Here is a 57,524-nt window from a genome sequence, read left to right as displayed (position 1 = left end):
TCCAGCGGCTCGGCACGGACCACATCGACATCTACCGGATCGCCCGTGTCGATCCCGATGTACCGGTCGAGGAGACCATCGGTGCCATCGCCGAGCTGGTCGAGGCCGGCCATGTCCGCCACATCGGCCTGTCCGAGGTCGGCGCGGACACGATCCGCCGGGCGGCGTCGGTGGCCCCGATCTCCGACCTGCAGATCGAGTACTCACTGATCTCCCGGTCCGTCGAGGACGCGATCCTGCCGGTCTGCCGCGAGCTGGGCATCGGCGTCACGGCATACGGGGTGCTGTCGCGCGGCCTGATCAGCGGGCACTTCAGCCGTGACCGCGAGCTGACCCCCGGCGACTTCCGCGCCATGAGCCCCCGCTTCCAGGGCGGAAACCTCCAGCACAACCTCGATCTGGTCGACGCCCTGCGCAAGATCGCCGAGCAGAAGGGTGTCTCGGTGGCCCAGATCGCCATCGCCTGGGTGCTCGGCCGGGGTACGGACATCGTGCCGCTCGTCGGCGCCCGCCGCCGCGACCGGCTCACCGAGGCTCTCGGCGCCCTGGATGTCACGCTGGACGCCGCCGACCTCGCCGCGATCGAGGAGGCCGTCCCGGCAGGTGCGGCCGCCGGTGCGCGCTACCCGGAGAACCAGATGGCCCACCTCGACAGCGAGCGCTGAGCTCCGGGTACGGTCGTCGGGGTGCGGCCCCGCCGGGCAGCTCCCCGACCGGCGCCCTCCGAAAGGCAGCACAGACACCATGCCGTCAGCCGACCCACTGACCCCCGAGCGCATTCTCGAGGCCACCGAGGACGTGCTGCGCCGCTACGGCCCCGCCAAGGCGACGGTGGTCGACGTGGCCCGTGCGCTCGGCGTCAGCCACGGCAGCGTCTACCGTCACTTCCGTACGAAGTCGGCGCTGCGCGAGGCGGTGACCGCTCGCTGGCTGACCCGGACCGAGGTGGCCCTCACGGAGATCATCAACACGTCGGCGGAGCCGGCACCGGCGAAGCTGCAGCACTGGCTGACGGCACTGTTCGAGGCCAAGCGCCACAAGGCCGGTGACGACCCCGAGCTGTTCGCCACCTACATCGTGCTGATCGGCGAGAGCACGGTCGTCGAGGCGCACATCCGCGAACTGGTCGGCCAGCTGCGGGAGATCGTCGAGGAGGGCGTGCGCAGCGGGCAGTTCGCGGTCGACGATCCGGCGGTCGCCGCGCAGGCGGTCTTCGACGCGACGGCGCGCTTCCACGACCCGGCGTACGCCGCCGAGTGGCAGAACCCCGCGATCGGCGCCGAGTTCACTGCCGTCTCGGACCTGCTTCTGCGCGGCCTGCGCGCGTAACAGCGCTGCACACAGAGCCGGTCACGGCAGGCCGCCGGACAGCCGTCGGTCTCAGGCCGTCGGGTCGACCGTGGCCTGATGGGCCTCGGCGAGATGTTCCTCGGCCTTGAGCCAGGGCAGGAACTGCACGCCCTTGCGCCAGTCGCAGGTGTCGCAGCTCAGCTGCCGCTGGATCCCCGACTTCCGTACATGAACAACATGTTCACGGCCGTGCTGATCCCATCTGCTGACCTTGCTGGTGGTCATGGACGGCATCCGAGCCTCCTGTTGACGCGTGGTCGCGTGTGCCCAGTGTGCAACGAAGCCCCCGGCTCCGTACAAGGAACCGGGGGCTTCGCCATGGAACCGTGGTGCGTCAGCAGCCCAGCAGTCGGGCGCCGAGGTAGGCCTGGATCTGGTCCAGCGAGACGCGCTCCTGCTTCATGGTGTCGCGCTCGCGCACCGTCACCGCGTTGTCGTCGAGGGTGTCGAAGTCGACGGTGACGCAGAACGGCGTACCGATCTCGTCCTGACGACGGTAGCGGCGGCCGATGGCGCCCGCGTCGTCGAACTCGATGTTCCAGTTCTTCCGCAGGTCGGTGGCGAGGCCCTTGGCCTTCGGCGACAGCTGCGGGTTGCGGGACAGCGGCAGCACCGCGACCTTGACCGGCGCGAGGCGCGGGTCGAGGCGCATCACGGTGCGCTTCTCCATGACGCCCTTGGCGTTGGGCGCCTCGTCCTCGATGTAGGCGTCGAGGAGGAAGGCGAGCATCGAACGGCCGACACCGGCTGCCGGCTCGATGACGTACGGAGTCCAGCGCTCGCCGGCCTCCTGGTCGAAGAACGACAGGTCCGTGCCGGAAGCGGCGGAGTGGGCCTTGAGGTCGTAGTCCGTGCGATTGGCGACGCCCTCCAGCTCGCCCCACTCGCTGCCGCCGAAGCGGAAGCGGTACTCGATGTCAGCGGTGCGCTTGGAGTAGTGGGAGAGCTTCTCCTTCGGGTGCTCGAACCACCGCATGTTCTCCTCGCGCAGGCCCAGGTCCGTGTACCAGTTCCAGCGCTGCTCCATCCAGTACTCCTGCCACTGCTCGTCCTCGCCCGGCTTGACGAAGAACTCCATCTCCATCTGCTCGAACTCGCGGGTGCGGAAGATGAAGTTGCCCGGAGTGATCTCGTTCCGGAAGGACTTGCCCATCTGCGCGATGCCGAACGGCGGCTTCTTGCGCGAGGTCTGCTGCACCTGGCCGAAGTTGGTGAAGATGCCCTGCGCGGTCTCGGGGCGCAGGTAGGCGACCGAGCCGGAGTCCTGGGTCGGACCGAGGTGCGTGGAGAGCAGACCCGAGAACTGCTTGGGCTCGGTGAACGTGCCCTTGTTGCCGCAGTTCGGGCAGTTGAGGTCGGTGAGGCCGTTGACGGGCGGCTTGCCGTGCTTCTCCTCGTACGCCTCCTCCAGGTGGTCCGCGCGGAAGCGCTTGTGGCAAGAGGTGCACTCGGTCAGCGGGTCGGTGAACGTGGCGACGTGGCCGGAGGCGACCCACACCTCGGGGGCGAGGATGACCGACGAGTCGATACCGACCACGTCTTCGCGCGAAGTGACCATGTAGCGCCACCACTGGCGCTTGAGGTTCTCCTTGAGCTCAACGCCCAGCGGCCCGTAGTCCCAGGCGGCGCGCTGACCGCCGTAGATCTCACTGCAGGGGTAGACGAAGCCACGGCGCTTGCTCAGGCTGACGATGGAGTCGATCTTGTCGGCGGCCACGGTGCTCTCTTCATTACGACGACGACGAACGGCGAATGCTTCAGATTACCGGCGGGCACGCCCTCTGGATCAAATCGGTGCGCGTACAGATGGTGCGCAGGGCCTCCCACCGAGCTTGTTGACAATCGTTTCCACTTTTGTTGAAAATGAGTGTCATGAACGTACGCCGCCTCATACCCACCGCCGCTGTCGCCGGGGCCGTCGCCCTCGGTCTCACCGCGCTCTCCGCCTGCTCCACCTCCGACGCCGCCGAGAGCAAGAACGGGGACAAGCTGGATGTGGTGGCCTCGTTCTATCCCATGCAGTTCCTGGCCGAGGAGATCGGCGGGACCCATGTCTCGGTCACCACGCTGACCAAGCCGGGCGTCGAGCCGCACGACCTGGAGCTCAGCCCGCGGCAGATCGGCGGGCTCGGCGACGCCGACTACATCCTGTATCTCAAGGGTATCCAGCCCGCCGTCGACGACGCGATCGCGCAGTCCGGGGTCAGGAACTCCGTGGACGCGGCGAAGCTCACCACTCTGGAGGACCACGGCACGGAGACCGGCGGCGACGAGCACGGCCATGCGCACGAGGGCGAGGGGGCCGGGGCCGACCCGCACATCTGGCTGGACCCGGTGAAGTACGCCGAGGTCGCCAAGGGGGTCGGAAAGTCCATGGAGAAGGCCGACCCGAACCACGCCGCGGACTACCGCACCAACACGGACTCCCTGGTCAAGAAGCTCGACGCGCTGAACACGTCGTACGAGAAGGGCCTGGGCGACACCGCCACCAAGACGTTCATCACCACCCACTCCGCCTTCGGATATCTCGCCGAGCGCTACGGGCTCGTCCAGGAGGGCATCGCCGGCATCGACCCCGAGGCCGAGCCGAGCCCCGCCCGGATCAAGGACATCCACACCATCGCGGAGAAGAGCAAGGCCACCACCGTCTTCTTCGAGACGCTCGCCAGCGACAAGACCGCGAAGACCGTCGCCAGGGACACCGGCCTGAAGACCGACGTCCTCGACCCCCTCGAGGGAATCACCGCCAAGTCCAAGGGCGATGACTACATCGAGGTCATGCAGTCCAATCTCGCCGCGCTCCAGAAGGCGCTCGGCGCGAAGTGACCCACGCAACACCCGCCACGGCAGTATCGGAGACGCTCATGCCCGAGCCCCGAAGCACCAAGCCCGACCCCGTGATCACCCTGCGCGGAGCCACGGCCACGCTCGGCGCGCGCCCCGTACTGCGCGGCATCGACCTCACCGTGCGCCGCGGGGAGGTCGCCGCCCTGCTCGGCGCCAACGGCTCCGGCAAGTCGACCGCCGTCCGGTCCGTCATCGGCCAGGTCCCGCTCACCAGCGGCTCGGTCGAGCTGTTCGGCACCCCCCTGCGCCGCTTCCGCAACTGGGCGCGGATCGGCTACGTACCGCAGCGCACGACGGCGGCGAGCGGCGTTCCTGCCACGATCCGCGAGGTCGTCTCCGCCGGGCGGCTGTCCCGTACGAAGCTGGGACCGCTGCGCAAGGCGGACCGGGACGCCGTCGACCGGGCCATCGAACTCGTCGGCCTCGGCGACCGGGCCAAGGACTCGGTGAGTGCCCTCTCCGGCGGGCAGCACCAGCGCGTGCTCATCGCCCGCGCGCTCGCCGCCGAACCCGAGCTGCTGATCATGGACGAGCCGATGGCGGGCGTCGACCTGGCCAGCCAGGAGATCCTCGCCGAGACGCTGCGCGAGCAGGTCGCCACGGGCACCACCGTGCTGCTCGTGCTGCACGAACTGGGCCCCCTGGAGCCCCTCATCGACCGCGCGATCGTGCTGCGCGACGGCTGTGTGATGCACGACGGCCCGCCCCCGAAGGCCCTGGGCCAGCACGCGCTGCCGGGCCACGACCACGTACACCCCCACGCGGCTTCCGAGCCCGCCCGGACGGGACTGCTGACCTGATGACGGAATTCCTCCAGCCCCCCTTCATGCAGCGGGCCCTGCTCGCCGCCGTACTCGTCGGCGTCATCGCCCCCGCCGTCGGCATCTACCTCGTCCAGCGCCGCCAGGCCCTGATGGGCGACGGAATCGGCCATATCGCGATGACCGGTGTCGGCCTCGGCTTCCTGCTCTCCACCAGCCCGGTCTGGATGGCCACGGCCGTCGCCGTCGTCGGCTCCGTCGTCATGGAGCTGGTCCGCTGGTACGGGCGTACACGCGGCGACATCGCGCTGGCCATGCTGTTCTACGGAGGCATGGCGGGCGGTGTGCTGCTGATCAACCTCTCCGACACCGGCTCCAACGCCAACCTCACCTCGTACCTCTTCGGCTCGCTGTCGACGGTCTCGTCCGAGGACATCACCGCGATTTTCCTGCTGGCCGCCTTCGTGCTGCTGGTGACGCTGGGGCTGCGTCGCCAGCTGTTCGCGGTCAGCCAGGACGAGGAGTTCGCCCGGGTCACCGGGCTGCCGGTGCGTGCACTGAATCTGCTGATCGCGGTCACGGCGGCGGTGACCGTCACCGTCGCGATGCGCGTCGTCGGTCTGCTGCTGGTCAGCGCGCTGATGGTGGTGCCGGTCGCGGCCGCGCAGCAGATCTCGAAGTCCTTCAAGGTGACGTTCGTGCTGTCCGTCGTCATCGGCACGGCGGTGACCCTGGCCGGCACCGTGACCTCGTACTACCAGGACGTGCCGCCCGGCGCGACGATCGTGCTGCTGGCCATCGGCGTCTTCGTCGCCCTGACCCTGCTCGCCGCACCGCTCGCCGCACGGCGCGCCCGCCGCAGCGAAACGGCTACGGCGCAGTGCACCCTGGAAGGGAAGGCTCCGGATGTACCGGCTGCCCGACCGGCCTCGGATGACGTCCGGGTTTGACCCCGGCAAGCGGGCGGACTGGCACAATGGCCCGACACACGTACGGGCGACACGAGGAGGCACCTGTGGCGACGGCGCCGATCAGTGGAACGAACGCATCCCCGGTACGCGGCCGGTCGACCCGGCAGCGCGCCGCGGTGGCCGCGGCGCTCGACGAGGTGGACGAGTTCCGCAGCGCCCAGGAGCTGCACGACGTACTCAAGCACCGCGGTGACTCGGTCGGGCTGACCACGGTCTACCGGACCCTGCAGTCCCTCGCCGACGCGGGCGAGGTGGACGTTCTGCGCACCACCGACGGCGAGTCCGTGTACCGGCGGTGCTCGACCGGGGAGCACCACCACCATCTGGTGTGCCGGGTCTGCGGCAAGGCCGTCGAGGTCGAGGGGCCGGCGGTGGAGCAGTGGGCGGCGACGATTGCCTCGCAGCACGGGTTCGTGAACGTGGCGCACACGGTGGAGGTCTTCGGTACGTGTGCGGAGTGCGCGGAGTGCCCGACGGCGGGGTGACCGCTTGCGGGCTCCGCCCCCGGGCCCCCGCCCCTCACATGCCGGAGGGGCTTGATGCGGCCCGCTTCAGATGACGGTCGAAGATCTCGCGCAGGCGGTCCACATCGGCCGGGTCCTGGGCGCCACGCTTGGCCATCACGGTCAGGCCGACGGCATTCCTGTCTTCGCTGAGCATCACGAAGAGATCTGCTGTCTCCAGGTACCGCGGCTGCGCCTGCCACCTGACGACCGTGCTGGAGTTGTCGGTGTCGACGGTGACACCGGACTCCTCGATCCGTACCCGGAACTCGCCCTGCCGCCCCACGAACCGGAACAGCTGGCGCGCCATCAGCCACGGGCTCAGCAGCAGCACCGGGCCGCAGAACAGCAGCGCCGCCAGCAGGGGCACCGGAACGTCGGTGCCCCTCACCAGGGACAGTGCGGTGGCCACGACGGCACACCCCGTCGCAGCCACCCCCAGAATCCGCTGCCGCCGGCCCGCCGCACTGACCCGGTTGCGTGCGCGGAGCGCCATCGAGTAGTCCTGCAGCACCGGCCGGTATCTCAGCTCGACCGCGCCGTGCACGGTCTCCTGTCCTTCGGTCATGGCCCCTCCCCAGAGGTGTGATGAGCCGTGATCGTACCGGCAGGGTCAGACCGTCGGTTCCGCTTTTTCCGACGCTTCCACCGCGCCGCCGAAGCGCCGGTCGCGCTGGGCGTACTCCAGGCAGGCCCGCCACAGGTCGCGTCGGTCGAAGTCCGGCCACAGCACGTCCTGGAAGACCATCTCGGCGTACGCGCTCTGCCAGATCAGGTAGTTGGAGGTGCGCTGTTCACCGCTGGGGCGCACGAACAGGTCCACGTCCGGCATGTCCGGGTAGTAGATGTACTTCGCGAAGGTCTTCTCGTTGACCTTGGCCGGGTCCAGCTTTCCGGCCGCGACGTCCTCGGCAATGCGCTGCGCGGCGTCGGCGATCTCGGCCCGGCCGCCGTAGTTGACGCAGAAGTACAGCGTCATCTTGTCGTTGTCCTTCGTCTGCTCCTGGGCGACCTGGAGCTCCTGGACGACGGACTTCCACAGCTTCGGCATCCGGCCCACCCAGCGGATGCGGATGCCCAGTTCGTCCATCTCGTCGCGACGGCGGCGGATGACGTCCCGGTTGAAGTTCATCAGGAACTTCACTTCTTCCGGCGAACGCTTCCAGTTCTCGGTGGAGAAGGCGTACAGCGAAAGGTTCTTGACACCCATCTCGATGCAGCCCTTGAGGACGTCCATGACGACGCCCTCGCCGACCTTGTGGCCCTCGGTGCGCGGGAGGCCCCGTTCCTTGGCCCAGCGGCCGTTGCCGTCCATCACGACGGCGACGTGCTTGGGCACCAGCTCGCCGGGGATCTTCGGGGGCGTGGCCCCGGACGGGTGCGGCTCGGGAGTCTTGTATACACGCCTGTTACGGCCACCGAGGATCCCGCGTACTGCCATGAGCTGTCTCGTCTCCCTGTGCCTGCTGTGCCGGTCACTTCTCTACGTAACGCAGTGAGCGCAGTCCGCGCTCCAGATGCCAGTGCAGATAGGCGGACACCAGCCCGCTCCCCTCCCTGACATGCCGCGCCTCGCACGCGTCGGCCGTCTCCCAGTCACCGGTGAGCAGCGCGCTCAGCAGGGCGACGGCCTCTGCTGAGGGTACGACGCTGCCGGGCACCCGGCAGTCGCCGCATATGGCACCGCCCGCCGCGACGGAGAAGAATCGGTTCGGTCCGGGCATTCCGCACTTCGCGCAGTTCTCGAAGCTGGGTGCGTAACCGTTGACGGCAAGGGAACGCAGCAGGAAGGCGTCGAGGATCAGGTTCGGCGCGTGCTCCCCCCGGGCGAGGGTGCGCAGCCCGCCGACGAGCAGCAGATACTGCTGAACCGCGGGCTCGCCCTCGTGGTCGGTGAAGCGCTCGGCGGTCTCCAGCATCGCGGTGCCCGCGGTGTACCGGGCGTAGTCGGTGACGATGCCGCCCCCGTACGGCGCGATCGTCTCGCTCTGGGTGCACAGCGGCAGACCGCGGCCGACCAGTTCGCTGCCGCGCGCGAAGAACTGCACGTCCACATGGGAGAACGGTTCGAGGCGGGCGCCGAACTTCGACTTCGTACGCCGCACACCGCGGGCGACGGCCCGCACCCGGCCGTGGCCGCGGGTCAGGATCGTGATGATCCGGTCGGCCTCGCCCAGTTTCTGCGTGCGCAGCACCACGCCGTCGTCCCGGAACAAGCTCATGCGTCCATTGTCCTGTACGCACGCACCCGAGCGGGCCCGCCCCCGAAGACCGTACGGTTCGGCTTCCGCCGGCGAGGGAGCCCGATCACGCCGCGGGAGTCACGCCCGGCGCACATGGAGCGTTCGACCGGGGCGGGGGCGCGCCGGGGCACGGGGAACAGGCGCTAGGACGGGGTACGCGCCGCCGCGGCGAGCAGCCGGGCGGTGTCGTCCGCGCAGAGCTGCAGCGCCGCACCGACCGTGGTCAGCACCTCGCGCTCGGCCTGGCTGTACGGGCCGTCGGCGAGCGCGATCCTGGCACCCTGCAGCAGGATCGATTCACGTCCGGCGGGCGCCAGATGCGGGGCGAGAGGTTCCAGCGCCTCGTGGAGCTCGATGGCCAGGGCGGCGCCGCACGCCTCGGCCGCGGCGTCGAAGGCGGAGCCGTGGCCGATGTCGGCGGCGAGCACCTCGACGACGGTGGAGAGCTGCTCCTCCGTGCAGTCGTCGAACCCGGCGCTGCGCACGGTGGCCACCGCGGTCTCCAGGACCGTACGCGAGGTGGTGCCACCGGCGGCGAGGACGCCGAGGGCGACGGTGTGGACGGCGTCCCGGAGCATCGCGGAGAACCGGGTGGTGGTGGGGTGGTCGAGCGCGTCGGTGGCGAAGTGCGTGCGGCAGGCGGCGCATTCGACGACGGGGCCCACGGTGCCCCGGCGCAGCAGCGGCACGCCGAGCACGGTGAAGCGCCGACGGCCGGTGAGACGGCGGTAGTTGCGGTCGCCGCCGCAGCCGGGGCAGAAGAACTCGCCGTCGGCGACGGCGTCCCAGATGGTGCGGATGCCGCAGATACGCAGCTTCATGGCGCGTTGTCCCAGGGCTGACCGCACGTCGCACACCTCCGTAACGCTCCGGCAACATTGCCGTGTCGACGTGATGTTAACCACAGTCACGATGTGGCGTCAGCACCTCTGTCGTCACAACCGTCGGGAGATGGCCGAACCCCGCCCCCGGGAACCGGGTGGACGGGGTTCGGCGATCATGCGCCTGGTGCGCCCTTTCGGGCGCCGGGTCAGCGGGTCGCGCGGTTGACCGCGGAGACGACCGCCTTCAGCGAGGCCCGCGTGGTGTTGGCGTCGATGCCGATGCCCCACAGGACCTTTCCGTCGATCGCGCACTCGATGTACGAGGCGGCCTGGGCGCTCGCACCCTCGCTCATCGTGTGCTCGGTGTAGTCCAGCAGACGGGCGTCGATGCCGATGGCCTGCAGCGCTTCGAAGAACGCGGAGATCGGACCGTTGCCGGAACCGGTCAGCACGGTGTCCGCGCCGTCCACGGTCGCGTCGACGGTGATCGTGTCCCGGCCGTCGGAACCGGTCGTCGTCTGACCCGAGCGGATCTGTACGCGGCCCCAGGCGTTCTCCGGGTTGGGCAGGTACTCGTCCTGGAACGTGGACCAGATCTGCGTCGGCGTGACCTCGCCGCCCTCGGCATCGGTCTTGGCCTGAATGATCCGGGAGAACTCGATCTGCATCCGGCGCGGCAGGTCCAGCTTGTGGTCGTTCTTCAGGACGTAGGCGATTCCGCCCTTGCCGGACTGCGAGTTGACCCGGATGACGGCCTCGTACGAGCGGCCGACGTCCTTCGGGTCGATCGGCAGGTACGGCACCGCCCACTCGATCTCGTCGACGGTCTTGCCCTGGGCGGCCGCGTCGGCCTCCATGGCGTCGAAGCCCTTCTTGATGGCGTCCTGGTGGGAGCCGGAGAAGGCGGTGTAGACCAGGTCGCCCGCGTAGGGGTGGCGCGGGTGGACCTCCATCTGATTGCAGTACTCGCTGGTGCGGCGGATCTCGTCGATCTGCGAGAAGTCGATCTGCGGGTCGACACCCTGCGAGAACAGGTTCATACCCAGCGTCACCAGGTCGACGTTGCCGGTGCGCTCGCCCTGGCCGAACAGACAGCCCTCGATCCGGTCCGCGCCGGCCATGATGGCCAGTTCGGCGGCGGCGACGGCGGTGCCGCGGTCGTTGTGCGGGTGGACCGACAGGCAGATGTGCTCGCGGCGCGACAGGTTGCGCGACATCCACTCGAACCGGTCCGCGTGCGTGGACGGCGTCGAACGCTCCACGGTGGCGGGCAGGTTGAGGATGATCTCGCGGCCCTCCTCGGGCTGCCAGACGTCACAGACGGCCTCGCAGACCTCCAGGGCGAAGTCCAGCTCGGTGTCGGTGAAGATCTCCGGACTGTACTGGTAGCCGAAGATCGTCTCGTCGTCGAGGATCTTCTCCGCGTACTCCATGACCAGCCGGGTGCCGTCCACCGCGATCTGCTTGACCTCCTCCTTCGAACCGCGGAAGACCACGCGGCGGAAGGTGGGGGCGGTGGCGTTGTACAGGTGCACGGTGGCGCGTCGCGCACCGACCAGTGATTCAACAGTTCGCTCGATCAGCTCCTCGCGGGCCTGGGTGAGGACGGAGATCGTCACGTCCTCGGGGATCGCACCCTCTTCGATGATGGAGCGGACGAACGCGAAGTCGGTCTCGCCGGAGGACGGGAAACCGACCTCGATCTCCTTGTAGCCCATGCGCACGAGCAGGTCGAACATCTCGCGCTTGCGGGCCGGCGACATCGGGTCGATCAGCGCCTGGTTGCCGTCACGCAGATCGGTGGACAGCCAGCGGGGCGCCACGGTGATCCGGTTGTCCGGCCAGGTGCGGTCGGGGATTTCGACGGCCTCGTACCGGCCGTACTTGTGGATCGGCATCCCGGACGGCTTCTGCAGCGCGGTGGCGTTGGTGATCGGCGTGGGGCGGCCTACGGAGTTCTCGGCAGACGTCCAGGCGGGATTCACGGCGGTCATGGCGTACGGCTCCTCGGGGTCCAGCAATGGGACGGCCGACTGTGTCGCTGCAGCACCAGACTCCGCGGGGAGGGGGTCGGCCTACGACTACAGGCCCTCGCCGCGGCAGCTAAGAAGAAGCAGCCCGTAACGCATGATGCAACGAGACTAACCGAGGGGAGCCTGGGACGTCGGTCCGTATCAGTATGCGGGACCGGGTGCCGGTAACGGGTAAAGAGTGATCAGTCACTCCATTTCGTCAATCCTGATGGCAACCAGTGACATGACGGTGACGCGATGTCACAGTCGGATCCATGCAGCCTCGACCTCAGCACGGGTTCCACCCCGTCTTCTGCACGATCGTGCCGCCCCATGTTCTCGACAAGCTGTCACAGGCCGACGACCCCGGTCTCTCCGGTCCGGCCCGCCGCACCCTGGAGGGCGACGCCGCCCGGCGCACCCGCCGCCAGATGACCACCCTCGTCCCCTCCGTGCCCACCGTGGCGACGGGGACGGAGTCCGACAAGCCCGAGCGCATCCTGTACGACTGCCGGCACGGCACGCAGCTGCCGGGCTTCAAGGTCCGCTCCGAGGGGGAGCAGCCGACGCAGGACGCGAGCGTCAACCGTGCGTACGCGGGGCTCGGCGCCACCTTCGAACTGCTGCTCACGGCGTACGGCCGCCGTTCGATCGACGGCAACGGGCTGCCGCTGATCGGCTCCGTGCACTACGACGAGCAATACAACAACGCGTTCTTCGACGGCGAGCAGATGGTCTTCGGCGACGGGGACGGGGAGATCTTCCTCGACTTCACCGTCGCCATCGATGTGATCGGCCACGAACTGACGCACGGCCTCACCCAGTACACGGCCAACCTGAGCTATTTCGGCCAGTCCGGCGCGCTCAACGAGTCGATGTCCGACGTCTTCGGCTCCCTGGTCAAGCAGTACTCGCTGGGCCAGACCGCGGACCAGGCCGACTGGCTGATCGGCGCCGGGCTGCTGGCCCCCCGGGTCCAGGGGGAGGCCCTGCGCTCGATGAAGGCGCCGGGAACGGCGTACGACGACGACGTGCTCGGCAAGGACCCGCAGCCCGCGTCGATGGAGGACTACATCCACACCACCGAGGACAACGGCGGTGTACATCTGAACTCCGGCATCCCGAACCGCGCCTTCTACCTGCTGGCCACGGCGCTCGGCGGCAACGCGTGGGAGCGGGCGGGCCGGCTCTGGTTCGACGTGCTCACGGGCGACGGACTGGCCGGGGACGCGGACTTCTCGGACTTCGCCCGCCTGACGGTCGAGGCGGCGAAGGACCGCTACGGCGAGGGCGACGAACTGGAGGCGGTACGGAAGGCCTGGTCGGAGGTCGGCGTGCCGTCTGCGTAGCCCCGAGAGCAAGCCCCCTCACATCTCCCCGATGCCTTTGAGGCCATGGGGGGATTGAGGAGCGAAGTCCGGGGCAGAGCCCGGGGAGCAACCCGAGAGGAGTCGGACCTTGCGCATCGAGGTAAGTCGCACCGGCGGTTTCGCCGGCATCGCACGCCACCGCGAGGTCGACACCTCGGGCCTGGCCGACGCCGCCGACTGGGAGGCCCTGGCCGAATCCGCCCTCGCGGACGGCCGGGGCACCCCACCACCCGGGGTGCCGGACGGCTTCCGGTACCGGATCACGGTCGGCGACCGCACCGTCCACTGCGCGGATCCGCATCTGACCGACGCGCAGCGCGCACTGGTCTCACGCGTCCTCAAGGAGGGCGCGTGAGACCGGTGCGCAGCTGACCCGCCTCAGAATCCGAGCTTGCGCAGCTGCTTGGGATCGCGCTGCCAGTCCTTGGCGACCTTCACATGAAGGTCCAGGAAGACCGGCGTACCGAGCAGCGCCTCGATGTGCTTGCGGGACTTCATACCGACCTCCTTCAGCCGCTTGCCCTTCGGGCCGATGATGATGCCCTTCTGGCTGGGCCGCTCGATGTAGACGTTCGCGTGGATGTCGAGCAGCGGCCTGTCCGCGGGACGGTCCTCGCGCGGCAGCATCTCCTCGACGACGACCGCGATGGAGTGCGGCAGCTCGTCGCGTACGCCCTCGAGCGCGGCCTCCCGGATCAGCTCCGCGACCATGACCATCTCGGGCTCGTCGGTGAGGTCGCCCTCCGGGTACAGCGGCGGGCTCTCGGGGAGCAGCGGGGCGATCAGGTCGGCGAGCAGGTCGACCTGGCTGTCCTTCACGGCGGAGACCGGGATGATCTCGGCCCACTCGAAGCCGAGCTCCTCGCCGAGGCGGGAGACGGCGAGCAGCTGTTCGGCGAGCAGCTTGGAGTCGACCAGGTCGGTCTTGGTAATGATCGCGATCTTCGGGGTCTTCTTGATGCCCGCGAGTTCCTTGACGATGAACTTGTCGCCGGGGCCGAGCTTCTGGTCGGCGGGCAGGCAGAAGCCGATGACGTCGACCTCGGCCCAGGTGGTGCGCACGACGTCGTTGAGCCGTTCGCCCAGCAGGGTGCGCGGCTTGTGGAGGCCGGGGGTGTCGACCAGGATCAGCTGCGCATCCTCGCGGTGCACGATGCCGCGCACCGTGTGCCGGGTGGTCTGGGGCCGGTTGGAGGTGATCGCCACCTTCTGGCCGACCAGAGCGTTCGTAAGGGTGGACTTGCCCGCGTTGGGGCGGCCCACGAAGCAGGCGAAGCCGGCCCGGTGGGGGGCGTTGTTCTCAGCCTGCTGCGCAGCAGCTTCTGGGTTAGGTCGAGCGCTCATGGCGCCCATTGTCCCCGATCCGGGCGGCCCTGCCGCACAGCGGGCCGCCACATGGCTTCCCGGGCGTCGTCCGGGCCGTACGGGTGCGGCTCCGACGGGCCCCGATACGGGATGACGGCCCGGCTCCTTCCGGTTCCCGGGACCCGCGGCCGGGTGCGCTCAGCGTCACGGCCCGCCGTCAGCCGGCCGTCACGCTGAGCCGGAGCACACCGTCCGGCCCGGCCAGCAGCACCGGGGTCGCCGGCCCGCCCAGGTCCCGTACCGCCGCACGGTCCGCGTCCGACGGGGCCTCGGCCTCGGAGACGATCGCGGCCGCCTCCAGGGAGGTCGCTCCGCTGGCCACCGCCATCGCGACGGCGGTCTGCAGCGCACTGAGCCTCAGCGACTCCAGCTGCACGGTCCCCGCGACATACGTACGCCCGGTCTCGTCCCGTACGGCCGCGCCCTCCGGCACACCGTTGCGGGCGCGGGCACTGCGCGCCAGCGTGACGATCTTGCGGTCCTCGGGGCCGAGGTCGGTGCTCTCAGTCATGTGCCGAGCATACGAAGCGGGTGACTTGTTCCCCGCTCCGCCCCCGCAGAGGGCTACGCCCGGTCCAGCCGCAACCGTTCCGCCCGAGGCAGCCCCGCCACCACCAAGTCGTACGAGTCCTCGATCAGCTCCCGCAGCAACCGTCCCGGCACCGCGGACACCGTCACCGTGTTCCAGTGCCGTTTGTTCATGTGCCAGCCCGGCACGATCGCCGCATACTCCTCCCGCAACCGCACCGCGTCATCCGGATCGCACTTCAGGTTGACCGTCAGCGGCCGCGCGTCCAGCGTGCTGAGCGCGAACATCTTGCCGAGCACCTTGAACACCGAGGTCTCCGGTCCGAACGGAAACTCCTCGACGCTCGCGTTGAACTCCAGGCAGAACGCCCTCAGCTCCTGCGGAGTCATTCCGCCTTCGCCTCCTCCGGCCCCACCGGCTCCACCAGCACCGTGACGATCTTGTTCCGGCGCCCCGCCGGAGACTCCGCCGTCAGCCGCAGCCGACGCCCGTCGGGCAGGTCGACGACCGCCGACGCCCCGGCGATCGGCACCCGGCCCAGTGCCTTCGCGAGCAGCCCGCCGACTGTTTCCACGTCCTCGTCGTCGTACTCGTCGAGGTCGAACAGGTCTCCGAGGTCGCCGATGTCGAGCCGGGCGGTCACCCGGAAGCAGTCGTTCTCCAGCACCTGGACGGGCGGCAGTTCGCGGTCGTACTCGTCGGTGATCTCGCCGACGATCTCCTCGAGGATGTCCTCGATCGTGACGATCCCCGCCGTACCGCCGTACTCGTCGATGACGACGGCGACATGGCTGCGCTCCTGCTGCATCTCGCGCAGCAGATCGCCGGCGTTCTTCGTGTCCGGCACGAACGCGGCCGGCCGCATCGCCGTGGAGACCAGATCGGCTTCCGACTCCCGGTTGATGTGCGTCTTGCGGACGAGGTCCTTGAGGTAGACGATCCCGACGATGTCGTCCTCGTTCTCCCCGGTGACCGGGATCCGCGAGAACCCGGAGCGCAGGGCCAGGGTCAGCGCCTGCCGGATCGTCTTGTACCGCTCGATGCAGACCAGGTCCGTCCGCGGCACCATCACCTCGCGTACGAGCGTGTCGCCGAGCTCGAAGACGGAGTGCACCATGCGCCGCTCCTCGTCCTCGATCAGCGACTCCTGCTCGGCGAGGTCGACCATCGCCCGCAGTTCGGCCTCGCTCGCGAACGGGCCCTTGCGGAAACCCTTGCCGGGTGTGAGCGCGTTGCCCAGCAGGATCAGCAGTTGTGGGATCGGGCCCATGATCCTGGCCAGTGGCAGCAGGACGTACGCCGCGGCCGTCGCCGTGTTCAGCGGGTGCTGCCGGCCGATGGTCCGCGGCGAGACGCCGATGGCGACATAGGAGACGAGGACCATCACGCCCATCGCGACGGCCAGCGCCTCCCAGGTCTCCGCGAACTCCTTCAGGCAGGCGTACGTGACGAGCACCCCGGCCGCCATCTCGCAGGCGACCCGCACCAGCAGGGCGACATTGAGATAGCGGGTCGGGTCGGCCGCGACCTGTTCCAGCTTGTCGCTGCCGCGCCGCCCGGACCGGACGGCCTCGGCGGCCCGGAAGCTCGACATCCGGGCGATGCCCGCCTCGGCGCAGGCCGCCAGCCAGCCGACGACGATCAGCAGGACGGCTCCGGTGATGAGGGGGACGCTCACGACACGGTCGGGGCGGGTGACGGACCGGTCAGGCCGTGCTCGGCGCGCCAGCTGTCGACGATCGCCGCCTGGAGACCGAACATCTCGGCCTTCTCGTCCGGCTCCTCATGGTCGTACCCGAGGAGATGCAGCACTCCGTGGACGGTGAGGAGCTGGAGCTCCTCGTCCATGGAGTGCTGGGTCTCCGCGTCCTCGCCCTGCTTCTTCGCCACCTCGGGGCAGAGCACGATGTCACCGAGGAGGCCCTGCGGGGGCTCCTCGTCGTCCTTGGCCGGCGGACGCAGTTCGTCCATCGGGAAGGACATGACATCCGTCGGACCCGGCAGGTCCATCCACTGGATGTGGAGCTGCTCCATGGCGTCGGTGTCCACCACGATCACCGAGAGTTCGGAGAGCGGGTGGATCCGCATCCGTGCGAGCGCGTAGCGGGCGATGTCGAGGATCGCCTGCTCGTCGACCTCGGTTCCGGACTCGTTGTTGACGTCGATCGACATGGTGCGCTGCGACTACTTCCCGTTGTGGCTGTCTCGGTTGTCGTACTTCTCGTACGCGTCGACGATACGGCCGACCAGCTTGTGCCGGACGACATCCTGGGAGGTGAGCCGGGAGAAGTGCACGTCCTGGACACCGTCGAGGATGTCCTGGACCTGACGCAGCCCGCTCTTCGTGCCGTTCGGCAGGTCCACCTGGGTGACGTCACCGGTGACGACGATCTTCGAGTCGAAGCCGAGGCGGGTCAGGAACATCTTCATCTGCTCGGCGCTGGTGTTCTGCGCCTCGTCGAGAATGATGAACGCGTCATTGAGCGTGCGGCCGCGCATGTACGCCAGCGGAGCCACCTCGATCGTGCCCGCCGCCATCAGCCGCGGGATCGAGTCGGCGTCGAGCATGTCGTGCAGCGCGTCGTAGAGCGGGCGCAGATACGGGTCGATCTTGTCGAAGAGCGTGCCGGGCAGGAAGCCGAGTCGCTCCCCCGCTTCGACGGCGGGCCGGGTCAGGATGATCCGGCTGACCTGCTTGGACTGCAGGGCCTGGACCGCCTTCGCCATGGCGAGGTAGGTCTTGCCGGTGCCGGCGGGTCCGATACCGAAGACGATCGTGTGCTTGTCGATCGCGTCCACGTACCGCTTCTGGTTGAGCGTCTTGGGGCGGATCGTGCGACCGCGGCTGGAAAGGATGTTCTGGGTGAGCACCTCGGCGGGAGTCTCGCCCTGCGGCTCCCCCTGACCGTTGCTGCTCGCCCGGAGCATGGCGATCGAGCGTTCCACTGCGTCCTCCGTCATCGGCTGCCCGGTGCGGAGCACGAGCATCATCTCGTCGAACAAGCGCTGGATCAGGGCGACATCGGCCGCGTCCCCGATGGCGCTGATCTCATTGCCCCGGACATGGATATCGGCGGCCGGGAACGCCGTTTCGATCACGCGCAGCAGCGAGTCACCCGATCCCAGGAGCATCACCATGGGGTGTGCGGCCGGGATCCTGATCTGGGCACGCGCCTGCGGCTGTGTGGGTGTCTGAGTCATGGGCCGGCCCTCGGGCCTGCACATACCTCCCGTTGCAGGGTTCTCGCTGCTCGACAACCTCTGGATTACCAAGCGTACGACTCCGCACCGACAACACCGAGGGCTTTTTCGTACGCATGACGAACACGCGTGCGCGCATCCCTCTGTGTCACGCCGGTCTGCGGAAGCCGATCGTGGGCACGGCCCGGCGCAGCGGCCAGGCCCGGGCGGCCGCGGGCAGCAGGTGCTCCAGGAACGCGTACCGCTGCAGCGCCGCCGGATCCTGGCCGTCGCAGGTGCGGACCCGCTGCCACCAGGCGGCGATCTCCGCCCAGCCCGGCGCCGACAGGGACCCGCCGAACTCCTGCACGGAGAGTGCCGCGGTCAGGCCGGCGAAGGCCAGCCGGTCGGCCAGCGGCCAGTCCGCCAGGGTGCCGGTGACGAAACCGGCGACGAAGACGTCGCCCGCCCCGGTCGGATCGAGCGCCTCGACCTCGATCGCGGGCACCTCGGCGGTGACGCCGGTCGCCGCGTCCACCGCGTACGCGCCCTCCGCACCGAGCGTGACGACGGCGAGCGGCACCCGCTCGGCCAGGGCGCGGGCGGCGGCGCGCGGGCAGTCGGTGCGGGTGTAGCGCATCGCCTCCTCCGCATTGGGCAGAAAGGCCTGGCAGTGCTCCAGGTCGGGCAGCGCGTCCAGGTCCCACCGGCCGGTCTCGTCCCAGCCGACATCGGCGAAGATCCGGGCGCCCTGCCGGGCCGCGATGGCCACCCACGGTTCGCTGCGGCCGGGAGCCAGTGAGGCGACGGCGGCGCGGGCGCGCGGCGGGCAGTGCGGGAACGTCCGGTTCGCCCGGGTGGCGGGCGGCGGGGCCTCATGGCCGTGCGAGACCATCGTCCGCTCGCCCTCGTACGCCATCGACACGGTCACCGGCGAATGCCAGCCGCGGACGGTGTGCGACATCGACAGGTCGATGCCCTCGCCCTGCTCGAGGGCGTCCCAGCAGTACTCCCCGTAGTGGTCGTCACCGAATGCCGCTGCGAGCGAGGTGTGCAGTCCGAGTCTGGCGAGTGCGGTGGCCATGTTGGCGACCCCGCCGGGGCTGGAGCCCATGCCGCGCGCCCAGGACTCGGTACCGCGCACCGGAGCGCTGTCCAGGCCGGTGAAGACGATGTCGAGGAAGACCGTGCCGGTGAGGAACACATCGCAGGCCGGGTCCTGCGGGGCGCGCAGTCCGTCCAGTGGGTCGATGCCTGGATTGTCTGTGCTCACCTTGCACTCCCCGGTCGTGGCAGATCCCGCCAGTGTGCCCGATACGCGCACGCATCCGGAGGGCCCGCGCCGCCGCGCCGGGAGGGCGTACGGCCGGCATGCGCATACGCACACTGACCCGCGTAAACATACGCTGCTACCCGGCCCGTGAGACTATAAACGCAAATGTGACCCAGATCACACGATGGTGCCTTTCGGTCGGCTGTGCGCACTTGATACAAATTGGCGCGCGAGCATCGCCGTCGGCGTCACCGACGGGTGCGCCGCTTCCCCTCGCATTTTCCCGCATCGCCCTCCCCTGCCTTCTTCGGCATGTCTTCAGGAACTCCCATGTCCTCGCGCCCGCGCCCCGCGTGGCCCCTGGTCGCCGTGTTCACCGCCGGTTACCTCGCCGCCTATCTGCTCCCCACCCTCGTCGCCAGGCTCTCCACCCATCTGGGCCTCAGCGCGGCCCAGGCCGGTCTGGTCGGCAGCGCCCTGCTGCTGAGTTCGGCCGGCGCCGGGTTCTCGCTGGCCGGCCGGGTCGAGGCGTACGGACTACGCAGACCGGCACGGATCGGGCTGCTCCTGGCCGTGGCGGGGTACGGCTGCGCCGCGCTGACGGCCTCCGTTCCGCTGGTGGTCATGGGCGCGATGATCGGCGGCTTCGGCTCCGGTACGGCGACGGCGGTGGCCGCGGCCGGCATCGCCGCGCAGCGCGATCCGCACCGCACCTCGTCCCTAGGACTGCTCAGCGTCTCCGCGACCGCGGGCGTCCTCTATCTGACGATCCCGCACCTGGGCGGCGGCCACCGGCTGCCGTTCGCCTCGATCGCTCTGGTCGCCCTGCTCGTCTGGCCCGCCACCGCACGGCTCGGCGGCTCGGCGGCCACCGGTGCCGGCACGCCCGCCTCCGGGCGGCTGCCGCACCGCCGCTCCGGTCTGGTGCTGGCGGGCGGCATGCTCGTCTGGTCCATGGCACAGAACGCGCTGTGGGGGGTCAGCAGTCGGATCGGTGTGGTCCAGGCCGGGCTCTCCGAGGTCACCGTCGGCGCGGTGTTCGCCGCCGCGCTCGGCGCAGGGCTGCTCGGTGTGATGGGTGCCGGGGTGCTGGGCGCACGGCTCGGCCGGGCCGTACCGATCGGTCTCGGGACGATGATCATCGCGGCCAGCATCGTGCTCAGCTCGTCGGCTGGCGGCCTCGGTTCGTTCGCCGCCGGCGAGATCACGTGGAACACCGTCTACCCGGTGGTCCTGTCGTATCTGATCGGTCTGGCCGCGGCCCTGGACGTACGCGGACGCTGGGCGGTCCTTGCGGGCTCCGCGTCGTCCGTCGGCGTGGCCTGCGGCCCGGTCCTCGGCAGTGTGCTGTCCGAGGTGGCCGGCTATCCGGTGATGGGCCTGATCCTGGGCGCCGTGACGCTGCTGGTCGCCGCCCCGGTCACAGCCGTCGCCCTGCACACCGGTGGCCGTCCGCTGGTGCCCGGTTCGGTCCGCCGCCGGGGCGGTGCTCCCGCGGCCCTGCTCGCCGCCACCACCGGCACGCTGTCCGGTGCGGTGCCGAAGATGGGATCGCCCGAACAGGCCGTCACGGAGATCAGCGTGCCCGCACTGCGCCGCAGGCGCCTCGGCAGGAACGCGTTCCGGACGGCCGGTCCGTCGGGTGCGAGCGGTCAGTCGAACGCGTACGCCTCGACCTCCGACAGATAGCGCGACCTGCGCTCCTCGTCGTGGTCGAGGAAGGCCGCCTCGAAGGAGTTGCGGGCCAGCGTGCGCAGCTGCTCACGCTCCAGGCCGAGCGCCTCATGGACGGCGTGGAAGGTGTCTCCGACGTATCCGCCGAAGTAGGCGGGGTCGTCGGAGTTCACCGTGCAGACCAGCCCGGCGTCCAGCATGGCCCGCAGCGGGTGGTCCTCCAGGGTGTCGACGGCGCGCAGCCGCACGTTGGACAGCGGGCAGAGTGTGAGCGGCACCCGCTCGGCGACGAGCCGCTTCACCAGCTCCGGGTCCTCCATGCAGCGCAGCCCGTGATCGATGCGCTCGACCCCGAGGATGTCGAGCGCCTCCCGGATGTACTCGGGCGGGCCCTCCTCGCCGGCGTGTGCGACCTTCCGCAGCCCGAGCGCCTCGGCCGCCTCGTACACCTCACGGAACTTCACGGGCGGATGCCCGACCTCCGCCGAGTCGAGGCCGACGGCGCTGATCCGGTGCAGATAGGGCTTCGCGGCGTCGAGGGTCTCCAGGGCCGACGCAGCGGACTGGTCGCGCAGGAAGCACATGATCAGCTGGGTGGAGATGCCGTGCTTCTCCTCGCTGCGGTCGAGCGCCCGGCCGAGTCCTTCGACGACGGTGCCGATCGGGACGCCACGGGCGGTGTGCGCCTGCGGGTCGAAGAAGATCTCCGCGTGGCGCACGCCCTGGGCGGCGGCGCGGGTGAGATAGGCGTCGGCCAGTTCCTCGAAGTCCTGCTCCGTGCGCAGGACGGCCATCAGCGCGTAGTACAGGTCGAGGAAGGTCTGCAGATCGTCGAAGAGATAGGCGGTGCGCAGCTCTTCGGTGTTCGCGTACGGCAGCTCCACGCCGTTGCGCGCGGCGAGGACGAAGGCCAGCTCGGGTTCGAGGGTTCCTTCGATGTGGAGGTGGAGTTCGGCCTTGGGGAGTTGCACGGGTTTCTCGCTAACGAATGGTGTCGCTGTTGCTGTCAGTGCTGCTGATGGCGGGTGGGGACGGGAACGCTTATCAGGTCCTGGGCGATGGTCAGTTCGCCCTCGAACCCGGCGGCGCGTGCCTGGGTGGCGAAGACATCCGGGTCCGTGTACCGCTGTGAGAAGTGCGTGAGTACGAGATGCCGTACGCCCGCCTCCCGGGCCACCCGGGCCGCCTGTCCGGCGGTGAGATGACCGTGGTCGGTGGCGAGACGTTCGTCCTCGTCGAGGAAGGTCGACTCGATGACCAGCATGTCGCACCCCTCGGCGAGCGCGTACACGCCGTCGCAGAGCCTCGTGTCCATGATGAACGCGAAGCGCTGTCCGCGCCTGCGCTCGGAGACCTCGTCGAGTCCTACGCCCCCCAGCGAGCCCTCGCGCTGGATCCGTCCGACATCCGGCCCGCTGATCCCGTGCTCGGCGAGCCGCTCGGGGAGCATGCGCAGCCGGTCGGGCTCGACGAGCCGGTAGCCGTACGACTCGACGGGGTGCGAGAGCCTGTGGCTGTGCAGGGTGTACGCGTCCGTCTCGGCGAGGATCCCGTCGGCGGCGACCGGGGCCTCGGTCAGCTGGACGGACTCGCGGTAGGCGGTCGCGTACCGCAGCCGCTCGAAGAAGTGCCGGCCGCTCGCCGGGTAGTGCGCGGTGACGGGGTGCGGTACCTGGTCGAGGTTGATCCGCTGGATCACCCCGGCCAGGCCGAGCGAGTGGTCGCCGTGGAAGTGCGTGATGCAGATCCGGTTGATGTCGTGCGCGGCGACCCCGGCCCGCAGCATCTGGCGCTGGGTGCCCTCGCCCGGATCGAAGAGGATGCCCTCGCCGTCCCAGCGCAGCAGATAGCCGTTGTGGTTGCGGTGCCGGGTGGGGACCTGGCTGGCGGTGCCGAGGACGACGAGTTCTCGTACGGACATGGTGCGGCGGCCTGTTATCCGGGAGGCCACTGCATTCCGCGGCCGCCCAGGATGTGGGCGTGCGCGTGGAAGACGGTCTGCCCGGCACCGGCGCCGGTGTTGAAGACGACCCGGTAACCGGTGTCGGTGATCTTCTCGTCGGCGGCGACGTGCCCGGCCTCGCGCAGTATGTCGGCGGCGATCTGCGGTTCGGCGGCGGCGAGGGTGGCGGCGTCGCGGTGGTGGACGCGCGGGATGACGAGGATGTGGGTGGGGGCCTGGGGGTTGATGTCGCGGAAGGCGACGGTCGTCTCGGTCTCGCGGACGATGGTTGCCGGGACGTCTCCCGAGACGATCTTGCAGAACAGGCAGTCGGGCTGCGGTTCTCCCGCCATGGCCGGGCTCCTCGGTCGCGTGGTTGATCCGTACACGGGCATGTTATCGGGCGTGGTTGCCACGTTCTCGAAGCCGGGGCGGAGCCCCGGCTTCGAGAACGTGCGTGCAGGGGAACGAGCCCCTCCTCCTACCCCGGCAGACCCGGTGCCGTCTTCGCCGGGCTTTCCGCGAGCCCCTCGAGCGCGATCCGGATCGCCGCGTCCAACTGCGGATCCCGCCCCACCGCATGGTCCTGCGGCGTCATCACGACCTCCACATCGGGATCCACCCCGTGGTTCTCCACACCCCAGCCGTACCCCTCCAGCCAGAACGCGTACTTGGGCTGTGTGACCAGCGTGCCGTCGACCAGCCGGTACCGGCTGTCGATGCCCACCACACCGCCCCACGTCCGCGTACCGACCACCGGCCCGATCCCGAGCGCCTTGATCGCCGCGTTCACGATGTCGCCGTCCGAGCCTGAGAACTCGTTCGCCACGGCCACCACCGGACCGCGCGGCGCGTCCCCGGGGTAGCTGTACGGCTGCATGCCGCGCGGCAGGTCCCAGCCGACGATGCGGCGGGCCAGCTTCTCCACGACCAGCTGCGACGTGTGGCCGCCCCGGTTCTCGCGTACGTCCACCACCAGCCCTTCACGGGCCACTTCGACCCGCAGGTCCCGGTGCAGCTGGGCCCAGCCGGAGCCGACCATGTCGGGCACGTGGAGGTAGCCGAGACGACCGCCGGACTGCTCGTGCACGTACGCCCGCCGGTCCGCCACCCACGCGTGGTACCGCAGCGCCTCCTCGTCCGCGGTGGGCACGACGACGACATGGCGCAGGTTGCCGCCGTCCGCCGGCTCGACTGTCAGCTCGACCGGCTTGCCCGCCGAGCCGGTGAGCAGCGGTCCGGGTCCGGTCCGGGGGTCGATCTCCTGCCCGTCGACGGCAAGGATCGCGTCCCCGGCGCGGACCGCGACGCCGGGCGCGGCGAGCGGCGAGCGGGCTGCCGGGTCGGACGTCTCGGAGGGCAGGATCCGGTCGATGCGCCAATAGCCGTCGTCCGTACGGGAGATGTCGGCCCCGAGCAGCCCCTGCCGGCTCGTGTCGTCGTGCCGGCCGCCCGACGGCGTCACATACGCATGCGAGGTGCCGAGCTCCCCCTGCACCTCCCAGAGCAGGTCGACGAGGTCGTCATGGGTGGCGACGCGCGCCAGCACCGGCCGGTAGCGGTCGAGGACCCCGTCCCAGTCGACGCCTCCCATGTCGGGCCGCCAGAAGTTGTCGCGCATGATGCGGCCGGCCTCGTCGTACATCTGGCGCCACTCGGCGGCCGGTTCGACGGTCCGGCGGATCCGGGAGAGGTCGACGGTGTCGCTGCCGCCGTCGTGGTCGTCGTCGGAGCCCGCCGGGACACGGCTGTCGGCGGGCACGACGCGCAGCTTGCCCCGGGTGTGCAGGACCAGCCGCCTGCCGTCGCCGCTGACGGCGAACCGGCTGACGTCGGAGGCGAGTTCGTCGCTGTGCAGCTTCTCCAGGTCGTACCGCTCCAGGACGGTGTCCGGCCCCCGGGAGTCCGGCGTCGCCCCTGCCGTTCCGAGCACGCCCGTCACCGGGTGCCGCAGCCACAGCAGTCCGTCCTTCGCCGCGCGCAGCGAGGAGTAGCGGGCGGCCTCGACGGGCAGCGCCACGATCCGGTCGGCGAGCCCTTCGAGGTCGATCCGGGTGACGGGCACCGCGGTGGGGTTGTCCTGGTCGCCGTCGCCGGAGCTCTTCTCCTTCTCGGTCGGGCGGCCGTGGCGCTGCGGCCCGAACGGGGAGGGTGTGGTGGCGGCGAGCGTCAGCAGGTGCGGGCGGCAGGCGCCGACGAAGGCCAGGTCGAAGACGTGCGCGTCGTAGACCGGGTCGAAGGCCCGCTCGGAGAGGAAGGCGAGGTGCTTGCCGTCGACGGTGAACGCGGGGGCGTAGTCCCGGAAACGCAGCGGCGTGGCCTCGGCGACCGACAGGTCGGCGAGGTGCGCGAGCTTGAGCTGGCTCAGCGGCTCGGGCCCGGGGTGGGACCAGGCGAGCCATGCGGAGTCGGGCGAGAAGACGAGCCCGGAGGCGTCGCCGTGTTCACTGCGGTCGACCTCGTGGACCTCGCCCCTCTCCCGCTCGACGATCAGGATCCGGCCGTCGTGCGAGGCGACGGCGAACCGGCTGCCGTCGGGGGCCGCCGCCAGGTCGAGCACCCTGCCGAGCCGGCCGGCGGCCAGCCGGCGCGGTGCGGTGCCAGGAGCGATCCCGGTGGCGGGTGCGCACTCGAGGGCGTCGTCGCCCTCCGCGTCGGTGACCCAGACGACGTGCTGATCGCCGTCGGCCTGGAAGGTACGGGGCAGTCTGGCCCGCACCCCGGGTTCGACGGCCAGCGCGCGGGCCGGGCCCTCGCGGTGGGTGACCCAGTGGACGGCCCCGCGCGTCCCGACGGCGCTGCCGCGGCCGGTACGGTCCGGGGACGCCGAGTCGAGGTGGCTCCCGGCGTGCACGGGGTGCGGCTGGAGGTCGGCGCGCTGGCCGCCGAGGCGGATGTCGAGACGGCGGGGTCCGGCGCCTTCGAGGTCGTCGAGCAGCCACAGCTCACCGGCCGAGGCATAGCTGACGCGGGTGCCGTCGGTCGTTGCGTGGCGGGCGTAGAAGCCGTCGGCCTCGGTGTGCCGGCGCAGGTCGGAGCCGTCGGGGAGCGAGGAGTAGAGCGCGCCGACGCCTTCGTGGTCGGAGAGGAAGGCGAGACGGTCGCCGACCCACATCGGGCATTCGATGTTGCCGTCGAGGCCCTTGTGGATCCGTACGAAGTCCGCGACGCCGTCCGGCCCCTGACCTTCCCCGGGTGATTGCGCGAGCCACAACTTGCCCGCCGTGCCGCCCCGGTAGCGCTTCCAGGTGGCGGCCTCGCGCCCCATGGTGGCAGAGAGCAGCAGGACCCGTCCGCCGGGTCCGTACGCGAGGGAGCCGACCGGTCCGTACGGCAGGGTCCGGGCGGGCCCGCCGTCGACCGGGACGGCCCGGGCCCAGCTGCGGCGCAGCGACACCTGCCCCTGGGTGCTGATGACCAGGACGTCGCCCTCGGGGGTCCAGCCGCGTACGGACGTCCGGGCGTCGCCCCAGTAGGTCAGCCGCTTCGAGGGGCCGCCGTCGACGGGCGCGAGGTGCACCTCGGGGGCACCGTCCCGGGTGGATGTCCAGGCGACGTGGGTGCCGTCGGGCGATATGCGCGGCTGGCTGACGGGCCGGTTGTCGGCGCTGACCCGCCAGGCCCGGCCGCCGTCGAGCGGCGCCAGCCAGACGTCGTCCTCAGCGGTGAAGGCGATCAATTCGCCCTGGACATGGGGGTACCGGAGATAGGCAGGCTGTGTCACATCGATCACCCTAGGCCGCGGTCGTGCTCCGGGGAACGGGGTTGGCCGGAGTCCGCCCACGCCTGCGTGTCGGACGCACTCACTTGCCCCGGGGATATTCGATCACCGTGACGGTCACGGTGACCGTCGGCCGGGCACCGCCACCACCGTTCTTTCCGCCACCACCGCCGTTCCCGCCGCCCCCACCTCCCGTCGGCGGTGTCACACCGCCGGTCGAGGGGGCGGCGTCGCAGTCGCCGAGCACATCGGCCCGCAGGACGGTCCTGTCGCTGACCCTCCCGGTCAAGTCCCCCCGGACGCAGAGCCCGTTGACCTCCTTCGTGACCTTGCCGGCGAGCGTGATGTCCTTGCCGCCCACGGTCCGGCCGCGGCAGTCGACCTGCGCCACCTGCCGCACGGACGCGGAGGGTGAGGGCGAGGACGGCGTCGCACCGACGCCCTCGACCTCGGCCGTGCAGTTCAGCCACCGCACATCGACCCCTTTGCCCTCCAGCGCCCCGGTGCCGGTCCGGTCCGTGGTCAGGGCGACGGACGCGGAGTTCATCCCGTCGATCGGCTCACAGGCGACGGCCCCCGCAACCGCCGCACCGACAAGGCACAGTACGGCCGGAATGCGACGGGTCCGGCCGTGCCCCCATGGACTTGATGCCCTCAATGTCCCCATACGTGGAAGCGTCCCACTACTCCCCCGTCGTGCGGTAGACCGCTTGCGGCCACACCGGACTTGCTGTATGGGGTGGTTACGCCCAGCGGCCGGTGCGTCCCAGCAGCAGCGCCGTCGCCGCGGTGCCCGCCGTGGAGGTGCGCAGCACGCTCCGGCCGAGCCGGCAGGTCCGGGCGCCGGCCTCGGCGAACGCTTCCAGCTCGTCCGGCGAGACACCGCCCTCGGGCCCTACGACCAGCATGATCTCGCCCCCGACCGGGAGTCCGACGGTGGCCAGCGGCTCGCTGTCGTACTCCCGCTCCTCGTGCAGGACAGCCGCGAAGTCCGCTGTGGCCAGAAGAGCGGCAACCTGTTTGGTCGTCATGGCGTCCGTCACCTCCGGGAACAGCGCCCGGCGCGACTGCTTGCCCGCCTCGCGGGCCGTGTTCCGCCATTTCGCCAGGGACTTGAGGCCACGGTCACCCTTCCATTGGGTGATGCAGCGCGAGGCCTGCCACGGCACGATCGCGTCGGCACCGGTCTCCGTAAGGGTCTCGACGGCGACCTCACCACGGTCGCCCTTGGGGAGCGCCTGGACCACGGTGATACGGGGCGCGGGGCGGGGCTCCTCGTGGACCGTGCCGAGGCCCGTGAGGACGAGCCGGTCCTTGCCCTCGGCGGCATCCACGACGCCTTCCACCCACCGGCCGTGCCCGTCCGTCAGGACGACGCCCTCACCGGCGTGCAGCCGTTTCACCGATACGGCGTGCCGCCCCTCCGGCCCGTCCAGGACGAACCGCGGGCCGCTGGGGACCTGCTCGACGACGAAGACCGGTGCGGTCACTGCGTGCTCCTTGTGCTCACTGCCGCGCGCGCGGCATCCAGTTCTTCGGCGAGCAGTTCGGTCAGCCGGCCGGCCGGCAGCTCGCGTGCCATCCGGTGGCCCTGGCCCGCCCACAGGGCCATGCCCTGGGCGTCCCCGGCCTTGGCTGCGGCCTTGCGCAGCCCGCTGGTGACATGGTGCACCTGCGGGTAGGCGGCGGGGGCGTACGGCCCGTGCTCGCGCATGAAGCGGTTGACGAGGCCGCGGGCCGGACGCCCGGAGAACGCCCGGGTCAGCGCCGTCCGTGCGAACAACGGGTTGGTCAGCGCCTGCTTGTGCAGCAGATGGGCACCGGACTCGGGGCAGGCCAGGAAAGCCGTGCCGAGCTGCGCCGCCTCCGCGCCCGCCGCGATCACCGCCGCGATCTGGGAACCACGCATGATGCCGCCCGCCGCGATGACCGGCACCTGGACGGTCTCGCGGACCTCGGCCACCAGGGAGAGCAGTCCAATGCCGGTGCCGTCGGTCTGCGGGTCGTCGCGGTAGGTGGACCGGTGGCCGCCCGCCTCGATGCCCTGGACACAGACCGCGTCGGCGCCCGCCCACTGGGCGGTCTGCGCCTCCTCCGGCGTGGTGACCGTCACGACGGTGTACGTACCGACTCCGGCGAGCGCGTCGAAGGTGTCGCGGGTGGGGCAGCCGAACGTGAAGGAGACCGCCGGAACCGGGTCCTCCACAAGGATGGCGAGCTTGGCCTCGTATCCGTCGTCACCGCACGAGTCCGGGTCACCGAGCGGAGTCTCGTACCAGGCGGCCTCAGCGGCCAGCTGCTGCCGGTACACCTCGACGGCGCTCGGGTCCGCGAGGTTCGGCTGCGGCATGAAGACGTTGACGCCGAACGGCTGACCGGTCAGCCGGCGCAGCTGTTTGATCTCGTTGTACATGCCGTCCGCCGTCTTGTACCCGGCAGCGAGGAAACCGAGCCCGCCCGCTTCGGCGACGGCCGCGACCAGCTGTGGACAGGACACACCGCCCGCCATCGGGGCCTGCACGATCGGATACCGGCAGAGATCGGTCAACGCGGATGACATGACCGCATCGTGCCACGTCGCCTGCACCCTGCCGAATCAGCCATGAGGTGGCCCGAAAGATATCCGGAGCGGGAGTCGGAGGGGATCCGAAAGGTGACCGGAAGGGCTACCGCCATATGCGTACCGCCCGCCGGTCCAGGACCGGCGGGCGGTGCGTTGCAGGGGGCAGTTGACGCGACGGACGGCACTCAGCGGCCGTTGAACGCGTCCTTGAGCCGGGAGAACAACCCCTGCTGTCCCGGCTGGAACTGACCGGTGGGCCGCTCCTCCCCGCGCAGCTGCGCCAGCTCACGCAGCAGTCGCTCCTGCTCCGGGTCCAGCTTCGACGGGGTCATCACCTCGACGTGCACGATCAGGTCGCCGCGTCCGCCACCACGCAGGTGGGTGATGCCGCGGCCGTGGAGCGGGACCGACTGACCGGACTGGGTGCCCGGCCGGATGTCGACCTCCTCCAGGCCGTCGAGCGTCTCCAACGGCACCTTGGTGCCGAGCGCGCCCGCCGTCATGGGGATCGTGACAGTGCAGTGCAGATCGTCGCCACGGCGCTGGAACACCGCGTGCGGCAGCTCGTGGATCTCGACGTACAGGTCGCCGGCCGGGCCGCCGCCGGGGCCGACCTCGCCCTCGCCCGCAAGCTGGATGCGGGTGCCGTTGTCGACACCGGCGGGGATCTTCACGGTGAGCGTGCGCCGCGAACGGATGCGACCGTCACCGGCGCACTCCGGGCACGGGGTCGGCACGACCGTACCGAAGCCCTGACACTGCGGGCAGGGCCGCGAGGTCATGACCTGGCCGAGGAACGACCGGGTGACCTGGGAGACCTCACCGCGGCCGCGGCACATGTCACAGGTCTGGGCGGAGGTGCCGGGTGCGGCGCCCTCGCCACTGCAGGTCGTACAGACGACGGCCGTGTCGACCTGGATGTCCTTGGTGGTGCCGAACGCGGCCTCGCCGAGATCGATCTCCAGCCGGATCATCGCGTCCTGGCCGCGCCGGGTGCGCGAACGGGGTCCGCGCTGCGACGCCGTACCGAAGAACGCGTCCATGATGTCGGAGAAGTTGCCGAAGCCACCCTGTCCGAATCCGCCCGCGCCACCGCCGCCCGAAGCGGACAGCGGGTCGCCGCCGAGGTCGTAGACCTGCTTCTTCTGCGGGTCCGACAACACCTCGTAGGCGGCGTTGATCTCCTTGAACCGCTCCTGGGTCTTCGGATCGGGGTTGACATCCGGATGCAGCTCGCGTGCGAGCCGCCGGAAGGCCTTCTTGATCTCGTCCTGAGATGCGTCGCGGCGCACGCCGAGTACGGCGTAGTAGTCCGTGGCCACTTACGACTCCGCCAGGATCTGTCCGACGTAACGTGCCACTGCGCGTACCGCTCCCATCGTTCCGGGGTAGTCCATGCGGGTCGGTCCGACCACGCCGAGTTTGGCGACTGCCTCGTCGCCCGAACCGTAGCCGACCGCGACGACGGACGTGGAGTTGAGCCCCTCGTGGGCGTTCTCGTGCCCGATACGTACGGTCATGCCCGAGTCCTTGGCCTCGCCGAGCAGCTTCAGCAGCACGACCTGCTCCTCCAATGCCTCCAGCACCGGCCGGATCATCAGGGGGAAGTCGTGCCCGAAGCGGGTGAGGTTGGAGGTGCCGCCGATCATCAGCCGCTCCTCCGTCTCCTCGACGAGGGTTTCGAGCAGGATCGAGAGCACGGTGGACACGGTTCCCCGGTCCTCGCTCTCGAAGGATTCCGGCAGATCCTGCACCAGCTGCGGGACGTCCGCGAAACGGCGTCCGACGACCCGGCTGTTGAGCCGGGCCCGCAGATCGGCGAGAGAAGTCTCACCGAACGGCGCGGGGCAGTCGATCATGCGCTGCTCGACCCGGCCGGTGTCCGTGATCAGCACGAGCATCAGCCGGGCGGGCGCCAGAGACAGCAGCTCCACATGCCGCACCGTCGACCGGGTGAGCGAGGGGTACTGCACGACGGCGACCTGCCGGGTCAGCTGCGCGAGCAGCCGTACGGTGCGGCCCACGACGTCGTCGAGGTCGACCGCGCCGTCGAGGAAGTTCTGAATGGCCCTGCGCTCCGGCGACGACAGGGGCTTGACCCCCGCGAGCTTGTCGACGAAGAGCCGGTAGCCCTTGTCCGTCGGGATGCGCCCCGCGCTGGTGTGCGGCTGGGCGATGAAGCCCTCGTCCTCCAGCACTGCCATGTCGTTGCGGACCGTGGCCGGGGAGACCCCCAGCTTGTGCCGCTCGGTGAGCGCCTTGGAACCGACGGGCTCCTCGGTGCCGACATAGTCCTGGACGATGGCGCGCAGCACTTCGAGTCTGCGTTCGCTGAGCATGGCGCACACCTCCAGCTGTGTCACTCGGTGGATCCCGGTCGTTTCCGTCGTTCCTCGAAGAGCCCTGGCACTCGATGCGTACGAGTGCCAGTAATCCCCCGCCAGTGTACGGCGGCCGGGTAGGGCCCTAGCAAGGGCGACCGGCCACGCTACCCCGAGACTGCGCAGGTCGTTGCCGATAGCGTCGCCGCATGGACGCCTCTTGGGAAGAGTTCGGCTGGGAGCGACTCGGCAACGGTGTGGGCCGGCGGCGGCTTCCCGGGTGGGACGCGACGGTCGCACTGGTGGTCGGAGCGGACGGGGCGCTGCTCTTCGACACCGGATCGACGCTGCGCGAAGGCACGGAGGTCAGGGCCCAGGTGGAGGCACTGATCGGCCGGAGGGTGACGCATATCGCACTCAGCCACCCTCACTTCGACCATGTGCTCGGCACCGCGGCCTTCTCCGGGGCCGAGGTGTACGGGGCGGTCGGAGTGACGGATCTCCTGGCCCGCGGAGCGGACGAGCTGCGCGCCGACGCCGTGCGCCACGGGGTGCCCGAGGGGGACGCGGCGCAGTCGGCCGGTGTGCTGGTGGCGCCGCACCACCAGGTGCACGACGAGTGGACCCTCGACCTGGGCGGCGGCCGCCAGGTGCTGCTGGCGAACGTGGGCCCCGGCCACAGCGGCCACGATCTCGCGGTCCTGGTGCCCGGCTCCCCCGCCGTCGTGTTCTGCGGCGACCTGGTCGAGGAGTCCGGCGAACCGCAGGCGGGAACGGACGCGATGCCGTCGCGCTGGCCGGCCGCGCTGGACCGGCTGCTGGCGCTGGGCGGCGAGGACGCGGTGTACGTGCCGGGGCACGGTGCGCTCGTGGACGCCTCGTTCGTCCGTGCGCAACGTGACCAACTGTCCACTGCATTCGGCGTGTCGTGACCCGTTCCCGTCCTATCGTCGTCCGATGCGCAGCTACCACCCGGATCTGACCCCACCGTGGAAGAAGTCCGCCCCCGTCCCCGAGGTCCCCGCCGAGCCCGATCTGGTCGTGGAGGAGGTCTCCAGCGGCTTCTGCGGCGCCGTGATCCGCTGCGAGAAAACGGCCCAGGGCCCGACGGTGACCCTGGAGGACCGTTTCGGCAAGCACCGGGTGTTTCCGATGGAGCCTCGCGGCTTCCTGCTGGAGGGCCGGGTCGTCACCCTCGTACGCCCATCGGCGCCGGGTCCCGTACGCCCCGCCCGCACGGCCTCCGGCTCGCTCGCGGTCCCCGGGGCGCGGGCGCGGGTGGCACGGGCGGGCCGGATCTATGTCGAGGGCCGGCACGACGCGGAGCTGGTCGAACGGGTCTGGGGCGACGACCTGCGCATCGAGGGCGTGGTCGTCGAGTACCTGGAGGGCATCGACGACCTCCCGGCCATCGTCCGCGACTTCTCCCCCGGCCCGGACGCGCGACTGGGCGTCCTGGTCGACCACCTGGTCCCCGGCTCCAAGGAGTCGAGGATCGCGAGCGAGGTCACGGACGCGAACGTGCTGGTGGTGGGCCACCCCTACATCGACGTCTGGGAGGCGGTGAAGCCGTCGTCGGTGGGCGTCGCGAGCTGGCCGGTGGTCCCGCGCGGCCAGGACTGGAAGACGGGCGTGTGCCGGTCGCTGGGCTGGCCGGAGAACACGGGGGCTGCGTGGCAGCGCATCCTGTCCACGGTCCGCTCGTACCGGGATCTGGAGCCGGCGCTGCTGGGCCGGGTGGAGGAGCTGATCGACTTCGTCACGGCGCCGACCGGCTAGGCGGGGCTGGTCCTCCCGCCGTGACCGGGCGCCTTCGGTCCGTCCGGGGTTCGCGGGCCCGGGGTTCGGGGGGAGCCGGTTACGGGCAGGACAGGACCCGGCAGGGGTGCGGGCGCGCCCCCACCCCTGCCCGTCCCCATCAGTCCACCAGGTCCCTGACCACCGCGTCCGCAAGCAGCCGACCCCGCAGAGTCAGCACGGCCCGTCCCTCCGCATAGGGCGCCTCCTCCAGCAACCCGTCCGCCACCGCTCGTCCCGCCGCGGCCAGCCCGGCCGGCGCCAGCAGCGACAGCGGACAGCCGTCGACCAGCCGCAGCTCCAGCAGGATCCGTTCGACGCGGCGGTCCTCCTCGGAGAGCACCTCGCGTCCCGCCCCCGGCGACCGCCCTTCCGCCAGGGCCTGCGCGTACGCACCGGGATGCTTGACGTTCCACCACCGCACCCCGCCCACATGGCTGTGCGCGCCCGGCCCGGCCCCCCACCAGTCGGCGCCCCGCCAGTACAGCTCGTTGTGCAGGCACCGCCCCTCCGGCGTCCGGGCCCAGTTCGACACCTCGTACCAGGAGAAGCCCGCCGCGGCCATCGCCTCGTCGGCGATCAGATAGCGGTCGGCGTGGACGTCGTCGTCCGTCATCGGAACCTCGCCGCGCCGGATCCGCCGCGCCAGCTGCGTCCCCTCCTCGACGATCAGCGCGTAGGCGGACACGTGATCCGGCCCTGCCCCGATCGCCGCGTCCAGCGAGGCCCGCCAGTCGTCGTCGGACTCCCCGGGGGTGCCGTAGATCAGGTCGAGGTTGACGTGCTCGAAGCCCGCGGCCCTCGCCTCCGCGACGCATGCCTCGGGCCGCCCCGGCGTATGCGTACGGTCGAGGATCTTCAGCACGTGCTGCCGCGCACTCTGCATCCCGAACGAGATCCGGTTGAAGCCGCCTTCCCGCAGCTCCGCCAGATATGCCGGATCGACGGACTCCGGATTGGCCTCGGTCGTGATCTCCGCGTCGTCGGCGAGCCCGAACTCGTCCCGGATCGCCGCCAGCATCCGTACGAGATCCCCGGCGGCCAGCAACGTGGGCGTGCCGCCGCCGACGAACACCGTACGGACCGGCCGCGGGTCGTCGCCGAGCACCTTCCGGGCCTGCCGGACCTCGCCGATCAGGTGGGCGGCGTAGTTGTCACGGGAGGCCAGCGCACCGCCGGAGCCGCGCAGCTCGGTCGCGGTGTACGTGTTGAAGTCGCAGTAGCCGCAGCGGGTCGCGCAGTACGGCACATGCAGGTAGAAGCCGAGCGGGCGGTCGGCAGCGCCTTCCAGGGCATGGCGGGGCAGGGCCCCGTCGTCGGGCACGGGTTCACCATCGGGCAGTACGGAAGGCATACCGTCCATTGTCACTCGCCGCCGGCCGTTCCCGGCCCACGCTCACTGGGCCTGCAGCACGACCAGCGCCAGATCGTCGTCCGGCGGCCGCTCGGCGAACTCGTGGACGGCCCGTTTGATCCGGTCCGCGATCCCTTCCGCGGTCAGCCCGGCGCAGCCCGCCAGTGCCTGGGCCAGACCGTCCCCGTCGTCGAACATCAGCGGCCCGGAGCGCCGCTCCGTCACGCCGTCCGTGACGCACAACAGGCTGTCGCCCGGCGCCAGGTCGAAGCTCTGGCTCTCGTACGCGACGTCCTCGACGACCCCGAGCAGCACCTGTGGCTCGGCAGCGGGCCGCACGGTGCCGTCCGGGCGCAGCAGCAGCGGCAGCGGATGGCCCGCACTGGCCAGCGTGCAACGCACGCCGCCGCCGGGCAGCGGCACCATCTCCCCGTACAGCAGGGAGAGGAACCGGGGCTGCCCGCCGTCCGGCAGCTGCTGGCCGTCCTCCCGCAGATGCTGGCCGCCCTCCGCCAGGTGCTGCCCGCCCGCCGCAGCGACCATGAGGGCGGCGGCCTCGGCGGTCTCCATCGCGTCGTCGAGGAGCAGCCGGTTGAGCCGGTCCAGCACCTCGCCGACGCGGAAGCCCTCCCGGGCCAGCAGCCGCAGCCAGGGGCGGGCCAGGCCGGTGACGACGGCGGCCTCGGGACCGCTGCCCTGCACATCGCCGAGGATGAAGCACCAGCGGTCGCCGGGGCACGCGAAGATGTCGTAGAAGTCACCACCGACGACGCCGTCGTCACTGGGTTCGTACACCAGTGAGCTGGTGACTCCGGGGATGTCGGCGACCTTGCTGGGCAGCAGTCCGCGCTGCAGGATGCGGCTGATGGTGGCCTGTCGGGTGTAGGCGCGGGCGGCGCCGACGGCGAGGCCGACGCGGCGTACGAAGTCCTCGATCAGCGCGGTCACCCCGTCGGGGACGCGGGCGATGCCCTCCCGTCCCAGGAGTACGGCTCCGAGCGTGCGGCCGCCGGCGGTTATCCGATAGGCGAGCGCGGCCCCTGCGCGGCCACTGGAGCGCTCGTCGGCGCCTGGGGCTGCCCCGTCCTCGTCGGCGCCGGGCCACGGCATGGAGACGGGCCCGGTGCCCACCCGCTCCGGCAGCCGGATCGGGTCCTGCTCCAACACGGTGCGCAGCTGCCCGGTCTCGGCCTCGTCACGGTGCCAGACGCTCGCGAGCCGGGGGACGGCCGCGGGCCCGCCGTGCTCCGGCTCCAGCCAGATCGCGCACCAGTCGGCGAGTCTGGGCACAAGTAACTGCCCGGCGAGCGCCGCCACGATGTCCTCGTCGAGCTGGCCGGCGAGCAGGTCGGAGGCCTCGGCGAGGAATGAGAGCGCACCGCGGCCCGCCCAGTCCGCGTCGTCGCGCAGAGCGCGCCGGGCGGTGGGGGCGAGCAGTTCGGCGGTGCGCAGCCCGCTCCGGAGTTCCGGCCCGGCAGCCGCCTCGGGCAACGCGGTCCAGTCGTCGACGGGCAGCCGGGCCCAGACGGTCTTCAGGCCGGTGCGGTACGTGATGCCCCAGCGCTCGGCGAGTGCGGCGACGATCTGCAGCCCGCGCCCGACCTCGGCCGGGTCGTCCGGGTCCGCCGCGGGCACCGGGTCGGGGCGTTCGTTGCGTACGGAACGGGCGGGGTGGTGGTCGGCGACCTCCAGCACCAGGGCTGCGGCCTCGTCCTCGGCCGCCTCCTCCAGCCGGAACAGCAGCTCGACGGTGGTTCCGGCATGCACGACGGCGTTGGTGACGAGCTCATCGGCGACGATCACCGCGTCGTCGGCCAGCCGGTCGCTGAAGCCCACCGCCGCGGGCAGCCCGAGCCCGGTCCACTCGGCGAGGGCTGCCCGGACGAACCGGCGCGCGGCGGCCGGGGCGAGGAGATTCCCCGGCAGGCTCGTCCGTGCGGCCGGCTGCGCGTTCGCCCGCCCGACGTGGTTACCGGGACGCTGAACGGTGTCCCGCTGCAAGGGAATGGGCCCCATGGCGCCGCTCCTGACCTGTTCTCGCACGGCCTGTGTGGCGCCGTGTGCCGCTGACGACACGGACAGAGTGACAGACCGACCCTCCCCAGAAGCACCTAGTTACCGAAGTGGGAGGAGAAGACACAGGAACGACGAGCAGGAACGGGCATCAGGAACAGCGGTGCGGACGGGGCGGTCCGCCCTCGTCCGCACCACGGGCCGTGCCTACGCCTCGCGGGCGCCCACGTACATCTCGTCGATGAGGCCCTTGTACTCGCGCTCGACGACCGGCCTCTTGAGCTTGAGGCTCGGCGTCAGCTCGCCGTGCTCGACATCGAGGTCGCGCGGCAGCAGCCGGAACTGCTTGATGGTCTGCCAGCGCTGCAGCCCGCCGTTGAGCCGCTTCACATAGCCGTCGATGAGCTCCACGGCCTTCGGGGACGCCACCACTTCGGCGTACGTCCTGCCTTCCAGGCCGTTCTCGGCGGCCCAGCCGAGGATGGTCGGCTCGTCGAGGGCGATCAGGGCGGTGCAGTAGTTACGGTCCGCGCCGTGCACCAGGATGTTGGAGACGAACGGGCACACCGCCTTGAACTGTCCCTCGACCTCCGCCGGAGCGACGTACTTGCCGCCCGACGTCTTGATCAGGTCCTTCTTGCGGTCGGTGATCCGCAGGTAGCCGTCCGCGGACAGCTCGCCGATGTCACCGCTGTGCAGCCAGCCGTCGGCCTCCAGCACCTCGGTGGTCTTCTCCGGCTGCCGGTGGTAGCCCTGCATGATGCCGGGGCCGCGCAGCATGATCTCGCCGTCGTCGGCGATCCGTACCTCGGTGCCGGGGAGCGGCTTGCCGACCGTGCCGGTGCGGTAGGCCTCGCCCGGGTTGACGAAGGAGGCGGCGCTGGACTCGGTGAGTCCGTAGCCCTCCAGGATGTGGATGCCGGCACCTGCGAAGAAGTAGCCGATGTCGGGGGCGAGCGCCGCGGAGCCGGAGACACAGGCGCGGAGCCGGCCACCGAAGGCCTCACGGATCTTGGCGAAGACGAGCGCGTCGGCGACCTTGTGCTTGGCGCCGAGGCCGAACGGGACGGAGGCCGTGCCGGTGCGCCGGAAGTTGTCCTGGGACACCTTCGCGTACTCGCGGGCGACCCCGGCCGCCCACTGGAAGATCTTGTACTTGGCGCCGCCACCGGCCCGCGCCTTGGACGCGACCCCGTTGTAGACCTTCTCGAAGATACGGGGCACGGCGGCCATGTACGTCGGCTGGACCACCGGCAGATTCTCGATGATCTTGTCGATCCGGCCGTCGACGGCGGTGACATGGCCGACCTCGATCTGGCCCGAGGTGAGGACCTTTCCGAAGACGTGCGCGAGCGGCAGCCAGAGATACTGGACGTCGTCCTTGGTGATCAGGCCGGTCGCCACGGTGGCCTTGGCCATGTACGACCAGTTGTCGTGCGGCAGCCGTACGCCCTTGGGGCGGCCGGTGGTGCCCGAGGTGTAGATCAGGGTGGCCAGCTGTTCGGCGGTGATCGCGTCGACCCGCTCCTTGACCGCACCCGGGTTCTTCGCCAGGAGCTCGGTGCCGCGGGCCTCCAGATCGGCCAGCGAGAGCACCCAGCCTTCGGGGTCGGCCGCGTCGGGCTCGACGCCATCCGGGTCGATGACGACGACGTGGGTGAGGTTCGGCAGGTCGGCGCGGCTCTCGCGGGCCTTGGCCAGCTGGCCGGCATCCTCGGCGATCAGCACCCGGCTCTCGGAGTCGGCGAGGATGAACGACGACTCCTCGGCGTTCGTCGACGGGTAGATCGTGGTGGTCGCGGCGCCGGCGCACATCACGCCGAGGTCGGCGAGGATCCACTCGACGCGGGTGGCGGAGGAGAGCGCGACCCGCTCCTCCGGCGCCACCCCCAGACCGATGAGCCCTGCGGCGATCGCGTACACGCGCTCCGCGGCCTGTGCCCAGCTCAGCGACTTCCATTCGTCGGCGCCCTGTCCGGTGGCCGAGGGGACCGGGTAGCGGTAGGCCTCCCCGTCCGGAGTGGCCGCAACGCGGTCGATGAAGAGGGTCGCCACGGAGGGCGGTCGGTTCTCGATCATGGTCTGTGTGTCGCTCACGACATCCTCCGGGCCTGCGGCAGTGCTTCACGACCGGTTGTTTGGTTGCTGCGTGCTGCTGCTTGTTCCTGCTTACGTGCGTCCGTCTGCGTGCTGATCCTGCGTGCGTGATTCCGCTTGTTTAACTCGCGAGTAACTACGAGCCGTGATCAGGGTAGAGCGCGCGCGTCCGCCGCGTAAGAGGCAATCGGACGCCGCTTCATAACAAACGGACCCCCACGCCGCAGGGTGCTGCGACGCAGGGGTCCGTTGGGGCTACCGCCGAGTAGGGGCAGCGTGGCTCAAGCCGGGACAGAAGCGGAAATCCGACGGGAACTACTTCTTGCCCTTGCTCTCCCCGCCCGACTCGTCGGTGGACAGCACGGCGATGAAGGCCTCCTGCGGCACCTCCACATTGCCGACCATCTTCATCCGCTTCTTGCCTTCCTTCTGCTTCTCCAGCAGCTTCCGCTTACGGGAGATGTCACCGCCGTAGCACTTGGCGAGAACGTCCTTGCGGATGGCGCGGACGGTCTCACGGGCGATGACCCGGGAGCCGATGGCCGCCTGGATCGGCACCTCGAAGTTCTGCCGCGGGATGAGCTCGCGCAGCTTGGCGACGAGCCGCACGCCGTACGCGTACGCCTTGTCCTTGTGCGTGACCGCGGAGAACGCGTCGACCTTGTCGCCGTGCAGCAGGATGTCGACCTTGACGAGCTGGGCGGACTGCTCGCCGGTGGGCTCGTAGTCGAGCGAGGCGTAGCCGCGGGTCTTGGACTTCAGCTGGTCGAAGAAGTCGAAGACGATCTCGGCGAGGGGCAGGGTGTACCGGATCTCGACCCGGTCCTCGGAGAGGTAGTCCATGCCGAGCAGGGTGCCGCGCCGGTTCTGGCAGAGCTCCATGATCGCGCCGATGAACTCGCTGGGGGCGAGGACAGTGGCACGTACGACCGGCTCGTGCACCTTGTCGATCTTGCCTTCGGGGAACTCGCTCGGGTTGGTGACGATGTGCTCGCTGCCGTCCTCCATCTCGACGCGGTAGACCACGTTGGGGGCGGTGGCGATGAGCTCCAGACCGAACTCGCGCTCCAGGCGCTCGCGGATCACGTCGAGGTGCAGCAGCCCCAGGAAGCCGACACGGAAGCCGAAGCCGAGGGCCGCGGAGGTCTCCGGCTCGTACACCAGGGCGGCGTCGTTGAGCTGGAGCTTGTCGAGGGCCTCGCGCAGGTCCGGGTAGTCGGAGCCGTCCAGCGGATACAGACCCGAGAACACCATCGGCTTGGGGTCCTTGTAACCGCCCAGCGCCTCGGTCGCACCCTTGCTCAGGGAGGTGATCGTGTCACCGACCTTGGACTGCCGGACGTCCTTCACACCGGTGATGATGTAGCCCACTTCGCCCACACCGAGGCCGTCGGCCGGGGTCATCTCCGGGGAGGAGACACCGATCTCCAGCAGCTCGTGGGTGGCGCCGGTGGACATCATCTTGATGCGCTCGCGCTTGTTGAGCTGACCGTCGACGACACGGACGTACGTGACGACGCCACGGTACGAGTCGTAGACCGAGTCGAAGATCATCGCGCGGGCCGGGGCATCGGCCTTGCCGATCGGCGCCGGGACGTCCTTGACCACCCGGTTCAGCAGGGCGTCCACGCCGACACCGGTCTTCGCGGAGACCTTGAGGACGTCCTCGGGCTGGCAGCCGATGAGGTTGGCCAGCTCCTCGGAGAACTTCTCGGGCTGCGCGGCCGGCAGGTCGATCTTGTTGAGCACCGGAACGATGGTGAGGTCGTTCTCCATCGCCAGGTAGAGGTTGGCCAGCGTCTGGGCCTCGATGCCCTGCGCGGCGTCGACCAGCAGGACCGTGCCCTCGCAGGCGGCGAGCGAGCGGGAGACCTCGTACGTGAAGTCCACGTGGCCCGGGGTGTCGATCATGTTGAGGATGTGGGTGCTGCCCTCGCCCTCGCCCATGGTGGGCGCCCACGGCAGACGGACCGCCTGGGACTTGATGGTGATGCCGCGCTCGCGCTCGATGTCCATCCGGTCGAGGTACTGAGCGCGCATCTGCCGCTGGTCGACCACGCCCGTCAGCTGGAGCATCCGGTCGGCAAGGGTCGACTTGCCGTGGTCGATGTGAGCGATGATGCAGAAATTGCGGATCAGCGCCGGGTCGGTACGGCTCGGCTCGGGCACGTTGGTAGGAGTCGCGGGCACGCAGGGTCCTGATTCTTGAGACGCCGAACGCCGTGTCTCGGGTCGATGTCGGGTCGGTCGGATCGATACGTAGCTTCCATCGTCCCACGGCTGCGGGGCAGAGACCGGTTTGGGCCGGTCGGAGCGCGGCTGGTACCGTGGACAGCTGTGCCTCGTGGCTCCTACGGGCGGCGGGGCGCACATCGAAGATCCAACGAACCTGAAAAGGCTCTTTCGTGGCGAACATCAAGTCCCAGATCAAGCGGAACAAGACGAACGAGAAGGCGCGCCTGCGCAACAAGGCCGTCAAGTCCTCGCTCAAGACCGCGATCCGCAAGGCCCGTGAGGCTGCCGCAGCGGGCGACGTCGAGAAGGCCACCACGGCCGTTCGCGACGCTTCGCGCGCACTCGACAAGGCTGTCTCGAAGGGCGTCATCCACAAGAACGCCGCCGCCAACAAGAAGTCGGCGCTGGCCTCCAAGGTTGCCGCCCTCCAGGGCTGAGCTTTCTGATGTAACTGCCGGAACGGACCAGCGGGCCCTCTCTCCCGCCCCTGCCCGGCCCCCGCGCCGCACACCGAACCTGCGTTCGCCACGCGGGTGCGGCGCACCAAGCAAAAACCGAGGCCCCGGCCCGCCACCCTCCCCAGGGCGACGAACCGGGGCCTTCGGCATACCCGCTCGCGCTCAGTCGGTCACGACCGGCACCCACCTCGCCGTCCCACGGGTCACCGGCCGCTCCGCGCCGCCCGCGCAACAGCAACGACGGCCTTCTCAAGGGCGTACTCGGGGTCGTCCCCGCCACCCTTCACCCCCGCGTCCGCATCCGCGACCGCCCGCAGCGCCACCGCCACCCCGTCCGGCGTCCACCCCCGCATCTGCTGCCGCACCCGGTCGATCTTCCACGGCGGCATCCCCAGCTCACGCGCAAGATCCGCAGGACGCCCCCCGCGTGCCGAGGACAGCTTGCCGATGGCCCGTACGCCCTGCGCGAGCGCACTGGTGATCAGCACGGGCGCCACCCCGGTCGACAGCGACCAGCGCAACGCCTCCAGCGCCTCCGCCGCCCGCCCCTCCACCGCCCGGTCGGCAACGGTGAAGCTGGACGCCTCCGCACGACCGGTGTAGTAGCGCCCGACCACCGCCTCGTCGATCGTGCCCTCGACATCCGCGACCAGCTGCGACACCGCACTCGCCAGCTCCCGCAGATCGCTGCCGATGGAGTCGACGAGCGCCTGGCAGGCCTCGGGGCTCGCGGAACGCCCCAGCGCCCGGAACTCCGCCCGAACGAACGACAGCCGCTCGGCGGGCTTGGTCGTCTTCGGGCAGGCGACCTCCCGCGCACCCGCCTTGCGCGCCGCGTCCAGCAGCGCCTTGCCCTTCGCGCCGCCCGCGTGGAGCAGCACGAGCGTGATCTCCTCGACCGGCGCACCGAGGTACGCCTTGACGTCCTTCACCGTGTCGGCGGAGAGATCCTGCGCATTGCGCACGATCACCACTTTGCGCTCGGCGAAGAGCGAAGGGCTCGTCAGCTCGGCAAGGGTGCCCGGCTGGAGCTGGTCGGAGGTGAGGTCGCGGACGTCCGTGTCGGCGTCGGACGCCCGGGCCGCCGCCACCACCTGCTGCACCGCACGGTCGAGGAGGAGGTCCTCCTGGCCCACGGCGAGCGTGAGAGGGGCGAGCGGATCGTCGGTGGGATTCCTTCTGGTGGCCATCGCCGTCCAGCATCCCACGCCCCGCTGACAGCACGGCTCGACCGCCCGTCCCCGCGCCCGTCGCCGTACCGGAGAATGGGCAGGTGAGCGATGTAAGACATGTACTGGTGCTGCCCGACCGCGATACGGCGGAGGAGGTGGCCGGAGAGCTCGCCGACCGTTTCGGTGTCGCCGAGGAGCCCCAGCTCGTACGCGACGCACTGGCCGGCGAGGACGACGCCGAGGACGCCCAGTGGCTGGTGGTCGTCGAGGACCCGGCCGGCCGGCTGGACTCCGCGGTGCTCGACGCGTTCGCGGCGGAGTACGAGGGATGGCTGGAAGCGCCTTAGCGGCGGCACCCCGCCCGCAGGCCTCCCCGGGCTCAGCTCTTGGGGACGATCTGGATGTCCATGTCGATGGCGATGCTGGGCCCGACGACGGCGATACCTCGGGCCAGCATGGTCTGCCAGGTCAGCGTGAAGTCCTCACGGTGCAGCTCGGTGGTGGCCCGGCACGCCGCCCGGGTCTCGCCCTCGAGGCCGTTGCCCAGGCCGAGGTACTGGGTGTCCAGCGTCACCGTACGGCTGACGCCGTGCAGGGTCAGCGCGCCGCTGACGCCCCAGCGGCTGCCGCCCCGGTGGACGAAACGGTCGCTGTAGAACTCGAGCGTCGGGTAGCGCCCGACGTCGAGGAAGTCGCTGGAGCGCAGATGGTCGTCGCGCATCTGGACGTTCGTGTCGATCGACGCGGCATCGATGATGACGTGCATGGCGGAGTCCTCCATGCGGTCGGCGATCCGTACCGCACCGGCGAACGTGTTGAACCGGCCGTGGATACGGGCCAGTCCGATGTGACGGGCGGTGAACCCGATCTGCGTGTGGTCCGGCTCGATCTCCCAGTCACCGGGGGCGGGCAGCTGCGGGGGTGCGGAGACCTGGAGCATCACGTCGCCGAGGCCTGCGTGGCCGCTCTCGCTGACAGTGGCCGAACCATGGAACGGAGTGAAGCCCTCCGCCGTGACGGCCAGTCGGTATTCGCCCGCCGGGACGGTGGCGAGGACGTTCCCGTACGGGTCCGTCTCGCCGCCGACGACCTTGCGGCCCGCGCTGTCCGTGACCACGAACTCGGCCCGCTGCACAGCCACGTTGACCGGATCGAGCACACGGCAGCTCAGCACTCCCGCAGTGCGCGGCACAACGAGTCCGGCGAGCGGGCTGCCGCCCGCCGCGTGCGTCGCCTTCTTGCTTCCCAGCCAACGGCCGAGCATCTTCAGTACCCCCGGGGGAGATTCACCATGGGGCCTGACGGCTGGACGTCGTTGTCGGAGCAGCGGCCCGCCGACGAGCATGCATTCGATCACCCTTGAGGCGTTCGAGGCAAACGGAGGGTCTGGACAGGGCTTGGGAGGAGGTGTTACCGAAGGTCCGAATTGAACGTTCCGCTTGTGTGCGTCAGCCGTTCGGTCCTTGGATGCCCGCCCTGCGAACCGTGGGCAGCCGGTCGAGCCGCAGCCCGAAGTGCTCACGGTAGGCGGCAAGCACCTCGGCGTCGGTGGTCAGCGGAACTTCATGTCGCTCGCCACCCACCGTCGTGATGAGGGTGCGCCCGCTGAGGGTGACCCTGCCCATGCCGGTGAGCCGGGAGCAGACCAGGGACCGGGTGAAGTGCGAATCGGGCGAGGAGCAGTGGTACCAGGCACCGGCCCGGAAGTCCGCAAGAGCCCGCGGCCGCGGATCGAGGCGGTACTGGGGCACCCCGTCACGCAGCACATCGAGATCCCCGGCCCCGGCACAGTCCGAGGCGTCGGGCGTCTCCCGGATCCGGTACGTACCCCGCGGGTCCTCCTGGTCCGTACGGTCGTCGAACGCGAGCGGAAAATGGGCGTGGTCACCGAAGCCGACATCGGCGAGCCAGGGTCCGGTGCCATCGTCGGTCTCGACGCGCAGCACGAGATGGTCGTACGGAATTCCGAGTTGTCCGCCGTCCCCGTAGACGCGGGCCTGGAGCAGAGTGACGCCGAAGCCGAGGGCCCGCAGCAGGGCCGCGAAGGCGCCGCACAGTTCGTAGCAGAAGCCACCCCGCCGGGCGCCCACCACCTTGTCCAGGAGCGCCTTCTCCTCCAGCACGATGTCTTCGCCGAGATGGATCGACAGATTCTCGAAGGGCACGGTCGTGAGGTGCCGCACCTGCAGATCGCGCAGGGCAGCTGCGTCGGTGCGCGCGGGACGGACGGCGCCGATGCGGTCCAGATAGGCGTCGACGGTCTGCGGCGATTGCGGGTCCATGGCCACAGTCTGTCCCGGTGCGCCGCCCTGCACCATGATCCGGTGGTCCTAGGACCACCGACCGAGGTGCACGGTTGCGCGCACTCGCTAGCGTACGGAGCATGACGAATGCGGAGCCGGCGCGCAGCCGGGAACAGCGCAAGCAGGATGTGCTCAACCGCCTGGAGAAGGACAACGACGCCTGGGTGGCGACCGCTTCGGCGGACGGCGTGCCGACGCTGGTGCCGCTGTCGTTCGTGTGGGACCGGGGGACGCTCCTGATGGCCACCCGGCGCACCAATCCGACCGCGCACAATGTGACTCCGACCGGGCAGGCCAGGATCAGCCTGGGCCACACCCGCGATGTGGTGCTCATCGACGCGACCGCCGAGGTCGTGGAGGGCGCGGAACTCTCCCCGGAATCGGGCGACGCCTTCGCGACGAAACTCGACTGGGACCTGCGTGGCCGCACGCCCTGGGTGTACCTCCGCTTCACGCCGTACGCCGTACGCCGTCAGAGCATGGCGGGAGGAGAACGAACTGACCGGGCGCGAGCTGATGGCCGACGGCAAGTGGCTGGTCTGAGGCAGGTGCGGTCGTCCTGACAGCAGTCATGAGCGTCCGACCGCCCGCAGCCCCGGCCCGGAACCCGTCACCGCGATCGCGCCGTCCAGGTCCGTGCGCAGCACCACAGCTCCCCCGGCCCTGAGCGCCTCGACGGTACGGGCCGCCGGGTGCCCGTACGGGTTGTCCTTGCCCACGCTCACCAGCGCGAGTCGCGGGTGAGCACCGCGCAGCAACGCGGGGTCCTGGTGGGCGGAGCCGTGATGGGCCACCTTGAGGACGTCCACCCGCGGCAGCGCCGGGTACTGGCGCAACAACCCCTGCTGGGCGGGTGGTTCGAGATCTCCGAGGAGCAGCAAGGTCAGTCCGCCGGTCCGGACGAACAGCGTGACACTGGCGTCGTTCGGCTCCTCCGGTTCAGGGGCTGCTGCGACACCGCCGACGGGCCACAGGACCCGCCAGTCGAGCGGACCGATGCGGCGCCGCTCCCCCGGGGCCGCCCGCATCAGAGGGACCCGTGCAGCGGCGGCCGTTCCGCGTACGAACGCGGCCTGGTCCGGCGGTTCGTCCAGGCTCGTCGTCTGGATCGCGCCCACCGCTCTGCCCCGCAACACGCCGGGCAGGCCCCGGACATGGTCCGCGTGGAAATGCGTGAGCAGCAGCAGTGGCACCCGGGTGACGCCCAGGTCGTGCAGGCATCGGTCGGCGAGCCGGGGATCGGGCCCCGTGTCGATGACCACGCCTTCGCCGGCCCCCGCCGCCAGCACCATGGCATCCCCCTGGCCCACGTCGCACATCGCGAACACCCAGTCCGGCGGTGGCCATCCCGTCAGCACCCTGGTCAGCGGCACCGGTCGCAGCACCGCGAGGATCAGCAGCAGCGCCGCGGCCGAACACACCCAGGGGTGGCGCGCGATGCGGCGGGCGGACAGCACCGCGAGCGCCGTGAGGACAGCAAGGAGCAAGGCTCCCTGCCAGCCGTCGGGCCAGTCGACCTCCGCCCCGGGGAGGGCCGCTCCGGTGCGGGCCACGGAGGCGATCCACCCGGCCGGCCACCCCGCGATCCTGGCGAGCAGCTGGGCCACCGGCATGGCCACCGGCGCCAGGGCGAGCGCGGCGAACCCGAGGACGGTGGCCGGCGCCACCGCGAACTCGGCCAGCAGATTGCACGGAATCGCCACCAGGCTGACCCTCGAGGCGAGCACCACGACAACCGGCGCGCACACCGCCTGCGCCGCGGCAGCGGCACCCAGCGCCTCCGCCAGCCGGGGCGGCACCCGGCGCCGCCGCAGCGCGGCACTCCATAGCGGCGCGACGGTGAGCAGTGCCCCGGTGGCCAGGACGGAGAGCACGAAGCCATAACTACGGGCCAGCCACGGGTCGTACAGCACGAGAAGCAGAACGGCGGCCGCCAGTGCGGGAATCAGCGATCGGCGGCGCCCCGTGCCGATGGCCAGCAGCGTGATCAGGCCGCAGGCGGCGGCCCGCAGCACACTCGGCTCCGGCCGGCAGACAAGGACGAAGGCGAGAGTGAGTCCCCCGCCGAGCAGCGCGGTCATCCGCAGCGACAGACCCAACCGAGGTGCCAGACCACGGCGTTCGACCTGAAGCGCGGTGCCGGGTGGCCCGATGAGCAGCACGAGCAGAATCGCCAGATTGGCGCCGGAGACCGCCATCAGGTGCGTGAGATCCGCTGTCTGGAACACATCGTGCAGTTCGGGGGTGACCCGTGAGGTGTCACCGACGACCAGCCCCGGCAACAGCGCACGCGCATCGGGCTCCAGCCCCTCGGTCGCCGTGCGCAGCCCGGTGCGCAGAGCACCCGCCACGCGCTGGAGAAGGGTGGGAGGCCCGATGACGCGGGGCGGGCCGTTGCCGTCCGGCCGCAGGACGGCGGCGTTGCGCTCCCCGCTGTGCAGAGGCGGCGAGAGGCGGCCGCTCAGGCGCAGCCGCGTGGAGGGCAGCAGCCGCTGCCACTGCGCCGCCGAATGGTCGGGGGACACGATCACCAGCACCGGGACACGGAGCCGGGTGACGGCACCGTCGGGCGCCGTCAGCCGGGTGATCTCGGCGTCCAGAAGAAAGGCGACCGGGGTGCTGTGGTCACCGCGGACCTGGGTCCGGGTCTGCCGTGCGTCGGACGTGACGGTCACCTCCGCCTCGACTTTCGCGAAGCGCTGCGCGAGACCGTGAACCGGCTGCTGCCGCAGGTACGCGCTGTGCAGCCCGGCGGCCGTCGCCCCGGCCGCCGCGCACAGCAGAGCGGCGGCGGCCGCGGTGGCGTGCAGTCGCCGCCTGCGTACGGCGCTCCGCCCGCCGTCCCGAGCGTCCCCCTCGCCGGTCTGCCGGGCGCTCGTGGCCCGGGCCGCCGATGCCCGTGACACCCCCAGGAGCACCAGGCCTGCGACAAGACAGACCACTGTCCCCACGGCCGTCCAGCGCCCCGGCGCCCCCACAGCGAGGGCCGCGGCTGCCCAGGTCGCCAGCGCAGGCGGGACGAGCCGCAGATCGACCGGGCCCTCCTGCCGCGGGTCCGAGACACCCAGCCGCCGGCCCGACACCGTATGGACGTCCTGATGGGTGTCCGGGTGGACATCCGGACGGCCTTCCGGTCGCGGGTCCTCCGGGCGGCTCATGGCTGCACCATCGGTTGGAGGTCGGCGAACCGGCGGTCGCCGATCCCATTGACCTCACGGAGTTCACCTACGGACCGGAAGCCGCCGTGCTGCGTGCGGTAGTCGACGATGTGCTGGGCGAGAACGGGGCCGACCCCGGGCAGGGTGTCCAGCTGTTCCACCGTCGCGCTGTTGAGGCTGACCGGCCCGGTCGTGGGGCCCGCACCGGCGCCCGCTGCGACCCCTCCCGCGGCAGCTCCTGCTGTGGCGCCGAAGGCCTGCGGTCCGGGTGGCGCGCCCACCACGACCTGCTCCCCGTCCATGAGCACCCGCGCCCGGTTGAGCCCGGTGAGATCAACGCCGGTCCGGACTCCGCCCGCCGCCCGCAGCGCGTCGGCGACCCGCGCACCGGACGGTAAGGGGTAGATGCCCGGCCGGCGCACCTTGCCGCTCACATCGACGACGATCCGTCCGCCCGGTCCGCCGGTGGGCGGCGGTCCGGGTGACGGATCGGGGGTGCCGGCCCGATCCACGCCCCGATCCATGCGCGGGTCCGATTCCGGGGCATGCGCGCCCTCGCTGACCGGATCGGGGGCGCGGACGGACCCCGGGCGTGCGGACCAGAAGTGGACGACGGCGAAGACCACGGCAGCGACCAGGACGACGGCGAGCGCGGCGAGGGTTCTCGGCTCCAGACCGCACCTGGGCTGCAACCACATCGGGAGCCGCTCCCGCACCGCCGGAACCAGCCGCTCCCACCGCCCTGGCGCGGCCGGAGCCGTCGTCACGGCCCGTGCGTTCTCCTCTGCCGGAGCCGGCTGCGGTACCGGAGGCGGCGCAAGGCCCACTACCGGCTGGGCGACGCGCCCCCCGTACGCACCGGCCATGAGTGCGTCCGCGCGATGCCGCGAAGCCGCCGCGACCCCGTCGGCACGCCCACGTGACAACCGTCGTAGCCCGGGTCCGGGTCCGGGTCCGGGTCCGGAGCCGGACCCAGGACCGTGTCCGGGGCCCGTACCGGACCCGCGCCGGGCGCGCACGTCCGACGCCGCAGCGCGGCCTGGTCCATTTCCACTGGTTGCACGGTGTGCTCGATGTGCACGATCTGATCGGGGAGCCATGCCTCACGACGCTAGGCACATTCGCCCGAACCCGCCGAGGAGGCTCAATTCCGGTGGAAAACCGACCGGTTGTGGATAACTCCCTCACCCTCACGAGGGCAATCAGCGAGGCGAAACCACTGCTCCGAGCAGACCGGGACCGGTGTGCGCGCCGATCACCGCGCCGACCTCGCTGACATGCAGATCGACGAGCCCCGGAACACGCACGCGCAACCTCTCGGCCAGCCGCTCGGCCCGCTCGGACGCCGCCAGGTGGTGCACGGCGATGTCCACCCGGCCGGTGCCCGCCCGCTCGGCGACGATCTCCTCCAGCCGCGCGATCGCCTTCGAGGCCGTCCGCACCTTCTCCAGCAGCTCGATCCGGCCACCGTCCAACTGGAGCAGGGGCTTCACCGCGAGCGCCGACCCCAGCAGGGCCTGGGCCGCGCCGATGCGTCCCCCGCGGCGCAGATAGTCCAGCGTGTCGACGTAGAAGTAGGCGGAGGTGCCCGCGGCCCGCTTCTCGGCGGCCACGACCGCCTCGTCCAGGCTGCCGCCCGCCTCCACCGCCTCGGCCGCAGCCAGGGCGCAGAACCCCAGGGCCATGGCGACCATGCCGGTGTCCACCACGCGTACCGGCACCGGAGCATCCTTCGCGGCGAGCAGCGCGGCGTCATACGTGCCCGAGAATTCGGCCGAGAGGTGCAGCGAGACGATGCCGACGGCGCCGGCTTCGGCCGCAGCCCGGTACGCGGCGGCGAAGACCTCGGGACTGGGCCGGGATGTCGTCACGGGGCGCCGCTTCTGGAGCGCCAGCGCGAGGGAGCGGGCCGAGATCTCGGTGCCCTCCTCCAACGCCTGATCGCCGAGTACAACGGTCAGCGGCACTGCGGTGATGCCATGCCGCTCCATCGCCTGGGGCGGCAGGTAGGCCGTGGAATCGGTGACGATCGCGACATGGCGGGACATGAGCGGGAGGTTACCTGCCGGGGCGCTGTCTCGGCAGTCCGACCCCGACCGAGTGATCACTTCCGATCGCTTCGAACCGCATCCTGCCACGACCGATCACATCGGTTCGAGCCCGGGCCTTCGGCCCGCCCGCACTGCTCAATTGGTCGTCTCGGGCCGCACGGCCTTCTGCCAGGGGTAACCGGTCTGCGCCCTGGGGTCCCGAGTCGTGAGCGCCTCCGGACCGTCCTCGCCGGCCTGCGCACCCCGCGCCCGGTCGCCCCCACGCCCACCTTCACCGCCGGCACCGGCACCGGCACCGGCCGAAGGCTCCTCCACCGTCCAGTGCCGCAGCGCCCCCGCCTCCACATCGATCTGCGTGTTCAGCGCCGCCAGATCGTCGTCGGCGAACTGCCGCGCCCGGTCGCGTGCGGCCCACCGCAGCGACTCCGCCGAGTGCGTGATCCGCTCCGTGCGCTGCTTCAGGCCCGGCAGCAGCGACGCGACCGTCGCCCGGTCGGGCTCGCGCTCCAGCCTCTTCAGCTCGTCGTCGAGCTCCCGTCCGTGCACGCTGAGTCGCTGGAACAGTCCCAGCGACTCCGACAGCGAGGTGTCCTCGGCGACGCCCGCCTGCAACGCCTCCTGGGTGGCCCGCATCGACGTCCGCAGCGAGAGCCGTAGCTGTGCCAGCTCTCCGGCCACTCCCACCTGGCCGAAGCTCTTCGCCCGCAGCGTGGTCTCCTCGACCGTGCGGCGCGCCTGCGTGATCGTGCGGTCCACGCCACGCTTCGCCGCGCCGATGACCTTGACGCTCACATAGATGCCCAGGGCCATGAACGCGACGAAGAGCAGCCCCAAAATCAGGATCACGGCTTCCATGACGCCCCTTGGATGTCGATTCGGCTGCCGACCACCGGCCCCTCCACCGTAAACGGAACGGGCAGGCCGAGGGTTCCTTCGGAACCCCCAACCTGCCCGTAAGGGAAAGCCCTCACACCGTCGTGAGCCGATCGGCGGCTAGCCGGAGACCGTCACGCAGGAACGATGTTGACCAGCTTCGGCGCCCGCACGATCACCTTGCGGATCCCGGCCCCGTCCAGCGCCGTGACCACTGCCGGGTCGGCCAGGGCCAGCGCCTCCAGCTCCTCGTCCGTGATCGACGGAGAGATCTCCAGCCGTGCCTTGACCTTGCCCTTGACCTGCACCACGCAGGTCACGGTCTCGTCCACGACATACGCCGGGTCGGCGACCGGGAAGTCCTGGTGCACGACGGAATCGGTGTAGCCCAGCCGGCGCCACAGCTCCTCGGCGATGTGCGGCGCCAGCGGCGCGACCAGCAGCACCAGCCGCTCGGCGACGGACCGCGACAGCGGGCCGCCCACCTTGGTCAGGTGGTTGTTCAGCTCGGTGACCTTGGCGATGGCGGTGTTGAAGCGCATCCCGGCCATGTCCTGGCCGACGCCGTCGATGGCCTTGTGCAGCGCGCGCAGCGTGTCCTCGCCGGGCTCGGTGTCCACGACGGTGACCTCACCGGTCTCCTCGTCGACGACGTTGCGCCACAGCCGCTGCAGCAGCCGGTACTGACCCACGACGGCACGGGTGTCCCACGGCCGCGACACGTCCAGGGGGCCCATCGCCATCTCGTACAGACGCAGCGTGTCCGCCCCGTACTCGGCGCAGATCTCGTCGGGCGTGACCGCGTTCTTCAGGGACTTGCCCATCTTGCCCAGGACGCGGCTGACCTTCTCGCCCTGGTGGTAGAACGCGCCGTCGCGCTCCTCGACCTCGACCGCCGGAACGGCGATGCCGCGGCTGTCCCGGTAGACGAACGCCTGGATCATGCCCTGGTTGTACAGCTTGTGGAACGGCTCAGCCGAGGAGATGTACCCCAGGTCGTGCAGGACCTTGGACCAGAACCGTGCGTACAGCAGGTGCAGTACGGCGTGTTCGGCGCCGCCCACGTACAGGTCGACGCCACCGGTCGGCCGGCCCTCGCGCGGACCCATCCAGTACTGCTCGATCGCCGGGTCGACCAGCTGCCGGTCGTTGTTCGGGTCCAGGTAGCGCAGCTCGTACCAGCAGGAACCTGCCCAGTTGGGCATGGTGTTGGTCTCGCGGCGGTACTTCTTCGGGCCGTCGCCCAGGTCCAGCGTGACGTTGACCCAGTCGGCGTTCCGCGACAGCGGGGTCTCGGGCTGGGTGTCGGCGTCGTCCGGATCGAAGGTGCGCGGCGAGTAGTCGTCGACCTCCGGCAGCTCCAGCGGCAGCATCGACTCGGGCAGCGAGTGGGCGATGCCGTCCTCGTCGTACACGATCGGGAAGGGCTCGCCCCAGTAGCGCTGACGGCTGAACAGCCAGTCGCGCAGCCGGAAGTTGACGGTTCCCTCGCCCAGGCCCTTCGCCTGCAGCCATGCGGTGATCTTCGCCTTGGCCTCGACGACACCCAGGCCGTCCAGCGAGATCTCGTCGCTCGCGGAGTTGACCAGCTTCGCTTCGTACGAGGCGAATGCGTCGTCCCAGGTGGAGGGGTCCGTGCCACGGTCGTCCGACGGCTCGACGACACAGCGCATCGGCAGCTCGAAGGCGCGCGCGAAGGCGAAGTCGCGCGCGTCGTGCGCCGGGACGGCCATGATCGCGCCGGTGCCGTAGCCCATCAGGACGTAGTCGGCGATGAAGACGGGCACCTTTTCGCCGCTGACCGGGTTGGTCGCGTACGCGCCGGTGAAGACGCCGGTCTTGTCCTTGGCCTCGGCCTGCCGCTCCACGTCGGACTTGGCGGCGGCCTGCTTGCGGTAGGCGGTGACGGCCTCGGCCGGGGACGCGTGTCCGCCGGTCCACACCGGGTGGGTGCCCTCGGGCCAGGCGGCCGGAATGATCCGCTCCACCAGGTCGTGCTCGGGCGCCAGAACCATGTAGGTGGCGCCGAACAGGGTGTCCTGGCGGGTGGTGAAGACGGTGATGTCCCCCGCGCCGTCGACCGGGAAGTCGACACGCGCCCCTTCGGAACGCCCGATCCAGTTGCGCTGCTGCAGCTTGATCGCCTCGGGCCAGTCCAGCCCGTCCAGGTCGTTCAGCAGCCGGTCGGCGTAGGCGGTGATGCGCATGTTCCACTGGCGCAGCTTGGCCTTGAAGACGGGGAAGTTGCCGCGCTCGGAACGGCCGTCGGCCGTCACCTCTTCGTTGGCCAGTACGGTGCCCAGCCCCGGCGACCAGTTGACGGGCGCGTCGGAGGCGTACGCCAGGCGGTACTGACCCAGGACCTCGGCGCGCTCGACGGCGCTCAGGGTGCTCCAGTCACGGCCGTCCGGGGTCGGGCGCTCACCGTTCTCGAACTGCGCGACCAGGTCGGCGATCGGCCGGGCCCGGTCCGCCTCGGTGTCGTACCAGGAGTTGAAGATCTGCAGGAAGATCCACTGGGTCCACTTGTAGTAGTCCGCCTCGATCGTCGCGAACGAGCGGCGCTTGTCGTGGCCCAGTCCCAGCCGGCGCAGCTGGGACTTCATGTTCTCCATGTTGGCCTCGGTGGAGGCGCGCGGGTGCGTACCCGTCTGTACGGCGTACTGCTCCGCCGGCAGACCGAAGGCGTCGAAGCCCAGGGTGTGCAGCACGTTGTGCCCGGTCATGCGCTGGTGACGGGCGAAGACATCGGTGGCGATGTAGCCCAGCGGGTGACCGACGTGCAGGCCCGCACCGGAGGGGTACGGGAACATGTCCATGATGAACTTCTTCGGCTTGGCGGCCAGTTCCGGATTGTCCGCCAGATCACCGGTCGGGTTCGGCGCCTCGTACGTGCCGTGGGCGTCCCAGAAGTCCTGCCAGCGTGCCTCGATGTCGGCGGCCATTGCCGCCGTATAGCGGTGCGGCGCAGCCGTCTCGGCTGCGGAATTCGTCTCGCTCATGATCCTCAAAGCTCCATCGATCGTCATCTGCCAGCGCTTACGGAAACGAAAAAGCCCCTCGCACAGGAGGGGACGCCGCGCCGATTCCAACCAGGCATTCACACCGGTCGGGACTGATCAGCGCGGCTCGCTAAGCAGAAGGCGTACGGCACGCATGGCGTCAGGGTACCGCACAGGCCCGGAGCGCAGCCGGACACGGCCGCTCCGTGGACAACGACGGACGGCAGGGCACCCAGAAAGCCCGAGGAAGGCCCCGGGAGGAGCCCCAGGAAGCGACAGCGGATCGTCCGGAAGACCCCTGCCGGGCCTCCGTGAGGCAGCGGCGGAACGTCCGGGAAGCGGGGGTTACTCCGCGTACCGCCCTCTACTGGGGCAACCGCTCAAACCCCGTACTGGCCGGTATGGAGCGACTTAGCATGCCGCAACGGGACCGCTTTGCCGAACAATTCGGAGTTGCCCCAATGAACCCTCATCGCAAGATCCGCTCATCCCCCACCTTGAGCGCCGGACCGAACCGCTCGGTACAGGGCGGGCTCACCGTCGCCGTGCTGGTTCTCATCCCTCTGCTCGCCGTCGCAGGGAGCGACGACTTGCGCGCCGCACTCGATTTCACCACCGGTGTGCTGTCACTGGTCTCGCTCACCGCAGCGGTGGCCTGGGGCCTTATCGCCACGGACCGGCTGTTCCTGTCCTCACGGCAGCGCCTGCTCGGCCAGGGCATCCACCGGGCCGCTGCCGCCGCCTCGCTCGGCTTCCTGCTCCTGCATGTCACCGTGAAGGTCGCGCTCGGGCATGTGGCGCTGCTCGGCGCCCTCATACCCTTCGGCCTCGGCATGCGTGGCACCGCCGGGCTGATCGGCTTCGGCTCGCTGGCCGGGCTGCTGATGGTCGTCGCCGCCGCAACCGGCGCGCTGCGCAGCGCCTTCGCCACCCCGGGCCGCATAGCGGGCCGCTGGCGCGCGCTGCACGCACTGTCCTATCCGGCCTGGTGTGCGGCGCTGATCCACGGTCTGTACGCGGGCAGGCCGCCCGCGACCTGGGTCGTCGTGATGTACAGCCTCTGTCTGGTCGCTGTGGCCGCCGCCCTGTGCCTGCGGCTGCTGCCGCCGCCGACGAAACGCCGGATCATCGGACTGATCGCCGCTCTGATCAAGCCGGACGCCCTCCTCTCCGAACCGGATCCGGCTCTCCGCGAGGCCCCGCTGCCCGGCGCGGAGCGCGTACTTCCGCTCGGGCGGGAGGACCTGGGGCGGGAGGACCTGGGCCGGGAACGCGCCTACGGCGGGCTCGGCCGGGACGAGCCGGGTCGCGACGAGCTCGGGCGGGAGCTGCGAGGCACCCCGCTGCCGTCGTCTTTCGACCGCCCGCGCACGCCACTCTCCGCACCCGCCCCACCGCTGTACGAGGCCCCGTACGAGACTTCGTACGAGGCTCCGCCCCGCTACTCCGACCGTCTGGCCACGAGCCCCGGCACCGGACCCGTCGGGGGCACCGGACCCACCCGTACAGGCCCCGACCCCGGAATCTCCGCCGCCTATCGTGCCGTCTCGCGGGCCGCCGAGAACGCGGTCCCGGTCCCCGGGCCCGGCCCCCAGCAACCGGCCGGCCGTTGGCCCGCTCCCTCACCCGCACCACCGGCCCAGGCACAGACCCAGACGTTCCGTCCCCCGTACGAGCCCGCTCAGGAGCACCCGTACGACCCGTACGCAACCGATGTGCCGACCGGCCCGCTGCCCGCCGTCGACGAGACCGCACCGCAGCCGGGGCCGTTCTATCCGCCCCCTGCCGGAGAACCCTGGCAGGCACCCGCAGGAGACCGACCGTGAACCTCCCCCTCCCCGACGTGCCCGAAGTCCGTGTCGTCGGCCTACCTCAGCTGACCACCGGGTTCGACCTGGTGGAGCGGCTCGACCTCGCCATGCATCTGAAGGTGCACGGACCGCTCGAACCGATGACCGGAGAGCGCCTGGCCGAACTGGCCGAAACCATCTCGCTGCGTGGCCGCGGCGGTGCGGGCTTCCCCTTCGGGAAGAAGCTGCGGGCCGTCGCCAAGGCATCCATCCGGCGCGGGGTACGCCCCGTCGTCGTGATCAACGGCAGCGAGGGCGAGCCGGCCTGCCGCAAGGACACCGTCCTGCTGAACCGTGCACCGCACCTGATCCTGGACGGTGCCCTGCTGGCGGCGGAGGCGCTCGGCGCCCGCACGCTGATCGTCGCGGTCACCCGTAACTCCACGGAGATCTCCATACGCGACGCTCTCGCCGAGCGTGGCCTGTCCGACCGGCGCGGACAGCAGCTGCGCGCCCGGGTGGTGCGCACCCCCGAGCGGATGGTCTCCGGCGAGGCATCCGCGGTCATCAGGGCGGCGGGCGGTGGCCCCGCGCTGCCGCCGGGCCGTCGCGAGCGGGCGGCCGAGTCGGGTGTCGGCGGGGCGCCGACCCTGCTGTCGAACGCCGAGACATACGCGCAGCTCGCCGTCGCCGCCCGGATCGGCGCCCGCCGCTACGGGCACACCGGACTGCCCGACGAGCCCGGCACGGTGCTGCTCACCCTCTCCGGTGCCGTCTCGCGCCCGATGGTCATCGAGGTGCCCACCGGCGTGCCCCTGCGGTACGTACTCCAGCTCGCCGGCGCGCCGCCGCTGCCCCAGGGCGTGCTGACCGGCGGCTACCACGGCAACTGGATCGACGCGATGGCCACGCACGACGCCGTCGTCTCCCGGGCTTCCCTGGCGGCGGCGGGCGGCGCGCTGGGCGCGGGCGCGATCCTGCCGATCGGGCCCGAGACCTGCCCGCTCGGCGAGTCGCTGCGGATCGCGAACTGGCTGGCCGCCGAGACCGCGGGCCAGTGCGGCCCCTGCAAACTGGGGCTGCCGGCCGCGGCCGGCGGACTGTCCGACTTGCTGAACGGCGGCGGTCCCGCAGCCCTGGAGGCGCTGCGCGAGGTGACGCAGGCGGTGAAGGGCCGGGGAGCCTGCAAACATCCGGACGGCTCAGCCCGCTTCCTGACCTCGACCCTGTCCGCGTTCACGGACGATCTGGCCGCACACGTCCTGGACGGCGGCTGCGGCCGGGAGACGGTCGGGGTCCTGCCCCTGCCCGCGCCCGGCTACCAGGACCTGGAGGAGTCCATTCCGAGCGGCGAGAAGCTGGCGGTGGACTGGACGCTCTGCAAGGGCCACGGGCTCTGCGCGGACATCGTCCCGGAGCTGATCAGGCTGGGCCCCGACGGCTATCCCGCGCTCGCGGACGCCGCGGTTCCGGTACATCTGCGGGGGCGTGCGCAGCGCGCTGTGCGCCGGTGCCCCGCGCTGGCACTCCGTGTCGAGCAGGCACCGGCGGAACGTCCCGCGCTGCCGCCGGGAGCCGCCCGCAAGGCTCTTGGCAGCGGCCGTAGTTGACCTGCGCAAACAAGCCCTGCACAGACAGGAAGCGGGGGGGGGGGGGGGGGGGGGGGGGGGGGGGGGGTGGGTGGTTTGGGGGGGGGGGGGTGTTAGTAAATAAAGAAAAACACAGAAAACAAGGGGAACAAACCAAAAACCAAAAAAAAACACCCCGAGAGA

The 57,524-nt window shown here is 70.6% G+C and carries 50 protein-coding genes and 1 pseudogene (1 of these 51 running past the window's edge); 16 read left to right on the top strand and 35 right to left on the bottom strand.

Annotated elements, in window-relative coordinates; translation table 11 throughout:
• Together ACIA8E_RS06895 and ACIA8E_RS06890 are read left to right on the top strand one after the other, a co-directional pair.
• Positions 1–665: the 3' portion of an aldo/keto reductase gene (locus ACIA8E_RS06895; RefSeq protein ID WP_399295310.1), read on the top strand. 343 nt of this gene lie to the left of the window's left edge; the window shows 665 of its 1,008 coding nt (coding positions 344–1,008); the start codon falls outside the window, past its left edge; it ends in the stop codon at positions 663–665.
• A 79-nt stretch (positions 666–744) separates the two neighbouring features.
• Positions 745–1,329, top strand: coding sequence for a TetR family transcriptional regulator (locus ACIA8E_RS06890; RefSeq protein ID WP_326603650.1), 585 nt, complete (start codon positions 745–747; stop codon positions 1,327–1,329).
• 51 nt (positions 1,330–1,380) lie between these two features.
• Here ACIA8E_RS06890 and ACIA8E_RS06885 read toward each other — a convergent pair whose 3' ends face one another.
• Positions 1,381–1,584, bottom strand: a complete 204-nt coding sequence (locus tag ACIA8E_RS06885; protein ID WP_030921017.1) for a hypothetical protein — start codon at positions 1,582–1,584, stop codon at positions 1,381–1,383.
• A gap of 100 nt (positions 1,585–1,684) precedes the next feature.
• Positions 1,685–3,067 carry a glycine--tRNA ligase gene (locus ACIA8E_RS06880; protein WP_399295307.1) on the bottom strand — a complete coding sequence of 461 codons (1,383 nt, stop codon included), beginning with the start codon at positions 3,065–3,067 and terminating at the stop codon, positions 1,685–1,687.
• A gap of 155 nt (positions 3,068–3,222) precedes the next feature.
• Here ACIA8E_RS06880 and ACIA8E_RS06875 point away from each other — a divergent pair, with 155 nt between their 5' ends.
• From ACIA8E_RS06875 to ACIA8E_RS06860, 4 genes are all read left to right on the top strand, one after another.
• Complete coding sequence (locus ACIA8E_RS06875; RefSeq protein ID WP_399295305.1) at positions 3,223–4,176, top strand: metal ABC transporter substrate-binding protein; 954 nt, start codon at positions 3,223–3,225, stop codon at positions 4,174–4,176.
• Positions 4,177–4,214: 38 nt separating this feature from the next.
• Entirely contained in the window at positions 4,215–4,997 is a 783-nt protein-coding gene (locus tag ACIA8E_RS06870; RefSeq protein WP_326603652.1) for a metal ABC transporter ATP-binding protein, read from the top strand.
• Complete coding sequence (locus tag ACIA8E_RS06865; RefSeq protein WP_399295302.1) at positions 4,997–5,908, top strand: metal ABC transporter permease; 912 nt, start codon at positions 4,997–4,999, stop codon at positions 5,906–5,908. Before ACIA8E_RS06870 ends, ACIA8E_RS06865 begins: the two co-directional genes overlap by 1 nt.
• A 65-nt stretch (positions 5,909–5,973) precedes the next feature.
• The gene (locus ACIA8E_RS06860) at positions 5,974–6,414 is read left to right on the top strand and encodes a Fur family transcriptional regulator (protein ID WP_030921032.1); all 441 of its coding nucleotides are present in this window, start codon (positions 5,974–5,976) and stop codon (positions 6,412–6,414) included.
• 34 nt (positions 6,415–6,448) lie between these two features.
• Here ACIA8E_RS06860 and ACIA8E_RS06855 read toward each other — a convergent pair whose 3' ends face one another.
• The 5 genes from ACIA8E_RS06855 to leuA form a co-directional block, all read right to left on the bottom strand.
• Positions 6,449–7,000, bottom strand: coding sequence for a YcxB family protein (locus ACIA8E_RS06855; RefSeq protein ID WP_399295300.1), 552 nt, complete (start codon positions 6,998–7,000; stop codon positions 6,449–6,451).
• A 45-nt stretch (positions 7,001–7,045) separates the two neighbouring features.
• Complete coding sequence (locus tag ACIA8E_RS06850) at positions 7,046–7,873, bottom strand: isoprenyl transferase (protein WP_383928597.1); 828 nt, start codon at positions 7,871–7,873, stop codon at positions 7,046–7,048.
• Between the two features lie 34 nt (positions 7,874–7,907).
• A complete protein-coding gene (recO, locus tag ACIA8E_RS06845) occupies positions 7,908–8,654 on the bottom strand; it encodes a DNA repair protein RecO (RefSeq protein ID WP_399295298.1) in 747 nt (248 codons plus the stop codon).
• A gap of 164 nt (positions 8,655–8,818) precedes the next feature.
• Positions 8,819–9,496 carry a TerB family tellurite resistance protein gene (locus ACIA8E_RS06840; RefSeq protein ID WP_399295296.1) on the bottom strand — a complete coding sequence of 226 codons (678 nt, stop codon included), beginning with the start codon at positions 9,494–9,496 and terminating at the stop codon, positions 8,819–8,821.
• 209 nt (positions 9,497–9,705) lie between these two features.
• Entirely contained in the window at positions 9,706–11,493 is a 1,788-nt protein-coding gene (gene leuA, locus ACIA8E_RS06835) for a 2-isopropylmalate synthase (protein ID WP_399295294.1), read from the bottom strand.
• Positions 11,494–11,786: 293 nt separating this feature from the next.
• On the opposite strand from leuA, the gene ACIA8E_RS06830 reads away from it, so the two are divergent.
• The gene (locus tag ACIA8E_RS06830; RefSeq protein WP_399295292.1) at positions 11,787–12,860 is read left to right on the top strand and encodes a M4 family metallopeptidase; all 1,074 of its coding nucleotides are present in this window, start codon (positions 11,787–11,789) and stop codon (positions 12,858–12,860) included.
• Positions 12,861–12,969: 109 nt separating this feature from the next.
• Entirely contained in the window at positions 12,970–13,236 is a 267-nt protein-coding gene (locus ACIA8E_RS06825; protein ID WP_399295290.1) for a protealysin inhibitor emfourin, read from the top strand.
• Between the two features lie 23 nt (positions 13,237–13,259).
• On the opposite strand, the gene era is transcribed toward ACIA8E_RS06825, so the two are convergent.
• The 7 genes from era to ACIA8E_RS06790 form a co-directional block, all read right to left on the bottom strand.
• Entirely contained in the window at positions 13,260–14,234 is a 975-nt protein-coding gene (gene era / locus ACIA8E_RS06820) for a GTPase Era (RefSeq protein ID WP_313937205.1), read from the bottom strand.
• Between the two features lie 169 nt (positions 14,235–14,403).
• Positions 14,404–14,757, bottom strand: coding sequence for a cytidine deaminase (locus ACIA8E_RS06815; RefSeq protein WP_267005264.1), 354 nt, complete (start codon positions 14,755–14,757; stop codon positions 14,404–14,406).
• A gap of 53 nt (positions 14,758–14,810) precedes the next feature.
• Complete coding sequence (locus ACIA8E_RS06810) at positions 14,811–15,164, bottom strand: MmcQ/YjbR family DNA-binding protein (RefSeq protein WP_399295287.1); 354 nt, start codon at positions 15,162–15,164, stop codon at positions 14,811–14,813.
• The gene (locus ACIA8E_RS06805) at positions 15,161–16,453 is read right to left on the bottom strand and encodes a hemolysin family protein (protein WP_399295286.1); all 1,293 of its coding nucleotides are present in this window, start codon (positions 16,451–16,453) and stop codon (positions 15,161–15,163) included. The genes ACIA8E_RS06810 and ACIA8E_RS06805 overlap by 4 nt, the downstream gene beginning before the upstream one ends.
• Positions 16,450–16,947 (bottom strand): rRNA maturation RNase YbeY, encoded by a 498-nt coding sequence (gene ybeY / locus ACIA8E_RS06800; RefSeq protein WP_399295284.1) that lies wholly within the window; start codon positions 16,945–16,947, stop codon positions 16,450–16,452. The genes ACIA8E_RS06805 and ybeY overlap by 4 nt, the downstream gene beginning before the upstream one ends.
• A 12-nt stretch (positions 16,948–16,959) precedes the next feature.
• Complete coding sequence (locus tag ACIA8E_RS06795) at positions 16,960–17,976, bottom strand: PhoH family protein (protein ID WP_399295282.1); 1,017 nt, start codon at positions 17,974–17,976, stop codon at positions 16,960–16,962.
• A gap of 148 nt (positions 17,977–18,124) precedes the next feature.
• Positions 18,125–19,228, bottom strand: coding sequence for a PfkB family carbohydrate kinase (locus ACIA8E_RS06790; protein ID WP_399295280.1), 1,104 nt, complete (start codon positions 19,226–19,228; stop codon positions 18,125–18,127).
• A gap of 330 nt (positions 19,229–19,558) precedes the next feature.
• Between ACIA8E_RS06790 and ACIA8E_RS06785 the strand changes: the two genes are divergently transcribed.
• Complete coding sequence (locus ACIA8E_RS06785) at positions 19,559–20,917, top strand: MFS transporter (protein WP_399295278.1); 1,359 nt, start codon at positions 19,559–19,561, stop codon at positions 20,915–20,917.
• Here the strand turns inward: ACIA8E_RS06785 and ACIA8E_RS06780 are convergent.
• The 9 genes from ACIA8E_RS06780 to hrcA form a co-directional block, all read right to left on the bottom strand.
• A complete protein-coding gene (locus tag ACIA8E_RS06780; RefSeq protein ID WP_399295276.1) occupies positions 20,881–21,873 on the bottom strand; it encodes an adenosine deaminase in 993 nt (330 codons plus the stop codon). The genes ACIA8E_RS06785 and ACIA8E_RS06780 overlap by 37 nt on opposite strands.
• 35 nt (positions 21,874–21,908) lie before the next feature.
• A complete protein-coding gene (locus tag ACIA8E_RS06775; RefSeq protein WP_399295274.1) occupies positions 21,909–22,823 on the bottom strand; it encodes a ribonuclease Z in 915 nt (304 codons plus the stop codon).
• Positions 22,824–22,837: 14 nt separating this feature from the next.
• A complete protein-coding gene (locus tag ACIA8E_RS06770) occupies positions 22,838–23,197 on the bottom strand; it encodes a histidine triad nucleotide-binding protein (RefSeq protein ID WP_326630482.1) in 360 nt (119 codons plus the stop codon).
• Positions 23,198–23,325: 128 nt separating this feature from the next.
• Positions 23,326–26,568, bottom strand: a complete 3,243-nt coding sequence (locus tag ACIA8E_RS06765) for a S41 family peptidase (protein WP_399295272.1) — start codon at positions 26,566–26,568, stop codon at positions 23,326–23,328.
• Positions 26,569–26,647: 79 nt separating this feature from the next.
• Complete coding sequence (locus ACIA8E_RS06760; RefSeq protein WP_399295270.1) at positions 26,648–27,112, bottom strand: hypothetical protein; 465 nt, start codon at positions 27,110–27,112, stop codon at positions 26,648–26,650.
• A 196-nt stretch (positions 27,113–27,308) separates the two neighbouring features.
• Positions 27,309–28,055 (bottom strand): 16S rRNA (uracil(1498)-N(3))-methyltransferase, encoded by a 747-nt coding sequence (locus tag ACIA8E_RS06755; protein WP_399295268.1) that lies wholly within the window; start codon positions 28,053–28,055, stop codon positions 27,309–27,311.
• The gene (locus ACIA8E_RS06750) at positions 28,052–29,125 is read right to left on the bottom strand and encodes a nitronate monooxygenase (RefSeq protein ID WP_399295266.1); all 1,074 of its coding nucleotides are present in this window, start codon (positions 29,123–29,125) and stop codon (positions 28,052–28,054) included. Before ACIA8E_RS06750 ends, ACIA8E_RS06755 begins: the two co-directional genes overlap by 4 nt.
• A 188-nt stretch (positions 29,126–29,313) precedes the next feature.
• Positions 29,314–30,450 carry a molecular chaperone DnaJ gene (dnaJ, locus tag ACIA8E_RS06745; protein ID WP_356642936.1) on the bottom strand — a complete coding sequence of 379 codons (1,137 nt, stop codon included), beginning with the start codon at positions 30,448–30,450 and terminating at the stop codon, positions 29,314–29,316.
• Positions 30,451–31,467 carry a heat-inducible transcriptional repressor HrcA gene (gene hrcA / locus ACIA8E_RS06740; RefSeq protein ID WP_030921092.1) on the bottom strand — a complete coding sequence of 339 codons (1,017 nt, stop codon included), beginning with the start codon at positions 31,465–31,467 and terminating at the stop codon, positions 30,451–30,453.
• 191 nt (positions 31,468–31,658) lie between these two features.
• Between hrcA and ACIA8E_RS06735 the strand changes: the two genes are divergently transcribed.
• Entirely contained in the window at positions 31,659–32,381 is a 723-nt protein-coding gene (locus ACIA8E_RS06735) for an MBL fold metallo-hydrolase (protein WP_399295264.1), read from the top strand.
• A gap of 25 nt (positions 32,382–32,406) precedes the next feature.
• On the top strand, positions 32,407–33,228 hold the full coding sequence (locus tag ACIA8E_RS06730; RefSeq protein ID WP_399295262.1) for a DUF3097 domain-containing protein: 822 nt from the start codon (positions 32,407–32,409) through the stop codon (positions 33,226–33,228).
• A gap of 139 nt (positions 33,229–33,367) precedes the next feature.
• Here ACIA8E_RS06730 and hemW read toward each other — a convergent pair whose 3' ends face one another.
• From hemW to lepA, 4 genes are all read right to left on the bottom strand, one after another.
• Positions 33,368–34,609 carry a radical SAM family heme chaperone HemW gene (gene hemW, locus ACIA8E_RS06725; RefSeq protein ID WP_313937220.1) on the bottom strand — a complete coding sequence of 414 codons (1,242 nt, stop codon included), beginning with the start codon at positions 34,607–34,609 and terminating at the stop codon, positions 33,368–33,370.
• Positions 34,610–34,642: 33 nt separating this feature from the next.
• A complete protein-coding gene (locus ACIA8E_RS06720) occupies positions 34,643–36,616 on the bottom strand; it encodes a SpoIIE family protein phosphatase (protein ID WP_399295260.1) in 1,974 nt (657 codons plus the stop codon).
• 204 nt (positions 36,617–36,820) lie between these two features.
• Positions 36,821–38,710: an AMP-dependent synthetase/ligase gene (locus tag ACIA8E_RS06715; RefSeq protein ID WP_399295258.1), complete on the bottom strand. Its 1,890-nt coding sequence runs from the start codon at positions 38,708–38,710 to the stop codon at positions 36,821–36,823.
• A gap of 315 nt (positions 38,711–39,025) precedes the next feature.
• Entirely contained in the window at positions 39,026–40,900 is a 1,875-nt protein-coding gene (gene lepA, locus ACIA8E_RS06710) for a translation elongation factor 4 (protein ID WP_399295256.1), read from the bottom strand.
• Between the two features lie 215 nt (positions 40,901–41,115).
• On the opposite strand from lepA, the gene rpsT reads away from it, so the two are divergent.
• Entirely contained in the window at positions 41,116–41,382 is a 267-nt protein-coding gene (gene rpsT, locus ACIA8E_RS06705) for a 30S ribosomal protein S20 (RefSeq protein ID WP_030921110.1), read from the top strand.
• A 224-nt stretch (positions 41,383–41,606) separates the two neighbouring features.
• Here rpsT and holA read toward each other — a convergent pair whose 3' ends face one another.
• The gene (holA, locus tag ACIA8E_RS06700; protein WP_399295254.1) at positions 41,607–42,593 is read right to left on the bottom strand and encodes a DNA polymerase III subunit delta; all 987 of its coding nucleotides are present in this window, start codon (positions 42,591–42,593) and stop codon (positions 41,607–41,609) included.
• Positions 42,594–42,676: 83 nt separating this feature from the next.
• Here holA and ACIA8E_RS06695 point away from each other — a divergent pair, with 83 nt between their 5' ends.
• On the top strand, positions 42,677–42,922 hold the full coding sequence (locus ACIA8E_RS06695) for a hypothetical protein (protein WP_030970176.1): 246 nt from the start codon (positions 42,677–42,679) through the stop codon (positions 42,920–42,922).
• Positions 42,923–42,954: 32 nt separating this feature from the next.
• On the opposite strand, the gene ACIA8E_RS06690 is transcribed toward ACIA8E_RS06695, so the two are convergent.
• Complete coding sequence (locus ACIA8E_RS06690) at positions 42,955–43,839, bottom strand: YceI family protein (protein ID WP_399295252.1); 885 nt, start codon at positions 43,837–43,839, stop codon at positions 42,955–42,957.
• A gap of 184 nt (positions 43,840–44,023) precedes the next feature.
• The gene (locus tag ACIA8E_RS06685; protein WP_399295250.1) at positions 44,024–44,857 is read right to left on the bottom strand and encodes an arylamine N-acetyltransferase; all 834 of its coding nucleotides are present in this window, start codon (positions 44,855–44,857) and stop codon (positions 44,024–44,026) included.
• Between the two features lie 101 nt (positions 44,858–44,958).
• On the opposite strand from ACIA8E_RS06685, the pseudogene ACIA8E_RS06680 reads away from it, so the two are divergent.
• Positions 44,959–45,421: pseudogene (locus ACIA8E_RS06680) on the top strand (pyridoxamine 5'-phosphate oxidase family protein).
• A gap of 26 nt (positions 45,422–45,447) precedes the next feature.
• Here the strand turns inward: ACIA8E_RS06680 and ACIA8E_RS06675 are convergent.
• The 5 genes from ACIA8E_RS06675 to leuS form a co-directional block, all read right to left on the bottom strand.
• Positions 45,448–48,036 carry a ComEC/Rec2 family competence protein gene (locus tag ACIA8E_RS06675; protein WP_399295248.1) on the bottom strand — a complete coding sequence of 863 codons (2,589 nt, stop codon included), beginning with the start codon at positions 48,034–48,036 and terminating at the stop codon, positions 45,448–45,450.
• Positions 48,033–48,803, bottom strand: a complete 771-nt coding sequence (locus ACIA8E_RS06670; RefSeq protein WP_399295246.1) for a helix-hairpin-helix domain-containing protein — start codon at positions 48,801–48,803, stop codon at positions 48,033–48,035. Before ACIA8E_RS06670 ends, ACIA8E_RS06675 begins: the two co-directional genes overlap by 4 nt.
• A 435-nt stretch (positions 48,804–49,238) precedes the next feature.
• Entirely contained in the window at positions 49,239–50,084 is an 846-nt protein-coding gene (locus ACIA8E_RS06665) for a DegV family protein (RefSeq protein WP_030921134.1), read from the bottom strand.
• Positions 50,085–50,222: 138 nt separating this feature from the next.
• Positions 50,223–50,942 carry a hypothetical protein gene (locus ACIA8E_RS06660; RefSeq protein ID WP_399295243.1) on the bottom strand — a complete coding sequence of 240 codons (720 nt, stop codon included), beginning with the start codon at positions 50,940–50,942 and terminating at the stop codon, positions 50,223–50,225.
• Positions 50,943–51,094: 152 nt separating this feature from the next.
• On the bottom strand, positions 51,095–53,962 hold the full coding sequence (gene leuS, locus ACIA8E_RS06655; protein WP_399295241.1) for a leucine--tRNA ligase: 2,868 nt from the start codon (positions 53,960–53,962) through the stop codon (positions 51,095–51,097).
• Positions 53,963–54,423: 461 nt separating this feature from the next.
• On the opposite strand from leuS, the gene ACIA8E_RS06650 reads away from it, so the two are divergent.
• Positions 54,424–55,788, top strand: coding sequence for a hypothetical protein (locus tag ACIA8E_RS06650; protein ID WP_399295239.1), 1,365 nt, complete (start codon positions 54,424–54,426; stop codon positions 55,786–55,788).
• Entirely contained in the window at positions 55,785–57,362 is a 1,578-nt protein-coding gene (locus tag ACIA8E_RS06645; RefSeq protein WP_399295237.1) for an NADH-ubiquinone oxidoreductase-F iron-sulfur binding region domain-containing protein, read from the top strand. Before ACIA8E_RS06650 ends, ACIA8E_RS06645 begins: the two co-directional genes overlap by 4 nt.
• Positions 57,363–57,524: the final 162 nt, after the last annotated feature.

Source organism: Streptomyces sp. NPDC051664 (assembly GCF_044453545.1).
Lineage (GTDB): Bacteria > Actinomycetota > Actinomycetes > Streptomycetales > Streptomycetaceae > Streptomyces.
This window is presented reverse-complemented; position numbering and strand designations above follow the sequence as displayed.

Excerpts from the sequence above, each read along its gene's own strand:
- ACIA8E_RS06890 (WP_326603650.1), top strand. The coding sequence starts at position 745 with ATGCCGTCAGCCGACCCACTGACCCCCGAGCGCATTCTCGAGGCCACC.
- ACIA8E_RS06885 (WP_030921017.1), bottom strand. The coding sequence starts at position 1,584 with ATGCCGTCCATGACCACCAGCAAGGTCAGCAGATGGGATCAGCACGGC.
- ACIA8E_RS06875 (WP_399295305.1), top strand. The coding sequence starts at position 3,223 with ATGAACGTACGCCGCCTCATACCCACCGCCGCTGTCGCCGGGGCCGTC.
- ACIA8E_RS06870 (WP_326603652.1), top strand. The coding sequence starts at position 4,215 with ATGCCCGAGCCCCGAAGCACCAAGCCCGACCCCGTGATCACCCTGCGC.
- ACIA8E_RS06865 (WP_399295302.1), top strand. The coding sequence starts at position 4,997 with ATGACGGAATTCCTCCAGCCCCCCTTCATGCAGCGGGCCCTGCTCGCC.
- ACIA8E_RS06855 (WP_399295300.1), bottom strand. The coding sequence starts at position 7,000 with ATGACCGAAGGACAGGAGACCGTGCACGGCGCGGTCGAGCTGAGATAC.
- ACIA8E_RS06850 (WP_383928597.1), bottom strand. The coding sequence starts at position 7,873 with ATGGCAGTACGCGGGATCCTCGGTGGCCGTAACAGGCGTGTATACAAG.
- recO (WP_399295298.1), bottom strand. The coding sequence starts at position 8,654 with ATGAGCTTGTTCCGGGACGACGGCGTGGTGCTGCGCACGCAGAAACTG.
- ACIA8E_RS06840 (WP_399295296.1), bottom strand. The coding sequence starts at position 9,496 with ATGAAGCTGCGTATCTGCGGCATCCGCACCATCTGGGACGCCGTCGCC.
- leuA (WP_399295294.1), bottom strand. The coding sequence starts at position 11,493 with ATGACCGCCGTGAATCCCGCCTGGACGTCTGCCGAGAACTCCGTAGGC.
- ACIA8E_RS06830 (WP_399295292.1), top strand. The coding sequence starts at position 11,787 with ATGCAGCCTCGACCTCAGCACGGGTTCCACCCCGTCTTCTGCACGATC.
- era (WP_313937205.1), bottom strand. The coding sequence starts at position 14,234 with ATGGGCGCCATGAGCGCTCGACCTAACCCAGAAGCTGCTGCGCAGCAG.
- ACIA8E_RS06815 (WP_267005264.1), bottom strand. The coding sequence starts at position 14,757 with ATGACTGAGAGCACCGACCTCGGCCCCGAGGACCGCAAGATCGTCACG.
- ACIA8E_RS06810 (WP_399295287.1), bottom strand. The coding sequence starts at position 15,164 with ATGACTCCGCAGGAGCTGAGGGCGTTCTGCCTGGAGTTCAACGCGAGC.
- ybeY (WP_399295284.1), bottom strand. The coding sequence starts at position 16,947 with ATGTCGATCGACGTCAACAACGAGTCCGGAACCGAGGTCGACGAGCAG.
- ACIA8E_RS06795 (WP_399295282.1), bottom strand. The coding sequence starts at position 17,976 with ATGACTCAGACACCCACACAGCCGCAGGCGCGTGCCCAGATCAGGATC.
- ACIA8E_RS06785 (WP_399295278.1), top strand. The coding sequence starts at position 19,559 with ATGTCCTCGCGCCCGCGCCCCGCGTGGCCCCTGGTCGCCGTGTTCACC.
- ACIA8E_RS06775 (WP_399295274.1), bottom strand. The coding sequence starts at position 22,823 with ATGTCCGTACGAGAACTCGTCGTCCTCGGCACCGCCAGCCAGGTCCCC.
- ACIA8E_RS06770 (WP_326630482.1), bottom strand. The coding sequence starts at position 23,197 with ATGGCGGGAGAACCGCAGCCCGACTGCCTGTTCTGCAAGATCGTCTCG.
- ACIA8E_RS06760 (WP_399295270.1), bottom strand. The coding sequence starts at position 27,112 with ATGAACTCCGCGTCCGTCGCCCTGACCACGGACCGGACCGGCACCGGG.
- ACIA8E_RS06750 (WP_399295266.1), bottom strand. The coding sequence starts at position 29,125 with ATGTCATCCGCGTTGACCGATCTCTGCCGGTATCCGATCGTGCAGGCC.
- hrcA (WP_030921092.1), bottom strand. The coding sequence starts at position 31,467 with ATGCTCAGCGAACGCAGACTCGAAGTGCTGCGCGCCATCGTCCAGGAC.
- ACIA8E_RS06735 (WP_399295264.1), top strand. The coding sequence starts at position 31,659 with ATGGACGCCTCTTGGGAAGAGTTCGGCTGGGAGCGACTCGGCAACGGT.
- ACIA8E_RS06730 (WP_399295262.1), top strand. The coding sequence starts at position 32,407 with ATGCGCAGCTACCACCCGGATCTGACCCCACCGTGGAAGAAGTCCGCC.
- hemW (WP_313937220.1), bottom strand. The coding sequence starts at position 34,609 with ATGGACGGTATGCCTTCCGTACTGCCCGATGGTGAACCCGTGCCCGAC.
- ACIA8E_RS06720 (WP_399295260.1), bottom strand. The coding sequence starts at position 36,616 with ATGGGGCCCATTCCCTTGCAGCGGGACACCGTTCAGCGTCCCGGTAAC.
- holA (WP_399295254.1), bottom strand. The coding sequence starts at position 42,593 with ATGGCCACCAGAAGGAATCCCACCGACGATCCGCTCGCCCCTCTCACG.
- ACIA8E_RS06690 (WP_399295252.1), bottom strand. The coding sequence starts at position 43,839 with ATGCTCGGCCGTTGGCTGGGAAGCAAGAAGGCGACGCACGCGGCGGGC.
- ACIA8E_RS06685 (WP_399295250.1), bottom strand. The coding sequence starts at position 44,857 with ATGGACCCGCAATCGCCGCAGACCGTCGACGCCTATCTGGACCGCATC.
- ACIA8E_RS06675 (WP_399295248.1), bottom strand. The coding sequence starts at position 48,036 with ATGAGCCGCCCGGAGGACCCGCGACCGGAAGGCCGTCCGGATGTCCAC.
- ACIA8E_RS06665 (WP_030921134.1), bottom strand. The coding sequence starts at position 50,084 with ATGTCCCGCCATGTCGCGATCGTCACCGATTCCACGGCCTACCTGCCG.
- ACIA8E_RS06660 (WP_399295243.1), bottom strand. The coding sequence starts at position 50,942 with ATGGAAGCCGTGATCCTGATTTTGGGGCTGCTCTTCGTCGCGTTCATG.
- leuS (WP_399295241.1), bottom strand. The coding sequence starts at position 53,962 with ATGAGCGAGACGAATTCCGCAGCCGAGACGGCTGCGCCGCACCGCTAT.
- ACIA8E_RS06650 (WP_399295239.1), top strand. The coding sequence starts at position 54,424 with ATGAACCCTCATCGCAAGATCCGCTCATCCCCCACCTTGAGCGCCGGA.